Origin of the sequence: Streptomyces sp. NBC_01017, from assembly GCF_045162795.1 — a bacterium.
Lineage (GTDB): Bacteria > Actinomycetota > Actinomycetes > Streptomycetales > Streptomycetaceae > Streptomyces > Streptomyces machairae.
In genome coordinates this window covers 9,672,048-9,728,330 of the sequence record NZ_CP108683.1, presented here as the reverse complement: position 1 = coordinate 9,728,330, position 56,283 = coordinate 9,672,048, and the positions used below count along the sequence as shown (strand labels likewise).

The window sequence follows — 56,283 nt, the reverse complement described above, 5'->3', positions numbered from 1 at the left end:
CATCGACTTGCGCAGGGCCTCGACCCCACGGTGTTCCCGGCCGTCGCGGAACTCCGACACGTCCGGCGTGTAGCAGGCGGCCATCCGGTCGATGTCGCGTTCTCGCAGCGCCGCGGTCAGCTCGGCGTCCAGCGCGCGGATCCGGGTCTCGGCGTCCTCGTCCTCCCAGAAGGGCCGCACCTCCATGGCCCCGACGGCGGCCACGGGATGCCGTGCGGCCGCCTCGATCGCCTCCTCCAAGCTGTCGCACTCCAGGATGTCGAACCCGGCGACGTACTCCTTCGTCTCCGCGAACGGGCCGTCGCTGCGCAGCACCTCGCCGCCGCGCACCCGCACGGTGACGGCCCGGTCGGGGAGCGCGAGCCGGTGGCCGTGCAGGCGTACCCGGCGGTCGCCGAGGTCCTCGACCCAGGGTTCGACAGGGGCCATGCCCGAGGCGTCGGCGGTGTCGTCACCGCAGACGAGCAGCATGTACTTCATGGATCCTCCCGGTCCTCATGAGCTTCCTACACCCCACCGACGAACGGGACCGGACCGAATCGACACCCCGGGCGGCGCGCGCCCGGAATTTCTGCCCCCCGCACACTGCACGTTCGCGATTGGATGTCCACATGACCACCGACGAGCACGCGCGGATGATGTCGGCCAACCAGGCGAACTGGGACGCCCGCACCCCCGTCCACCTCGCCAGCCGGTTCTACGGCCTCGACCGGGATCTCGATCCCGCGCGCTGGTTCGCCTCCTTCGAGTGGGACGACCTCGGTGAGCTGGCAGGCCGCGATGTGCTGCATCTGCAGTGCCACCTCGGCACCGAGACGATCGCCTTCGCGCAGCGCGGGGCGCGGGCCGTCGGCCTGGACTTCTCCGCGGAGTCCGTGGCCGCCGCGGGCGGCATCGCGCAGCAGGCCGGGCTCGACGTCACGTACGTACAGGCCAACGTGTACGACGCCGTGGAGGCCCTGGGGCGGCGGCAGTTCGACGTGGTGTACACGGGCAAGGGCGCGCTGTGCTACCTGCCCGACCTCGACCGCTGGGCCGGGGTCGTGGCCCAACTCCTGCGTCCGGATGGGCGGCTGTACATCGTGGAGTTCCACCCGCTGCTCAACTCCCTCGGCCCCAAGCCCGGTCCGGGCGAGGGGCCCGAGCTGCTTCTGCGCCATGACTACCTGGGCGGCGACGGCGCCGTGCACCGGGACGCGACACGCACCTACACCGACGGGCCTGCCGTCGAGGGCGCCACGGACAGTTATGAGTGGATGCACGGAATAGGAGAGGTCGTAAACGCGCTGAGCGGAGCAGGACTGACCGTCAGGCGGCTGCGTGAGAGCGAAGAGCTGCCCTGGCAGCGCTGGCCGCAGATGGAGCGCACGTCCTCCGGCTGGTGGCGTCTGCCCGAGCCCCGCATCCCGTTGCTCTACGGAATGCTCGCCACGCGCTGAGCCTTCGTGCTACCTTCACGACAGCACCTGTGTACGCCCGGTTGTGGCGCCGGTGCCAGTTCTCTCTCAGTTCCCCGGTAGGCGTACCGGCTTCTCATCACCATCTCGTGACCAGCGGTTGTGCCGTGTCCGAGGTGTTGTTTCCCGCCGCCCGAAGGCGCTCTGACCGCCTTCCCGATCCGCGGCACACCCCTTCCCTCCGCATGTCCCATGCCTTCCGTCCGTGAAAGGACCGACCACCATGACCACCACACTCGAACACCCCCCAGTCCAGCAGCAGGCCCCGGCCGTCACCGGTGTCCTCGACATCGACGCGAGCGGCAAGGGGCACCTGCGCGCCGAGAACCTGTTGCCCTCGCCCTCCGACGTCCAGGTCTCCCCCGCGCTCATCCGCCGCCACGGCCTGCGCAAGGGCGACCTCGTGGACGGCGTACGCGGCGACCGGCGCTCCCTCACCGAAGTCGCCCACGTCAATGGCCGCACCCCCGCCAAGAACCGCCGCAGCTTCGGCGACCTGACGCCGCTTCACCCGCGTGAGCGGATCCGCCTCGAACACCCTGCGTCCGGCCTGGCCGGGCGTGTCCACGACCTGATCTCCCCTGTCGGCAAGGGTCAGCGAGGCCTGATCGTCGCCCCGCCCAAGACCGGCAAAACCGTGCTGCTCCAGCAGATCGCCGCCGCCGTCGCGGGCAACCACCCGGAGTGCCGGCTGATGGTGGTGCTCCTCGACGAACGCCCCGAGGAGGTCACCGACATGCGACGCTCGGTGCGGGGCGAGGTGTACGCCTCGACCTTCGACCGGGCGCCCAAGCAGCACATCGCGCTGGCCGAGCTCGTCATCGAACGCGCCAAGCGGCTCGTCGAGGCGGGCGAGGACGTCGTCATCCTGCTCGACTCCCTGACCCGGCTGTGCCGGGCGCACAACAACGCGGCCGGGTCCGGCGGCCGCACCCTGAGCGGCGGCGTCGACGCGGCCGCGCTGCAGGGGCCGAAGCGGTTCTTCGGCGCCGCGCGCCTGGCCGAGGAGGGCGGTTCGCTCACCATCCTCGCCACGGCCCTCGTGGAGACCGGCTCCCGGGCCGACGACTTCTACTTCGAGGAGCTCAAGAGCACCGGCAACATGGAGCTGCGCCTGAGCCGGGACCTCGCCTCCCGCCGGGTCTTCCCCGCCGTCGACATCAACCCCTCCGGCACCCGCCGCGAGGAACTGCTCCTCCCCCCGGCCGAGTTGACCGCCGTGCGCGGACTGCGCCGGGCCCTGCAGACCCGGGACGGCCAGTCCAATCTGGAAACCCTCCTGGAGCGCATGCGCGAAACGCCCGACAACGCCACGTTCCTCCGGCGGATCCAGCCGACACTTCCCGGCGAATGACAGATCCGCGCCGGCATCGCCCGTCCGGGTGCCGACGCGCCGCGACCGGCCCGGGCAGCGCGATGTAAGGCGCGTCCGTTCCTACGTTGACGGTATGAAGATCGGATTTACTTCCCGGGCCCTGGTGTCCGCCTGCGCGCTGTGCGCGACCGGCCTGCTGGCGCTCGCGCCCGCCACCGCCGTCGCCCGCCCCGCACGCGACCCCGACACTCCCGGCCGGCACCAGGCGGCGACGCCGCCTCCCACCCTGCTGTACCGGTCCGGCACACAGGTGCGGCCGTACGACGGGGCACCCCGAGTTCCAAGTGTCTCCGCGCTGTCGTGGCTGGTGGCCGACGCGGAGACCGGCGAGGTGCTCGCCGCGTACGCCGCACACCGGAAGCTGCCGCCCGCCAGCACGCTCAAGTCACTGTTCGCCCTCACCGTGCTGCCGACCCTGCCCGGCGGCATCCGGCACACGGTGCGCGAGGAGGAGCTCGCCGGGATCGGGCCCGGCAGCAGTCTCGTCGGGGTCGCCGAGGGACGTACGTACCAGGTCGCCGATCTGTGGCGCGGCGTGTTCCTCAGCTCCGGCAACGACGCCGTGCGGGTGCTGGCCTCGCTCAACGGCGGCTGGCGCTACACGGCCGAGCACATGCAGGCCAAGGCGCGCTCCCTGGGCGCCCTCGACACGCACGTGGTCTCGCCGGACGGCTACGACACGCCCGGCCAGGTGTCCTCGGCGTACGACCTGGCGGTGTTCGGCCGGGCGGGGCTGCGCAACGCCGAGTTCGCGCGGTACTGCAGCACCGCACAGGCGCGGTTCCCCGGCCGGGGCGGCTGGTCGTACGGGATCCAGAACACCAATCGGCTGCTGACCGGCGCGAACGGCGTGGACCGCTATCCGGGCCTGATCGGCATCAAGAACGGCTACACCAGCCATGCGGGCAACACACTCATCGCCGCCGCCCGCCGGGGCGAGCGCACCCTCGTCGTCACCGTGATGAATCCCCGGGCGGGCGGGTTCGCCGTCTACGAGGAGGCCGGCGAACTGCTCGACTGGGGGTTCGGAGCGGCAGGGCGGGTCGAACCGGTGGGCTCGCTGGACGGGTTGCGGGTCAAGCCGAGGCCGGGGCCCGCGACGGTGCCCGTGGTCGCCGCGGTGGAACCGGAGCGCGAGCCGGGCTGGGCCGAGGCCTTCGCGATCGCGGGCGCGGCAGGAGTGGGCGCCGGTGCCGTGTCGCTGGTGACCCGGGGCAGGGTCGAGCGGTCGACGCCGAGTTGACCGACGGGCAGCCACAGCAGCAGGCCGAGCGTGATCCAGACGTAGGTGTTGCTGCCGAGGAAGCCGTCGACGCCGGACGCGTCGTCGAACCACAGCCACACCACGCTGGTGCACAGCACGGCGTACAGGGCGCCCGCGATCCGCAGGTGCCCGGCGCGGACGAGGACGGCGAAGGACGGCAGCAGCCACACCAGATGGTGGACCCAGGTGATCGGGCTGACCAGACAGGCGGTCAGCCCGGTCAGGGCGAACGCCGCCGTCCAGTCCCCCGCCACGACCGCGCGGCGGGTGCGCGCCACCCAGACGCCCAGGACCACCAGCACCACGGCCGCCCAGACCTCGCGGCTCGACACGTCCAGCCGGGCCAGGATGCCCTGCAGCGACTGGTTGGAGACGTAGTCGAGACGGCCCACCCGGGTGGTGTCCCACATCGCGTGCGTCCAGTAGAAGCGGGAGGCGTCGGGAGCCACCCAGGCCGCCAGCGCCGTGGCCGCCGTCGCGACGGCCGTGGCAACCGCGGCGGCTCGCCAGCGCCCGGCCACCAGCAGCAGGCCGATGAACGCGGCCGGCGTCAGCTTGATCGCGGCCGCGAGCCCGATGCCCACGCCCACCCAGCGCTCCCGGCCCGTCGCGAGCAGCCGGCAGTCCAGGAGCACCAGGGCCAGCAGCAGGATGTTCACCTGGCCGAAGCTGAAGGTGTCCCTCAGCGGTTCGAACAGGGCCAGCCCGCAGGCGACGAGGGCCCAGCCGTACCAGCCGTGGCGCCGCCAGGACCGTCCTGCCAGCACCCGCAGCGAGAAGGCCAGTGCCGCCAGGTTGAGCAGCAGCGCCACCGCGATCGCGACGTGCAGACCGACCAGCGCCATGGGCAGCATGACGACGGCGGCGAACGGCGGGTAGGTGAAGCCGTACGTCGTGCCGGGCACCCGGTAGTCGTAGAGACGGCCGCCGTGGTGGCTCCAGCTGTCCACGGTGCCGTAGTAGACCCGCAGGTCGAACCAGTCGCGCAGCAGCGGCACGGTGGCGGTGAAGACGGTCACGGCGGCGGCGAGCACGAGGACCAGCACGAGCCGGCCGCGGTCGGTACGCGGAAGTCTCATGCGGTGCGCTCCAGAGCCGGGGCCTGCGCAGCGAGATGCGCCTGCCACAGAACGACGACGGCGAGCACGCCACCGGAGACCGCCAGCACCAGCTGGCCGACGTCCGCGGCGCCGCCGCTGGGCAGGACGGCGAGCGCGAGCACTCCCGTCAGGGCCGCCACCCGGTGCCGTACCGAGGTGCTGGGCGCGGCGGCGGCGATGAGGAACAGGCCCCACAGGGCGTACCAGGGGCGGATCGCCGGTCCGAAGGCGGCCACGGCCGCCAGGCTCAGACCGAGCGCGTACACGGGGCGCGGTCGCCAGCGCCACCATATGAGGAGCACGAGAACCCCGGTGAGCACCAGCCCGAAGGTGTGCCACACCGGCACGGCCAGCGGCGCCAGATCACTGCCGGCCTGCTCCAGCAAGGAGGCGGTGGCACGGCCGAGCAGGCTGGTGAGCGCCCAGTTCTGCGAGGAGACCGGGGTGTCCAGGGCGCCTATCCAGCCGTAGCCCGTGCCCGCCACTGCTGTCGCGGCGACGGTGGTGGCCGCGGACGCGGCCGCCGTGGTGACCATGGCCCTCACCGGGTGGTGCCCGGCCCGCATCTGGAGCAGCACGACCGCGGCGAGGCCCAGCGCCGCGGGCGCCTTGACGAGGGCGGCGAGCGTGACGAGTACGGCTCCCAGGACCGGCCACCGGCCGAGCGCGGCGACCAGGCCTGCACCGAGCAGGCCGAGCATGATGGCGTCGTTGTGGGCGCCCGCCACCAGGTGCAGCAGCACGAGCGGGTTGAGGGCCCCCAGCCACAGCGCGGCGGACGGGTCGGCTCCGCTGTGCCGGGCCAGGCGAGGCAGCGCGGCCGCCATCAGCGCCACCCCCAGGAGGGCTATCAGGCGCATGCCGAGAAGCCCGGCGGGGAGTTCACCGCGGGTGACGGCGGACAGGGCGGAGGCGACGCCGAGGAACACCGGGCCGTACGGGGCTCCCGTGTGCCGCCACAGCGGGGCGACCTCGTCCGCGAGCGGGCCGCCGAGGTGGGAGGGGCCGTACGAGTACACGTCGATGTGCGCGTCGACCATGGCCCCTTGGGCCAGATAGCTGTACACGTCCCGGCTGAACAGCGGCGGTGCGATCAGCAACGGGGTGGCCCACACCGCCAGCACCAGCAGCAGGGCGCGAGGCGTCGGCGGATCGGCGCTGCGCACGAGGCGCCCGAGCATCAGCCACGCCGCTATCAGCAGGACGACGCCGAAGTACACGCCGACCAGGCCCAGCGCCGCGTGTGCCGAGCTCGGGGCCAGGATTTCCCGGACCGGCAGCGCACCGGCCGACTCACCGCCCAGGGCGAGGAAGGCGGTGCCGGCCAGACCGAGGATCTGGCAGCGGCGGAGATCGATGGGGAAAGCCATGGCCAACACTCGGTCAGGGTGTCAACGCCGGGTGGCCTTGAGTTGACGCCGGCCCCTCCGGAGGGCAGCCGGAGTGTGGCCGGACGGTGATCCAATGCGAAGGCATGTCCGCATCCGGCATTGAGTGGTTCCGTCAGAACACCGAGAGACCTGTCAGTGTCGTGAATCTGTCCAGAGCCGCCACTCCTGCCACCGAGTTGCCTCGCTCGTCCAGGCCGGGGCTCCACACGCACAACGTGCACCGGCCCGGTACCACCGCGATGATGCCGCCACCCACGCCGCTCTTCCCTGGAAGGCCCACCCGATACGCGAATTCGCCCGCCGCGTCGTACGTCCCGCAGGTCAGCATGACCGCGTTGACCTGTTTGGCCTGGCTGCGGGTGAGCAGGCGGGTGTCGTCGGCGCGGACGCCGTGGCGGGCCAGGAAGGTGGTGGCCAGGGCGAGGTCGGCGCAGGACGCCGTGATGGAGCACTGGCGGAAGTACTGGTCGAGCAGGACCGGCACGGGGTTGTCGATGTTGCCGTACGACGCCATGAAGTGGCCGAGCGCGGCGTTGCGGTCCCCGTGCGTGGACTCGGAGGCGGCGACGTCCCTGTCGAAGTCCAGGGTGGGATTGCCGCTCTCGGTACGCAGGAACGCCAGGAGTTCGCCCGCCGCGTCTCCGGTACGGGTCTGGAGTCGGTCGGTGACGACGAGGGCACCGGCGTTGATGAACGGGTTGCGTGGGATGCCGTTCTCGTACTCCAGCTGGACCAGGGAGTTGAAGGGGTTGCCGGAGGGCTCTCGGCCCACGTGCTCCCAGAGTTCGTCGCCCTCGCGGGCCAGGTCCAGCGCGAGGGTGAAGACCTTGGTGATGGACTGCGTGGAGAACGGCTCGCGCCAGTCCCCCACGCCGTACACCGTGCCGTCGAGTTCCGCGACGGCCATGCCGAAGCTGCGCGGGTCGCGGGCCGCGAGCGCCGGGATGTAGTCGGCGGGCCGGCCGCGGCCGGGGGTCCGCCCGATCTCCTCCGCGATGCGCTCCAGGATCGGCTGGAAGGTCAGTGACGACGTCGACGCTGCCATGATCACCATTGTGCCTCCCTGCCGGTCCCGGTGCGCTTCAGCGGATCAGGGCCGGTTCAGGCCGACACCTGGCCGCTGCCCGCGACGATCTCCGGGCGCAGCAGGTCGGCGAGGGTCTCGGCGGGCAACAGGCCTTTCTCCAGGACGAGTTCGGCGACGCCGCGGCCGCTGACGAGGGCCTCCTTGGCGATGTCGGTGGCTGCCGTGTAGCCGATGTGCGGATTCAGGGCGGTGACCAGGCCGATGGAGTTCTCCACCGTCCGGCGCAGCGCCTCGGTGTTGGCGGTGATGCCGTCCACGCAGCGCTCGGCGAGCGTCAGGCAGGCGGCCCGCAGATGGGTGATCGACTCCGAGAGGGAGTGCAGGATGATCGGCTCGAAGGCGTTGAGCTGGAGCTGTCCGGCCTCGGCGGCCATGGTGATGGCGACGTCGTTGCCGATCACCTCGAAGGCGACCTGGTTGACGACCTCCGGGATCACCGGGTTCACCTTGCCGGGCATGATCGACGAACCGGCCTGCACCGGGGGCAGGTTGATCTCGCCCAGGCCCGCGCGCGGCCCCGAGGACAGCAGCCGCAGGTCGTTGCAGCTCTTGCTGAGCTTGACGGCGATGCGCTTGAGCACGCCGGACATCTGGACGAACGCACCGCAGTCCTGGGTCGCCTCGACCAGGTTGGCGGCGGTGACCAGCTGGAGCCCGGTGATCTCGGCGAGGTGACGGCGGGCCGACTCTGCATACCCGGCGGGGGCGTTCAGCCCCGTACCGATGGCCGTCGCACCCAGGTTGATCTCATGGATCAACTCGACCGCCTCGGCGAGACGGGACCGGTCCTCGTCGATCATGACGGCATAGGCGGAGAACTCCTGCCCGAGCGTCATCGGCACCGCGTCCTGCAACTGCGTACGGCCCATCTTGAGCACGTCGCGGAACTCGACGGCCTTACGGGCGAACGCGTCCTGAAGCACAGCCATCGCCTTGAGCAGCCCGCGCACCGCGAACACCGTCGCGATCTTGACGGCGGTCGGATAGACGTCATTGGTCGACTGGCCGAGGTTGACGTCCTCGTTGGGGTGCAGGTGCCGGTACTGCCCCTTCTCGAACCCCAGCAGCTCCAACGCCCGGTTGGCCACGACCTCGTTGGCGTTCATGTTGGTCGACGTGCCGGCACCGCCCTGGATGACGTCCACGACGAACTGGTCGTGCAGCTTGCCGGACCGGATCTCCCGGCAGGCGGCGACGATGGCGGCGGCCTTGTCGGGGTCGAGGAGCCCCAGCTCCTCGTTCGCGAGAGCAGCGGCCTCCTTGACGGCGGCCAGGGCGTCGATCAGATGCGGGTAGGCGGAGATCGGCGTCCCCGTGATGGGGAAGTTCTCCGTGGCGCGCAGGGTGTGAACACCCCAGTAGGCGTCGGCGGGGATGTCACGGTCGCCGAGCAGGTCGTGCTCACTGCGGGTGGCGGTGGTCATGAGGGGACGGGTCCTCTTTCTGAGGGGCGTGAGGGTGAGCGCCCCTTCAGGGGCGCGGGGCTGTATCGATATGCGGCTTCGCCGCGCGGGCGCGACCAGCGACATGCGGCCCGCAGTCGCCGAACCGGATGTCCGGCACATCCTTAGGCGCAGGCCGAAAAGGCAACCGGCTCCAACGAACGAACGGGCCGCACACACCCGACCGCCTGACCGCCCCCGAGCAGCGCCTCTCCTTGGAATTCGGCGAGCAACTCCGGATCAATCCCGGCCCACGCAAGAGCCGCGGCGGCAACCGGCACCCGCGCCCGATTGGCCCCATCGGCAATCTTCACGGCGACGGCACGCCCGTCCGGCAGCGCAGCGACCTGCACCCCCTCGAACCCGTCCTTGGCGAGCAGCCCCGGCACGGCCCGCATCAGCGCGGCCACGTCCCGCCCCGATCCGGACGCCATCTCCGCGTGCTCCCGCATCGCGTCGGCGACCCGAGCCTCGGGCGTGCCCGGCGCCGCGGTGGTGATCCGGGCAGCCGCACGGGCGAGGCCATGCAGCGAGACGGAGAACAGCGGCGCCCCGCACCCGTCGACCGTCACCCGCGCGATCCGCTGCCCTGTGAGGTCCTCGACGATCTCGGCGATCGCCTGCTGCAGCGGGTGCCCGGGGTCGAGGTAGTCGTCCAGGGACCAGCCGTTGAGGGCGCAGGTGTACAGCATCGCCGCGTGCTTGCCGGAGCAGTTCTGGGCGAGCCGGGAGGGCAGGCGGCCCTCCCGCACCCAGGCGTCCCGGACGACGGGGTCGTACGGCATGTCGGGGACGTTGCGCAGATGGTCCTCGGTGAGCGCGGCGAGTTCGAGGATGCGCCGGGTTCCGGCGAGGTGGCGTTCCTCGCCGGAGTGGCTCGCCGCGGTGAGCGAGAGGAGCTCGCCGTCGAGCGGGAGCCCGGCCCGGGCCATGGCGACGGCCTGGACGGGCTTGAGCGCGGAGCGCGGGTAGAAGGCGGCCTCGATGTCACCGAGCTGGAAGTCCACCTTGCCGTCGGCGCCGAGGACGACGACGGAGCCGTAGTGGGTGCCTTCGATCATTCCGCCGCGTATGAGGTGGGCGACGGGCGCGTGGAGGGGTTCGCGGACAAGGGGTGCGTCCGCCATGGAGCTGCTGTACATCACGGCCTGGTTTCGTGGGTCGATGAGGGTTCGTCGACCGACACGGGTCTTACGCGTCGGTCTTGGTGGCGGTGCGGGCGACACGGCCGCGGATGGCGTACCAGCCCGCGACCAGCGTCCCGACGATCAGCGGCAGGCACAGCACGGTGGTGCGGCCGGCGCCTCCGTCGGCGTACATGAGGACCAGGACGGAGGCGAGGAACGCCAGCGTCACGAGTTCGGTCCAGGGGGAGCCCGGCAGTCGGTAGCCGGGCCGGTCGAGTTCGCCCTTCTGGGTCTTCTGCCAGAAGAGCAGGTGACAGATCATGATCATGCCCCAGGTGGCGAGGATGCCGATCGCGGCGAAGTTCAGCACGATCTCGAACGCATCGGCCGGGACGACGAAGTTGAGTCCGACGCCGAGGACACAGATACCGCTGGTCAGCAGGATGCCGCCGTACGGGACCTGGCTGCGGCTCATCACCGAGGTGAACTTCGGGGCGGAGCCGGACATCGCCATGGAGCGCAGGATGCGGCCGGTGGAGTACAGGCCGGAGTTGAGCGAGGACATGGCCGCGGTCATCACGACCAGGTTCATCACGCCGCCGGCCGCCGGGATGCCGATGTTGGACAGCACGGTGACGAAGGGGCTCTCACCGGCCTTGTACGACGACCAGGGCAGCAGCATCGAGAGCAGGAGGACCGAGCCGACGTAGAAGAGGCCCACGCGCCACATGATCGAGTTGATCGCCTTCGGCATGATCTTCTCGGGGTTCTCGGTCTCACCGGCGGCGACGCCGACCAGCTCGACGGAGGCGTAGGCGAAGACGACGCCCTGGACGATCAGCAGCATGGGCAGCAGGCCGTTGGGGAAGAGGCCGCCGTTGTCGGTGATCAGGGACGGGCCGGGGGTGTGGCCGTCCACCGGCTGCTGGGTGACCAGCAGGAAGATGCCGATGCACATGAACACGACGAGCGCGCCGACCTTGATGATCGCGAACCAGAACTCCAGCTCGCCGAAGATCTTCACGGAGATCAGGTTGACGGTGAGGACGACCGCGAGGGCTATGAGCGCGATCACCCACTGCGGGATGTCGGAGAACATGCCCCAGTAGTGCGTGTACGTCGCCACCGCGGTGATGTCGGCGATGCCGGTGGTCGCCCAGTTCAGGAAGTACATCCAGCCCGCGGTGTACGCGCCCTTCTCTCCCATGAACTCCCGGGCGTACGACACGAAGGCGCCGGAGGACGGCCGGTACAGGACGAGTTCGCCGAGGGCGCGCACGACGAGGAAGGCGAAGACGCCGCAGACCGCGTACGCGATGAACAGGGACGGGCCGGCGTCGGCGAGCCGGCCGCCGGCGCCGAGGAACAGGCCGGTGCCGATGGCTCCGCCGATGGCAATCATGTTGACGTGCCGCGACTTCAGCGACTTGCTGTAGCCGGCATCTCCGGCGTCGACATGGCTGGAACGTTTCTGCACGCCCTCGTGCAGGGACTGCTCACTCACGCCTCGGGTCCGCCTTCCGTGGTGCTGTCCGTGCGCGCGGGGCGCACGATGTCGGTGAGGGTCGTCTCGACGCGGTCCAGGTGGTGGGCCATGGCATCGGTCGCGTCGAGTTCGGAACCGTCGATCAGCGCCTCGACGATCGCCCGGTGCTCGCGGTTGGACTGCTCGCGCCGGCCGCCCAGCTCGTTGAGGAAGGCCGACTGACGCGCCAGTGCGTCGCGGATCTCCTCGATGACCCGGCGGAAGACCGGGTTCTGGGCGGCCTCGGCCACGGCCAGGTGGAAGAGGGTGTCCATCGCGACCCAGGCGGTGGTGTCCGTCTCCCGCTCCATGCGGTCGAGCAGGTGCGCCAGGTGGTCGAGGTTCTCCGGGGTGCGGCGCAGTGCCGCGTACCCGGCGACCGGGATCTCGACGTGCCGGCGCACTTCCAGCAGGTCGCTGGCCGCGTAGTCGCCGAAGGTCGGGTCCTCGACCGCGTTGGCGACGACGAAGGTGCCCTTGCCGGTCTTGGAGACGGTCAGGCCCATGGTCTGCAGGGCCCTGAGGGCCTCGCGCAGCACGGGCCGGCTGATCTCCAGGGTGCGGCAGAGCTCCGCCTCGGACGGGAGCTTGTCGCCGATGGCGTACTCGCCCCGCTCGATGGCATTGCGGAGGTGCGCCAGGACGGCTTCCATGGCGCTGATCCGCCGCGGCGGCTGTCCGGCTGTCCGGCTGTCTGACAGGTTCACGGGAGTGATACTCCGGGTGAGGTGTGGGTGGTGTCAAGGGGTGCCGGTGGGAGAGGTTCACCGGGTGTGAACCCGGAGGCCGACCGCGCACCGCCCGGCCGGCCGACTGGCGGGCGCCTGTGTCAGCTGTTGATCACGCCTGCGCCCAGCAGCCCGAAGAGCAGCAGCCCGACCACGACCCGGTAGATCACGAAGGCGTTGAACGAGTGCTTGGCGACGAACTTCAGCAGCCAGGCGATGGAGGCGTAGGCGACGACGAAGGAGACGACGGTGCCGACGGCCAGGGGCAGCACGGCGGTGCCCGTCGTGCCGAGGGCGTCCTTCAGCTCGTAGATGCCGGCTCCGGTGAGGGCCGGGATGCCGAGGAAGAAGGACAGTCGGGTGGCGGCGACCCGGTCCAGGTCGAGCATCAGCGCGGTGGACATCGTGGCGCCGGAGCGCGAGAAGCCCGGGAAGAGCAGGGCGAGAATCTGGGAGCTCCCGACGAGCATCGCGTCCTTGAACGAGGTGTCGTCCTCCCCTCGCTTGTGCCGGCCCATCCGGTCCGCGGCCCACATCACGCCGCTGCCGACGATCAGCGAACCGGCGACCACCCACAGAGAGGCGAGCGGCCCCTTGATGAGCGGCTTGGCGGCCAGGCCCACGACGATGATCGGGATCGTCGCGCAGATCACCCACCAGGCGAACTGGTAGTCGTGGTGGTACCGCTCCTCCTTGTCCCGCAGCCCGCGCAGCCATGCGGAGACGATCCGCACGATGTCCTTGAAGAAGTACACGAGCACGGCGGCGATCGCGCCGACCTGGATGACGGCCGAGAACCCGATGACCGCGTCGTCGTCGACGGGGATGCCCATGAGCCCCTCGGCGATCTTCAGATGCCCGGTCGAGGACACGGGCAGGAACTCGGTCACCCCCTCGATGGCTCCGAGGACGACGGCCTGACCGACGCTGATGGCGCTCATGGGATCCAGTTCCGGGTCGACGGGACAGCAGTGGCGCGCACTGTCCTACCAGGTACGGGTGTGGTTCCTGCGCCAACAACGGCGGTGTCGCGGCCTACGACCACACCGACTGGGCGATCGCCACGCCCGCGAATGCGGCACCGAGGCCCGCGATCACACTCCCCACGACATTGACGACGGCGTACAGCCCGGCCCCCGTCTCCGTCAGCCGCAGGGTCTCGTACGAGAAGGTCGAGTACGTGGTCAGGGCCCCGCACAGCCCGGTGCCCAGCAGCAGCTGGAGGTGGGAACTCGCGGCGCCCTCGGCCGCCGCGCCGGTGAGCAGTCCGAGGACCAGGCAGCCGCTGACGTTGACGACGAAGGTGCCCCAGGGGAACACCGAGTCGTGCCGGGACTGCACCGCCCGGTCGGTGAGGTAGCGCAGCGGCGCGCCCACGACGGCACCGGCGATCACCAGGAGCCAGTTCACGGCGACTTCTCACCTTCCGAGTACCGGATGACCTCGCAGTCGTCGAGGGTGACGAGCCCTTCGGTGACAAGTTCGTCGAGCTGCGGCAGGAAGGCGCGTACGCGCTGTTCGGCGTCGACGATCACGATCGCGACCGGCAGGTCCTCGCTCAGGGACAGCAGCCGTGAGGTGTGGATCAGTGCGGAGGCGCCGAAGCCCTCGATGCCGCGGAAGACGCTGGCGCCCGCGAGGCCGGCCGCGTGGGCGCGGTGCACGATCTCCGAGTACAGGGGCTTGTGGTGCCAGGTGTCGTGCTCGCCGACGAAGACGGTGAGGCGCAGGGCGCTGCCGGTCGGCCTGGTCATGGCTGCCTCCGTTTCAGGACGCGGCGAGTCGCCGCCGTCGCGAGCCAGACCGCCGTGAGTGCCGCGATCAGGGTGGCGGCGAGGTAGGCCGGTCCGGTGCTGGGGTGGCCGCTGTCGACGAGGTGCTGGGTGTCGACGGCGTAGGTGGAGAAGGTGGTGAAGCCGCCGAGCACTCCGGTGCCGACGAAGGGGCGGACGAGGCGGTGGGCGGGCCGGACCTCGGTGATGATCACCATGAGCACGCCGATCATGGCGCAGCCGACGACGTTGATCCAGAAGGTCGCCCAGGGGAAGCCCCCGGGCTGGGCGGGCCACCACAAGGAGGCCGTGTACCGGGCCGTGGCGCCGATGGCTCCGCCGAGTGCCACCATGGCGACGATCGGCGCCTGCGTCCGCCAAGTCCGCCATGCGGGCTGCCGCGCGGCGCTGACGCTCTCGGTGTCCGGGGCTGTCATGGTCGTACGTCTCCTACTCGCCGGGGCCCGGGCAGACGGGCGCGGTCGCAAGTAGGGACCGTTGGCGGCAGGTGCGCCGCGGTTCGGGTACGGCGGGCCCCACCGCCGCGCCGCGAGGGTGATCGCGGCCGTGGAACAGCCTAACCCCGGGCGCGAAGGCGGGTCACTTCGGCTCGGGCAGCTCGCAGAGCGCCACGCCCCGCTCCCACAGGCTCCCGAGTACCAGGTGACCGCCGGTCTCGCAGACGCTGGTGACCATGCGGAAGCCGGAGTGGCGGCGGGCCAGGTGGTGGACGACCCGGCCGGTGTCGTCGACGGCGAGCACGCCGATCGTGCCCGTGGGCCGGAACGGGGCGCGAACGGCGACGCGCGCGGCGGTGCGGCGTACGGCAGGGGCGGCGCGATGGAGGATGTCCAGCGGGGGCACGCGCGGGCCGGCCAGCGCCACCCAGATCGGTCCGTCGGGTGTGCCGCGCCAGAGGTTGTCCGGCATGCCCGGCAGGTTCCCGGCGAAGGGCTCGCTGTGTCCGGCGCGGGGCCCGGTGAGCCAGTAGCGGGTGAGACGGCACTCGCTCGTCTCGGCGAGGACCAGGAAGGAGCCGTCGGCGCTCGGGGCGAGACCGTTGGCGAACTGGAGCCCGTCCAGGAGGACTTCGGGGGTGTCGCTGCCGGGGGCGAGGCGCAGGAGGCGGCCCGTGGCGGTGTGTTCGACGACGTCGCCGATCCAGTGTTCCAGGGGGTGCCGGCGGCTGCTGACGGTGAAGTAGATGCTGCCGTCGGGCAGGGCGACGACATTGCTGCAGAACCGCAGCCGCTCCCCCGCCGCCGAGTCGGCGAGGACGCGTACGGTGCCGTCGGTGAGGTCGACGCGGAGCAGTCCGCGTTCGGCGTCGCACACCAACAGGGCGTCGTCCGGGAGGAGTTCGAGGCCCAGTGGCCGGCCACCGGTCTCGGCGAGCACCTCGACGCGGACCTCGGCACGGCTTTCGGAGGAGTCCGCCAGGCCGTCGAGGCGCAGGATACGACCGTCCTCGACACCGGTCAGCACACGGCCGCGGGCATCGGCGACCACGTCCTCCGGGCCCCGGCCGCCGATCGCGACGTAGCGGTGCGGGACGAGCGCCCCCGGGCGTTGCATGTGTGTGTTCCCTTCGCCGCCGTACTGCGCCAAGACCCCTCGGCTCCCTGCTCCGTGCCTCCGCCTACCAGCCCTTCTCAAACATGCGCGCGACCTCGGCGATCCGCATGTCGTCGCGACGGTAGTACACACGCCGCCGGATCCGCTTGGTGCGCAGCATGCCGAGGCCCGCCAGCAGGCCGAGGTGGGTCTCGGCGACCTTGCGCGGCACACCGAGCTTCGCGGCCACGGCGTCCGCGGTGACGCCGTCCTCGACGGGATCACCATGTCGCCGCTTCGGGAAGTGCGCGACCGGATCCTTCAGCCACTCCAGGATGTCCAGGCGCGTTGCGCTGACGGGAGTCCTCAGCACCTCGTCCCCCCTCCGTCGGGCCGCGTCGTAACGCGTATTCCCACTGTCCCGCAGTCGAAGCCGTGGTGTCCGGGACTCGCGCACCGTTGTCCGGTACCGAACGGCCGTACGACATGGGGCTGTTCGGCCCCGAGGGGGTGAGGCCCGGCCGCATGGGTGCGGCCGGGCCCCGCTGTCACGAATTCAACGGACTCAAGGCGTCATCGATGGCTGAACCACGCCATCGACGACAGGGCCGTGTCGTCGTAGCCGAACAGGGCCTGGTTCTCCCAGCCGTTGCCGGAGGAGGCGTCGGTCGGGTCCCAGCCGTTGCCGGTGACGGCGGTCCAGGTCGCCTCCCAATAGAAGACTCCGAGGCCACGGCCGTTCGGGACGGCCTCCACGATGCTCGTCACGTCGTTCATCCAGCGGCGCTGCCCGGCCGTGTTCGCCGGGTAGCCGGAGACGAGTTCGCCGGTGGTGTTGATGATCTCCTCGTGCGAATCCTCGCTGTCCAGCCGGAACGGGTAGGCCGTCTCGGCGACGAAGACCGGCTTGCCGTAGCGGGCGGCCGCGTCGTCCAAGGTCGTCTGGAAGTCGTGGAGCGAGCCGTGCCAGTAGCCGTAGTAGGACAGGCCGATCGCGTCGAACTTCACGCCGTTCGCGACGGCGCTGTCGAACCACCAGCGGGTGCCGGACAGGTCTCCGCCCTTGGCGAGGTGCAGCGCGACGGTGGTGGCCGAGTTGACCGCCTTGACCGCGTCATAGCCGGAGTTGAGCAGACCGGCGAGCTGCGACCAGTTGTCCGTGGAGCCCTCGGACCACAGCATGCCGCCGTTGATCTCGTTGCCCACCTGCACCATGTCGGCCGTGGTGCCCTGGGCCTTCAACGCGTTCAACACGTCGTAGGTGTGGTTGTACACGTCGGTCTTGAGCTGACTGTACGAGTGACCGGCCCAGGCGGCCGGCTTGCTCTGGGCGCCCGGGTCGGCCCAGGTGTCCGAGTAGTGGAAGTCGACCAGCAGCTTCATGCCGGCCGCCTTGACGCGCTTGGCCATGGCCGGCACGCGCGTCTTGTTGTTGTAGCCGTCGGCCGGATTGACCCAGACCTTCAGGCGCGCGTAGTTCATGCCGGCGTTCTTCAGGATGGCGATCGCGTCGCCGGTCGTGCCGGAGCCGGTCCTGTAGACGCCGCCCTTGGCCTCGCTCTTGGCGAGGGAGGAGATGTCGGCGCCGTGGATCGACGTGCCGCCCGTGCCGGACGCGAAGGTCAGGTCGTCGACATTGATCCAGTTGCCCGCGTTCGCGTCACTGTTGATGCTGATGGTGCACTGGTTCGTGGTCACAGCGACCGGCACGACGATACGGATCCAGCCGCTCGCCGAGACCGGAAGGTCGGTGCGCTGCTCGGCGCCGCCGCAGTTCTTCAGCGCTATGTACGCCGAGTTCTGGCCACCACCGGAGCGGACCCAGGCGGTGAGCCGGTAACTCCCGTTGGTCAGCCCGGACAGGTGCTGGTACGTCTCCACCTTGTAGGCGGAGGACGCCCAGTGGGTCAGCCGGTAACTCCCGCCGTGGCCACCGGCCTCGGTGAAGGAGGCCGCGCTCTGGCCGGCCGCCGAGTACGTGGACCAGCCGGCCGGGGTCGCGGTGCCGGCGCCGTCGGACTCGAAGCCGCCGTTGGTGAGCGTGCTCGCCGCCGCAGCGGTCTGCGGGGGCAGGGCGGTGAGGGCGAGTCCCGCGGCGAGCGGCAGCAGCAGGGCTCGGAGGGTGCGTCTGGGATGGAACATCGTCGTCCGTCGTCCCTTCGACGTATGGGGATGGAGATCCCTCACCGCCGCGGTGGGGAAACTGCGGTGAGGAGCCCCTCCGCCCGCGGCTCGTGGCACGCGCGGGCGGAGGGGAGTCGGCTCAGCCGTCGAGTCGCACGACCCGCACGGCTCCCGCGGGGACCTCGAGGCGGCCCGCGGCTCGTTCGCCGGTCAGCAGCTCGGTGCCGGGCGCCTCCAGCGGCACCTTGGTGTCCGACGCGGTGTGGTTGATCGCGAACAGGTAGCTGCCCGACTCGCCGTCACGGCGCACGACCTCGACATCGCGGGGCAGGTCGACACGCGGAGCGACCTGCGCGTCCTCGATCGCCCAGCCCAGCAGCGCGTCGAGGCCCTCGGCGCCCAGGCGGGTGGAGACGTACCAGGCGGTGCCCTCACCGAGGCGGTGCCGGGTGACGGCGGGGTGGCCGGCGGTCAGGCCGTCGGCGTACGTCCAGACGGTCTCGGCGCCGCGCGGGACGACGAACTCGCTCCACACGTCGCCGCTGAGCTCGGAGCCGTCGGGGCCGGTGATGCGCACCAGCTGGTCCTGGAGCAGCGGCGAGAACTCCTCGACGGTCAGGCCGAGGACGTCCCGCAGCGGCCCGGGGTAGGCGCCCTCGTGCACGGCGTCGTGCTCGTCGACGATGCCGGAGAAGTACGACACGACGAGGGTGCCGCCGTTCTCGACGTACTCCGTGAGGTTGTGCCCGGCCGCCTCGGTCATCAGGTACGAGGCCGGTACGACGACAAGGGGATACCTCGACAAGTCTGCTTCGGGGTGGGCGAAGTCGACGGTGAGGTGGCGGTCGTAGAGCGCCTCGTAGAAGGCGTCGGCGCGTTCGCGCGGGTCGTGCTCCTCGCTGGGGCGCCAGTCGAGGGTCTGCGCCCACCAGGAGTGCCAGTCCCACAGCATCGCCACGTCGGCCTGCGTGCGGGTGCCGCGCACGGGGCCCAACGAGTCGAGGGCGGCGCCGAGTTCGACGACCTCACGCCACACGCGTGTGCCGGTGCCGCCCTGCGGGACCATCGCCGAGTGGAACTTCTCGGCGCCGCGCCGGGACTGCCGCCACTGGAAGAACATGGCGCCCTCGGAGCCGCGTGCGACGTGGGCGAGGGAGTTGCGTGCCATCTGGCCGGGGGCCTTGGCGGGGTTGAGGGGCTGCCAGTTGACGCCCGAGGTGGAGTGCTCCAGCAGGATCCAGGGCGCTCCCCCGGCGACCGAGCGGGTGAGGTCGGCGGCCATGGCGAGGTTGACGTGGGTGCGGCGGCCGTCGGTGATCAGGTAGTGGTCGTTGGTGACGATGTCGACCTCGCGGCCCCAGGCCCAGTAGTCGACGGAGTCGCACTGGCTCAGGGCCGTCATGAAGTTCGTCGTGACCGGGACGCCGGGTGAGAGGCGGTGCAGGATGTCCCGCTCCATACGGAAGTTCTCGCGCATGGTGGCATCGGCGAACCGCTTGTAGTCCAGCGCCTGGGCCGGGTTGACGGCCGTCGGCGTGCGGCGCGGCGGGTTGATCTCCTCCAACTCGGAGTACCGCTGCCCCCAAAAGGCCGTGCCCCAGGCCTCGTTGACGGACTCGACCGTGCCGTACGTCGACTCCAGCCAGCGCCGGAAGTGTGCCGCGCAGGAGTCGCAGTAGCAGGCCGACACGGGGACGCCGTACTCGTTGTGCACGTGCCACATCGCGAGCGCCGGGTGGTCGCCGTAGCGTTCGGCGAGCTTGGTGGTGATGCTCACGGCGGCCGCGCGGTAGTCGGCGCTGCTGTGACAGATGGCGGCGCGGGAGCCGAACTCGTATCGCACACCCTCCGCCGTGACGGGCAGGGCCTCGGGGTGGGCGCGGTAGAACCACACCGGCGGGCAGACGGTGGGCGTGCCCAGGACGACACGGATGCCGTTCTCGTGGAGCAGGTCGAACAGGCGGTCCAGCCAGCCGAAGTCGTACGCCCCCGGTGACGGTTCCAGCAGGGCCCAGGAAAAGATCCCGACGCTCACCATCGTGACGCCGGCCTCCCGCATCAGCCGGACGTCGTCCTGCCGGACGTCCTCCGGCCACTGCTCGGGGTTGTAGTCCCCACCGAAGGCGAGCCTCGTGAGGCCCCTGGGGGTGGTCTCCGGCATGGAATGTCTCCCGATTGATCGATCAGCTGGGAACGTGCACACACTTCCTCGGCGGCGCGAGCCCAACATAACCGCACAGCAACAATCATTGACAAGTGTCCAGGATGTTTCTCTACTGTGAACGCTCACAGAAGCATGGCAGGTCTTCGCGGCAGGCGGAGACCCCAGGTCAGGGGAGAGATCCATGCCCATCACGAAGCGTCGGCGGCTCTTCGTCAGAAGCGCAGCCACGTCCGTCGCCATCGCGCTCGGCGCCACCGCCCTCGCCGCTTGCGGCTCCGAAGACGCCAGTGACGACCCGTCGGGGCCGGTCTCGCTGACGTACTGGACCTGGACGCCCGGGATGGACAAGGTCGTCGACCTGTGGAACCAGGGCCAGGGCAAGAAGGACCAGATCACGGTCACGGTGAAGAAGCAGGCGTCCGGCGACACGCTGGTCACCAAGATCCTCACCGCCCACAAGGCGGGCAAGGCGCCCGACCTGGTCCAGGCCGAGTACCAGGCACTGCCGACGCTGGTCAGCAATGACGCGGTCGCCGACATAGCGGGCGAGGTCGGCGACGCGAAGGGCAAGTTCGCCGACGGTGTCTGGCAGCAGACGACGCTGGGCACGGACGCGGTCTACGCGGTCCCGCAGGACATCGGGCCGATGATGTTCTACTACCGCGAGGACCTCTTCAAGCAGTACGACCTGAAGGTCCCGGCCACCTGGGACGAGTTCGCCGAGACCGCCCGCACGCTGAAGAAGAAGGCCCCGGACAAGGATCTGACCACCTTCTCCGCCAATGACTCCGGCCTCTTCGCGGGCCTGGCCCAGCAGGCCGGCGCCAAGTGGTGGACGGCCTCCGGCGACAAGTGGAAGGTCGGCATCAACGACGCGGCCTCCCAGAAGGTCGCCGAGTTCTGGGGCGACCTCGTCAAGGAGGGCGCCGTGGACAACCAGCCGATGTACACGCCGGCCTGGAACAAGGCGCTCAACACCGGCAAGCAGATCGCCTGGGTCAGCGCCGTGTGGGCCCCGGGCACCCTGACCACGGCCGCGCCCGACACCAAGGGCAAGTGGGCCATGGCCCCGCTCCCCCAGTGGTCCGACTCGGACAACGTCACCGGCAGCTGGGGCGGTTCCTCCACCGCCGTCACCACCGACTCCGAGCAGAAGGCGGCCGCAGCGAAGTTCGCCGCCTGGCTGAACACCGACGGCGATGCCCTCAACGCGCTCGCCAAGGAGAGCGGCATCTACCCGGCCTCCACCTCGGCCCAGCTCAGCGGCGCGTTCACCACGCCGCCGGACTACTTCCCCAACCAGCCCGACTTCTACACGAAGGCCTCCGAGATCGCCGAGACCACGGCTCCGTCGGCCTGGGGCCCGAACGTGAACGTCGCCTACACGACCTTCAAGGACGCCTTCGGCTCCGCCGCCAAGAACAAGTCGGACTTCGTCGCCGCCCTGAAGTCCATGCAGGACGACACGGTCGCCGACCTGAAGAAGCAGGGCTTCGAGGTCTCCGAGTGACCAGCACAAGCCGGAGGGCGTACGGGGTGAAGGGGGCCCCGTACGCCCACCCGTCTCCCACCACCACCCTCAAACGAGCGCGAAGCGCCCCCTACTTTTTCCTCCTCCCCGCAGGCGTCCTCTTCCTGCTCTTCTTCGCCCTGCCCATCGGCTACGCGATCTGGCTCAGCTTCCGCAAGGTGCAGGTCTCCGGACTCGGGCTCGGTTCCGGCGCCCGCAAGGAGGTCTGGGCCGGCCTGGAGAACTACACCGACGCCGTCACCGACAGCGAGTTGCTGAACGGCGCGCTGCGCGTGCTCGGTTACGGCTGCATCGTGGTGCCGGTGATGCTGGGCCTCGCCCTGCTGTTCGCGCTGATGCTCGACTCCGAGAAGGTGCGGCTGGCGCCGTTCACCCGGCTCGCGATCTTCCTGCCGTACGCCGTCCCGGGCGTGGTGGCCGCGCTGCTGTGGGGCTTTCTGTATCTGCCGGACGTCAGCCCGTTCTACTTCGTGCTCGACAGGCTGGGACTGCCGCAGCCGGACCTGCTGGACGGCGGACCGCTCTATCTCGCCCTGTCGAACATCGCGGTCTGGGGCGGCACCGGCTTCAACATGATCGTCATCTACACCTCGCTGCAGGCCATCCCGGCCGAGGTGTACGAGGCGGCCGAGCTGGACGGTGCCACGCCGCTGCAGATCGCACTGCGGATCAAGATCCCGATGGTGGCGCCCTCGCTGGTGCTGACCTTCTTCTTCTCGATCATCGCCACGCTCCAGGTGTTCAACGAGCCGACCACCCTCAAGCCGCTCACCAACTCCGTGTCCACGACGTGGAGTCCGCTGATGAAGGTGTACCAGGACGCCTTCGGCAAGGGCGACATCCACGCGGCGGCCGCCCAGGCCACGATCATCGCCCTGGCGACGCTGCTGCTGTCCTTCGGCTTTCTGCGAGCCGCGAACCGTCGTAACAAGCAGGAGGCAGCACGATGAGTTCTCTTGCTGTGAGCAAGACCGGGCCGGCCACCGACACGGCCCCCGGCACCGCGCAGAGCCGCCCGCCACTGCGCCGCCGGATCGCGCTCGTCCCGACGGTCACGCTGCTGCTCGGCGCGGTGTACTGCCTGCTGCCGGTCGCCTGGGTGGTGATCGCGGCGACGAAGTCCGGCAGCGAGCTGTTCTCCACGTTCACCTTCCTGCCGGGCACGGGCTTCGCCGACAACTTCGCGGACCTGAGCGCCTACCGCGACGGCGTCTACTGGGAGTGGATGGGCAACTCCGCCCTGTACGCCGGTCTCGGCGCCCTGCTGTCGGCGGTCGTCTCGGCGTTCAGCGGCTACGCGCTCGCCATCTACCGCTTCCCGGGCCGCGAGACGATCTTCAACGTGCTGCTGGCGGGCGTGCTGATGCCGCCGGTCATCCTCGCCATCCCCCAGTACCTGCTGCTCGCGAAGGCCGATCTCACGGACTCGTACCTGTCGGTGCTGCTGCCGCAGATCCTCTCGCCGTACGGCGTCTACCTCTCGCGGATCTACGCGGCCGCCGCGGTCCCCTCCGATGTGGTCGAGGCCGGGCGGATGGACGGGGCGAGCGAGTGGCGGATCTTCACGCGGGTCGCGCTGCCGATGATGGTGCCCGGCATGGTGACGGTGTTCCTGTTCCAGTTCGTGGCGATCTGGAACAACTTCCTGCTGCCGTACATCATGCTCAGCGACGACGAGAAGTTCCCGATCACGCTCGGTCTGTACACGCTCCTCGAACAGGGCGCCAACACCCCGGCCCTGTACACGCTGGTGATCACCGGCGCGTTCCTCGCGGTGTTCCCGCTGGTCGCGCTCTTCCTGGTCATCCAGCGGTTCTGGAGCCTGGACCTGCTCTCCGGGGCCGTAAAGTCATGACCATGAGCAACACGGGGGGCCGACGCAGGCCGCCGACGATCCACGACGTGGCGCGCGAGGCCGGAGTCTCACGGGGCACGGTCTCGCGCGTGCTCAACGGCGGGCACTACGTCAGCCCGACCGCGCAGGAGGCGGTCAACGCGGCGATCCGCAAGACGGGTTACGTCGTCAACCGGCATGCCCGCTCACTGATCACGGGGCGGTCGGACTCGATCGGCTTCCTGCTGACCGAACCGCAGGAGAGGTTCTTCGAGGACCCCAACTTCAATGTCCTGCTGAGCGGTTGCACGCAGGCGCTGGCCGCGCACGACATCCCCTTGCTGCTGATGCTGGCGGGCACGAAGGACGAACGGCGGCGCATCACGCGGTACATCACGGCCGGGCACGTCGACGGGGTGCTGCTGGTGTCCAGCCACTCCGGAGACCGGGTCGCCGAGGAACTGCGCGAGGCCGGTGTGCCGCTCGTCCAGTGCGGCAAGCCCATGGGGCCCGGCTCCAAGGTGAGTTACGTGGCGGCGGACGACCGGGACGGGGCCCGTGACATGGTGCGCCACCTGCTGTCCGTGGGCCGCCGCCGGATCGGGGTGGTGAGCGGTCCGCTGGACACGCCGGGCGGTGTCGACCGACTCGCCGGCTACAAGGAGGTGCTCACGGAGGCGGGCGTCGAGATCGACGAGCGGCTGATCGTCTCCGGCGACTACAGCCGTGCGAGTGGCGAGGCGGGCACCGAGCGGCTGCTGGCACAGGCCCCCGACCTGGACGCCCTGTTCGTGGCGTCCGACCTGATGGCCCAGGGCGCCCTGGCCGCGCTCCACCGGGCCGGCCGCCGGGTGCCCGAGGACGTGGCCGTCGGCGGCTTCGACGACTCCGCCGCGGCGACGGAGGCCACCCCGGCCCTCACGACGATCCACCAGCCCTACGACCGCATCAGCGCCGAGATGGTGCGGCTGCTGCTCGCGCAGATCGGCGGCGAGGACCCGGCTGCGGTGATCCTGCCGACGGTGCTGGTGAAGCGGGAGTCGACGTAGTCGCGTGAGCGGGCCGCGGGGGCGGGCCGCACGGCGACGCGGCCGTGCAGCGCACCCTCCGTCCGCGACCGGTCAGGAATGAAGAAGCGGCCCCGGACTCCCCCGCCCTAGCGTGAAACCACCGACGAAACCGTCGAGCACACTTCACGACAGGAGGGCGTCATGACCGCCGGAGTCAACACGATCATCTACCCCGTCAAGGACCTGGACGGGGCGAAGGCCCTGTTCAAGGCCCTGCTGGGCACGGAACCGTATGCGGACGAGCCGTACTACGTCGGCTTCAAGGACGCCGGACAGGACGTCGGCCTCGACCCCAACGGACACGCGAAGGGCATGACCGGTCCGGTCCCCTACTGGCACGTCGACGACATCAGGACGACCCTCGCCGCCCTGTTGGAGGCAGGTGCCGAGGCACTGCAGGACGTCCACGACGTCGGTGGCGGCCGGCTGATCGCCTCCGTGAAGGACGCGGATGGCAATCTCGTCGGGCTGCTTCAGGACGTGACCGGCTGAGACCCGCCCCCGAAGCCTGCCCACGATTCCGTTGCGCGCGCACTAGTTGCACAGGCAACAAATGGCCGGATCGGTGCTACCGTGCCAGGTATGGCAGTGAAGACGGCCGACGCCGGGCTCGAGGAACGCTGGCGGGACATCCTCTCGGTGCACGCGCGCACGATGTGCGAGATCGACCGCGTGCTGCATCCGCACGGCCTGGGCGCGAGCGACTTCGAGGTACTCGACATCCTCGCGACAGCGGCCCCCAAGGAGGGCGAGCAGTGCCGGGTGCAGAACCTGGTCGGACGGGTCCATCTCAGCCAGAGCGCCCTGTCCCGGCTGATAGGGCGGCTGGAGAAGGACGGCCTGGTGGAGCGATCCGTCTGCGCGGAGGACCGGCGCGGCGTGTACGTCGCCCTCACCCGCAAGGGGCGTGACCTGCACGCCGAGGTGCTCCCGCTGCAGCGGGACGCGCTGGCGCGGATGCTGAGCGACTGAGGCCGGAGTCGGACGTCGGACTACCGGCGTCAGGCATCGGGCATCGGGCATCGGGCATCGGGCATCGGGCATCGGGCCGTTAGATCACGAACTCGGCCCCGTCCGGAAGCACTTCCACGCCCGCCTCGGTCACCTGCGCACGAGCCGCCGAGGCGGGGTCGAGCAGGGGGTTCGTGTCGGTCAGGTGGGTGTAGATCCGGCGCGCGTGCGGGTGCCGTTCCAGGGCGGCGAGGCTGCCGGCCGGTCCCGAGACGCACAGTCGGCGCCCGGCCTGCGGCGTCTCGTCCGCCGCGAAGTGCGTGCCGTCCATGACGACGCAGTCGGCCGTCTCGATCAGGTCGTCCAGCATTGGGCTCCAGGTGTGCACGCGGGGCGCGTACACGAGTACGCAGCCGGTCGCCAGGTCCTCGACGCGGTACGCCGTCACCCAGCGTTCGTCGGACGCCCGGGCCGGGACGTACGCCGGAGGTGCCCCGGCGACGGGGTGCGCCGTGACGACCAGGCCGCCGGCCAGCACGAACCCGCCCTCCGTCAGACTGTCCGCCCACTCCCACGGGTCGTGACGGTCGAGGGCCGCCCGCGCCGGGGCCAGGGCGGCGAGGACGGGCGGGGACGCGTATGTCTTGAGTCCGGGCACATCACGCAGCACGGACAGGCCCGCCACGTGATTGGCCTCGGCGTCGGTCAGCAGCACTCCCCGTACGGGAGTGTGCCGAGGGCTGGGCCACAGGGCGGAGGCCGCGGTGAGCTGGGTGCGGATGTCGGGCGAGGTGTTCAGCAGCCACCAGTCGCGGGAGTTGCCGGTGACGGCCGCGCATTCCGGGCCGCGGGCGGGCAGCTTGCCGTCGCGGGCGGCGGCGCATCGCGCGCAGGCACAGTTCCACCGTGGGAATCCGCCTCCGGCGGCGGTACCGAGCAGGACGAACCTCAAGACGACCCCCCACCCTTTTCGCGTCGGCCCTCCCGGTGGGATCTTCCCTCTCCGCACGGCCGAAGCACCCTGAGGCGGGGAGCAGTTCCGGCCGACCTTCACCGGCCGGTCTTCACCGGCGACACAAAGGGGACGAGCGGCTCGGGTGCCACTCGTCCCCTTCATGTGTTCACTTCGTCGACGGCGCTGTACGGCCGATCGTCGTCGGCGCTAGGGCCGCGCCAGCAGGGTCCGCACCCCCTCCGACGTCAGGGTCAGCGGGTGTGAGGAGCCGGCGTCTATGCTCAGGGCCAGGTCCTCGGACGGCCACTGCGAGGCGAGTGCGCCCAGCGGTACCAGGCGGTAGCGGGAGACGAAGGGCAGCAGCTCGGCCATCGCGGGCTCGGAAGTGAAGACGGGGACGACCGGCTCGCCGCCCGGCCGCTCGATGACCGGCAGCGCCACGGCGCCGGGGTCGATGGCGTCCTGCTCATTGGCGTCGTCGGGGACGGGGACGAGGACGTCGCTGCTCGCGAGCGTGTCCATCGCCGTCGCGTCCTCGCTGTTCCCGGCCAGCGCGTCCAGCGCACGCCGGGCCGGTGTGGCGGTGTTGTCGTTCGCTGGTGTCTCCATGGCAGATCCCCTGGTAGCGGCGGTAATGCGGGCCGCCCGGGACGTGATCGACCCTGGTGCGGCCCTGCTCGCGTACCCGATCCGGACCGGAGCATTCCTATTGGCGTGCAGGGGATGGGAATGCTGGTCAGCAACCCAGCGCACCTTCGGTGCGCGCCGGGGGCGTGGTAAATGGTGTGGTGTGCTGCGGGTGCTTCTCGCGCGCTCTGCCGGGTTGGTGCGATGGCCGCGAGCATGATCGTGGGCTGGTCGTTCCGGTCGAAACCGACTCCTCTGTGATGCTGTGCAGCTCGTTGGTCAGCATGGTGCTGAGGGCCGTCCACGGGAACCGTGGAGTGTTGCTGTGAGCACGGGTGTCAGATTCCTGATTTGCCCTGGCCCTCCCGGAGCGGGCAGTTCCTGTGGACTGTCTGCTCGGCCGGAAGGGGAACGGGACCATGGATGTGCTGCACGAGCGGTGCGCGGGGATGGATATCAGCAAGAAGGACGCCAAGGTCTGCGTGCGGACGCCGGGTGGCAAACGCCGGGGAACGTTCACCAGTGAGATCACTACCTGGGGTGCGACCACCAACTCGGTCCTTGAACTGCGTGATCATCTGGTGGCGGCAGGCGTGACGCTGGTAGTGATGGAAGCGACGTCGGACTACTGGAAGCCCTTCTACTTCCTGCTCTCCGAGGACTTGAATGTGATGCTGGTCAACGCGCGGGAGGTCAAGAACCTGCCCGGCCGCAAGACTGATGTCTCGGACTCGGCCTGGCTGGCCCAACTCGGGGCGCACGGCCTGGTGCGGGCTTCGTTCGTGCCGCCGCAGCCGATCCGCGAACTGCGGGATCTGACCCGGATGCGCACTCAACTCACCCGCACCCGCGGACAGATCGTCCAGCGGCTGGAGAAGATGCTGGAAGACTCCGGGATCAAACTCTCCGCGGTCGCCGCCGACATCATGGGTGTCTCCGGCAGGGCGATGCTGGAGGCTCTGATCGCCGGTCAGGACGACCCGCACGCGCTCGCCGACCTGGCCAAGCGTCGCCTCCGCAACAAGATTCCCGAGCTCACCGAGGCATTGACCGGGCGTTTTCGCGAACACCACGGCTTCCTGGCCCGCGTCCACCTCGACCACTACGACCACCTCACGACCGCGCTCGACACGCTGAACACGAGGATCGCGGAGGCGATGTCTCCCTTTCGGCCCGTCCTGGAACTCCTGGACACCATCCCGGGTGTCAACCAAACCACCGCCGAAGTGATCGTCGCCGAGACCGGCGGCGACATGAGCCGCTTCGCCAGTGACAAGCATCTCGCCTCCTGGGCCGGCGTCTGCCCCGGCCATCACTCCTCCGCCGGCCGGAGCAAGACCACCAAGGTCCGGCCCGGAAACCCGCATCTCAAAGGCGCCCTGGGCCTGGCCGCGTTCGGTGCGGTGAGAACCAAAGACACCTATCTCCAGGCCCGCTACCGACGCCTGACCGCCCGCCGGGGCCCGATGAAGGCCCTGGTCGCCATCGAACACTCGATCATCACCGCGATCTGGCACATGCTCACCGACCAACGGCCCTACCACGAACTCGGCGGCACCTACTTCACCCAGCGCGACCCCGAACGCGCCGCCCGCAAAGCAGTCGGCCAGCTCAACCAGCTCGGCTACCGGGTCACCCTCGACCCGATGAACAGCGCGGCCTGAAACTCCGTCCACCCAGACACCGGACGGCCCTCGCATCACCACCGCCCGGTCACCACCCCTGCCCGAAAACGCCCTGACCTGCATGTATTTACGTGTCAGAGGGGTCCGTCGCAGGGGAACGCGCGGCGGAGGGCTCAGGGGATCAACGGGATGTGGGCGGACGACTGCCCCAGGCGGTCGCAGCCGACGCGGCGGGCGAGGGGCTCGGCCATGCTGGGACCCACGTGGGTCCAGTACGTGGCCGCATCCCGGAAGTAGCGCTGCATCCGCTCGCCATCGCGCGCGTGCCTGGAGCCGGCGGTGCGGAAGAGGCTGCCTTGGAGGACGTCCCAGGTCATGCGGCCCGCGTTCAGGAACATGAGGGCGAGGCGGTTGTCCTCGGCGGTGGTGAACGGCGGGCCGCCGGTGGCGTTGCGGTGGCAGGTCTCCATCCATTCCCCGGCGGTGCGTTGCAACGCTGCTTCGGCCGTGTGGATGACTCCGAGCGCCTCGCCGAGGTGCCGCTGGTAGTCGTGGAGTTCGGCCCGGGTACGGCCGGGTTCGAGGATCAGGGGGCGGTCGGCGACGACCCGGGCGTACTCGTCGGCGGCGGCGTAGGCGGTGCCGATCATGATGGCGGCCAGCTCGCCGTGGAAGAAGCTCGGCGCCCGCCCGGCGTACATGGGGTTGCCGTGCAGTGCGGAGCCGAAGCTGCCGCCCTCGACGGGCAGGTCGAGCAGGCTCGCCTCACGGGTGAGGTACGCGGGGATGCGCGCCTGCTCCATGTGGATGCTGTTGGAGCCGCTGCCCCGCAGGCCCAGGACGCCGTGCCAGTCGTCGAGCACCGTCCACACCGAGCGCGGGGCGACGAACAGCACCGGAGGTCCGGGCGTGGCGCCTGGGCGGTCGGGGGCGCGCAGGGTCTGGCCGACGTAGTGCGTGGAGTAGGGGGCGCCCGAGGAGTACGGCCAGGTGCCGTCGAGGACGACATGGCCGTCGCCGTCGGGTCGGGCGACACCGATGGGCGCGACGGTGGACGCGGCACGGAAGTCGCCGTCGGCACCGAAGATCTCATCCTGCGCCCGCTCCTCGAAGACCGTGGCGACCTGGAGGACGTGGGCGGCCGTGAGCGACAGGGCCCAGCCGGTGGAGGGGCAGCCGCGGGCGATCTCGGTGACCACGCGGTAGAAGGCGGGCAGGCCGAACTCGTAGCCGCCGTACCGGCGCGGCTGGAGCATCCGGTAGAAGCCGGCCCGCAGGAAGTCGTCGTGTGTGTCCTTGGGGTAGTGCGTCAGCCGTTCGGTCTCCGGCTGACGCTCCAGCAGCACGGGCCGCAGGTTCACAGCCCGTTCGACGATGTCACGTTCGGTCAGTCCGGGCTCGGGCGCGGCGATCACGATGCCTCCTGACGTGTGGGGCCGTCCGTTCGTGCCGTGATGCGTGACGCGATACCAAGTGATTGAACACGGCAACCGTGCACCGGTACCGACCGGAAATCGCCAAGCTGCCGGGGCCCCCGCCGGAACCGGCTCAGCACCACCCTTCCGCGGCCGGCCGCAGCCGACGGCCTTCCGGGTGAAGGTGAAGGTCTCGCGAAACGGGCCGTCGCCGAAGCGGACGGCAAACAGGAGCGGTTCCTCGTGCGCGGGCGGCCACGACGGTTCGTCGCCGTTCGGGCCGCCGTTCCAGAGGTGGAAATGGACGATCGGCCGGGCCGTGTCTCCAGTGAGGTAGCCGAGTGTCTTGCCGTACAGCGGATTGCTTCCACCGAACAGCGCCGAGGGCTCTCCGAACTCGGCGACCACGTCCGACCACACACGGTCCTGCCCGGCCCACTGGCGGGCCCGGCCGGCAAGTAGTCGCGACCGGGAATCAGCTCGCGGAAGACCCCTCGAACACCGAGCGCGTCCCGGCAGCCACGCTCCGCGAGACGCTCCCTCTCCTCGGCCCACGCCGTGGGCTGCCCCTCCACGAACAGCAGATGGGCCCACCCGGCGGGTAGCGCTCGTAGGCCTCCCACAGAAGCCGGTCCGCTCCGGAGGGAGCGCAGGAGGGGCGCGTCCGGAACGCGGTCAGGAACCTCTCCGTGTAGGCGAGGGCGTCTCCGCTAGCGGTCGGCAGGAAGCAGACCTTGGGCCGAGGTGTGCGCGCCTGTCCGAGGAGCCAGTCGTCGAGCAGACCGTCGTCCTCGGTGGAGAAGCCGCCTCCGAGGAGGGCCAGGCGGCGGGGCGGAACGTCGGGCACCGTGGACCTCCTCGCGGCCGGGAAGTGTGCGGGAACGATGCCGCGGTCCGGGCGGCGAGCGCAATCGAAATCGGCCCTGCTCGCGAAGGGGGCGACTGCGCGTGAGGCTTCGTGCGTGAGCCGTCCGCACACGGTCGGCACGCATCCGTCCACGGCGGGCGAACAGTCGTAGCCTGAAGAGGTAAGGACAGGCTCCCCCCCTCGTGGGCGCGGGAGGCGACGTATGCGGTACGACGATCGCAGGGCGGCGGGGCGGCTGCTGGCCGAGGCGCTGGAGGAGTGGCGCGGTCAGGACGTGGTGGTGCTGGGGCTGCCGCGCGGCGGGATGCCCGTGGCGGCCGAAGTGGCCCGGCATCTCGGCGCCCCGCTTGATGTGCTGGTGGTGCGCAAGCTGGGCGTGCCCCGGCAGCCGGAGTGGGGGTTCGGTGCGATCGGCGAGCACGGGGTCCGTGTCCTCAACCAGGACGTGATCAGCGAGGCGGGGCTGGACTCCGCCGAGCAGGACGCCGTGGAGCGAGCGGAGCGGGCCGAGCTGGACCGGCGTGTGCACGAGTACCGGCAGGGCCGGGCCGCGCTGCCGGTCGCCGGACGTGTCGCGGTCGTGGTGGACGACGGGGTTGCCACCGGTGCCACGGCCGAGGCGGCCTGTCGGGTCGTACGGGGCCAGGGCGCGTCCCGGGTCGTGCTCGCCGTGCCCGTCGGGCCCACCCACAGCATGGCCCGGCTGCGGCGGGCCGCCGACGAGGTGGTGTGTCCGCAGCCGCTGCGGGCCCTCGGCTCGGTGGGCGCCTGGTACCGGAACTTCGCCCAGACCTCGGACGCCGAGGTCACGTACCTGCTCGCCGAGGCCGCCCGCGCGCCGCGCTCCTCCGCCGGGCAGTCCCCCGAGGGGGCATCCTCATCGGGGCCGAGCCGGGATGTGCTGATCCCCGCCGCGGGGGCCCGGCTGGGCGCCCACCTGGTCGTGCCGGACGGGGCACCCGCGGCCGTGGCGTTCGCGCACGGCAGCGGCAGCGGCCGGCACAGCCCGCGCAATCGTTACGTCGCCTCCGCCCTCAACCGCGCCGGCCTGGCCACACTGCTGCTCGATCTGCTCAGCGACGACGAGGCGCACGACCGGCACAACGTCTTCGACATCTTCCTGCTCGCCCGCCGCCTGCACGCCGCGTCCCTGTGGCTGCGCAGTGAAACCGGTCTGCCCGTCGCCTACTTCGGGGCCAGTACCGGGGCCGCCGCGGCGCTGGAGGCCGCCGCGCTGTCCCGCTCCGGCATCCGCTCCGTGGTCTCCCGTGGCGGCCGGCCCGACCTGGCGACCCCGGCGGCGCTGACCCGCCTGCGGGCGCCGACCCTGCTCGTCGTCGGCAGCCGCGACACCCAGGTGCTCAGCCTCAACCGCCTGGCCGCCGACCGGATGCACTGCGAGCACCGGATCGCCGTCGTCCCGGGCGCCACCCACCTCTTCGAGGAACACGGCACCCTGACCACCGTCGCCGAACTGGCCCGCGACTGGTTCACCGCCCACCTCGACCGGCCCACCGCGGGGACGTCGCCGCGCCGGTCCCAGTAGCGACCTCTGTCCCCGCGCGGCTTGATCCGGTCGGTCCGGAGGCCCCGGTTCCACCCACGCACACGGGGATGGAGATTATGTGCAGGACATATGCCTGGACTCAGGATCCTGCACGGAGAGGGACCTCACGTGAGCGAACCGAACGGCCCCGTCTGCCCGGAGTGCGACACACCCCGGGCATCGGACGGAACTCCGGCCTGCTCCTGCGCCCGCCTCGCCTCCGACGCCCGCCGCGACGCGCGCACGGCTGAGGCGGCGGCTGCGGAGGACTTCGCTCCACTGCGCATACGGCCGTTCGTGGAGCCCGGTGACGATGCCGGGGCGGTGGGCCCGGCGATCGTGGAGGAAGTCCCGCAGGAAGCAAGGGACTTGGAGATTCCAAGGGACTTGGCGACACAAGGGGACGCGGGAGACGCGGATGACAGCCCCGTGTCTCCCGCCCTCGACGCGGAACCCCTGCAAGACCCCCCACGCAAACACCGCCCCCTTCTGATCGCCGGAGCGGGCGCCGCCCTGGTCGTCCTGGTGACCGGTGCCGTCCTGGGCGGGCTCCACCTCTACGACAGCCCCTCCAGGGCCGGGGCCGCATCCGACGACGTACGGCCGCCCGTCCCGGACAGCTCCACCGAGGACGGCACATCCCCCGAGGGACAGTCCGCCGCTACGGCCACCGCATCGTCGGCTTCGGACCCGGCATCCTCGCCCAGCAAGCGCCCGACCGACAGCTCGGCGACCCCGGCCGACTCCTCCCCCACCACGGCCCCCTCCACCGCGGGCGCCGGCACCAGCGCCCCCGCTCCCGAACCCACCGCCGTGGAAGGTCGGCCCCCGGTCCTCCGCCTCGGCGACGAGGGACCGGAAGTCACCGAACTCCAGTTGCGCCTGCGGCAGATCGGCCTCTACGCCGGGGACATCGACGGCGACTACGACCGCGTGGTGGAGGGCTCGGTCCGTACCTACCAGCTCACGCGCGTCATCCTCAGCGAACAGTCCGGCGTCTACGGCACGGCGACCCGGACCTCACTGGAGTCCGAGACCTCGGAGCCGTGACCACCGGAGGTGAACCGGCCGATGGGGGTGGCTCAGGCCGTCTCCGCAACGACTTCGGCGACCGTCGTCACCCGGATCAACGGCCGGTACAGGTCCAGTACGTGCAACGCCTTGGCGTGCGAGTCGTCGTCCGCACCCGCGCAGGCGTCGGCGACGACCAGCACCTCGACGCCCGCGTCGGCGGCGGCCAGGGCCGTCGACAGGACGCAGCAGTCGGTGCTGACGCCGGCCAGGACGAGGGGGCCCTCCGGGGCGACGCGTCGGGCGAGTTCCGGGGTCCATTTTCCGAAGGTGGTGGCGTCGAGCACGTGCCGTGCGCGGGGCGCGAACTCGTCCGCCAGCTGCCAGAGTTGAGCGTTTGGCGGTCGCAGGGCGAAGGGCCACTGCTCGTAGTACGCCCGCCAGGCGCCCTTCGGGCTCTCGGGTGCCACGAACCGGGTGAACGTGACCCGGTCCCCGAACGTCGGCAGAAGCCGGCGTACACCCGCCGCCGCTTCGGCGAATCGCGGGGTTGCCCAAGGGCTGTCGGGGTCAGCGAAGACGCGCTGCATGTCGATGACGGTGAGCAACCCCGTGGTCATACGGCCGTCGCCCCCTCGTCCGCCGCGGCGCTCGGTTCCTGCGCCTCCTGTGCACGGACGCGTCCGCGACGCAGCACCAGGGTGCCGAGGAAGCCGAGGGCGAGGGCCGCGAGGACGCCGAGGTTGGCGTAGGCCCAGGAGCCGGACCGGCCGCCGAGGCCCAGTGGGGCGAGCAGATAGCCCTGCCAGTCCAGCCAGTTCGCCGTCGAGTTGGTGACCAGGCCCCAGCCGAGGGCGGTGGCGGTGAGGGTCAGGAGGAGTGGGGTGAGCGGTACGTCGCCGTAGCGGCCGGTCGGGCGGTAGAGGTCGGGCTCGTCGTAGTCGCGGCGGCGCAGGGTCAGGTCGGCGAGCATGATGCCGCACCAGGCGGCGATGGGGACGCCGAGCGTGGTGAGGAAACCCATGAACGGGCCGAGGAAGTCGTCGGCGACGAAAACGATGTAGACCGAGCCCGCGATCATCAGGACACCGTCCACCAGCGCGGCCACATAGCGCGGCACGGGCAGGCCCGCCGACAGCAGGGCCAGGCCGGACGAGTAGATGTCGAGGACCGCACCGCCGACCAGGCCGAGGACCGCGACGACAGCGAACGGGACCAGGAACCAGGTCGGCAGGATCGTCGTCAGGGCGCCGATAGGGTCCGCGGCGACGGCCTCGCCCAGTTTGCTGGACGAGCCTGCCAGCAGGAGGCCGAAAACCAGCAGGAGCAGCGGGGCCAGGGAACCGCCGAAGGCGGTCCAGCCGATCACGCCACGGCTCGACGCGGTGCGCGGGAGATAGCGGGAGTAGTCGGCGGCCGCGTTGACCCAGCCGAGTCCGAAGCCGGTCATCATGAAGACGAGGGCGCCGATGAACTCCTGGGCGGAGCCCGTGGGTACGGCGCTGACGACGGACCAGTGGATGTCGTCGGCGACGAGGACGACGTAGACGACGGTGAGCACGCCGGTGACCGCGGTGATCACGGTCTGCAGCCGCATGATCAGGTCGAAGCCCATGACGCCCACGACCACGGTCAACGCAGCGACCAGGATGAGCGCGACCACCTTGGTCTCGGTGCCGCCACCCCAGCCGAGCCGGCCGAAGACGGTCGCGGTGGCCATGGTGGCGAGGGCGCACAGCACGGTCTCCCAGCCGACCGTGAGGACCCAGGAGATCACCGACGGCAGTCGGTTGCCGCGCAGCCCGTACGCGGCACGGCCGAGGACCATCGTCGGCGCGGAGCCGCGTTTCCCGGCCACGGCGACGAACCCGCACAGCAGGAACGAGAAGACGATGCCGACGACTCCGGCGACCAGCGCCTGCCAGAAGGAGATTCCGAAGCCGAGCGCGAAGGCGCCGTAACTCAGGCCCAGGATGGACACGTTGGCCCCGAACCAGGGCCAGAACAGGGTGCGTGGCGTGCCTTTGCGCTCGGCGTCGGCGATCACATCGAGGCCGTGGGTCTCCAGCTGGAGCCTTCGGCTCGCGGGCCGGCCGTCGAGTGGGTCCGGGGATGTGATCATTCTGGCATCGTCGCACCGCTCATCCCGCCGCGGAACACCGTCTGCCGGTGTCCGTCGCGCTGGTTGCCATGCGACAGTCACTCATCCGAGTGGCTCTTGGTGTACCCGCTGCGTTCCGAGGGTGATGTTCATGTGACAACAGCACCCACTGAAACAGGAGTACGAATGCGTATTCGCACCGCGCTTGCTGCCGCCGCTCTCGGCACTCTGGTCGTCTTCGGCGGCGCTGCCGCCGCCCACGCCGATGTCGACGACCAGAGCAGCTTCGGCGCCGGAAGCCAAGAGAGCCAGGGCTGGCAGGAGCCCACGTTCAACGACCAGGGTGGCGCCGCCTTCGGCAGTGAAGGCAGCCAGGGCATGGATCAGGGGGCGGGCTTCGGTGACGCCGAGGGCGCTGAGGGCGCTGAGGGCGCCGAAGGCTCGTTCCTGCAGTAGTCAGGCGTAGCCGACGAGGACGTCTCGATGCGTGTCGCGCACGAGGCGTCCTCGTCCGTTGCAGCCACTCTGGCCCGCCGCGGCGACTGGGTGCGCGGGCGGGGCGGCGAGGTGATTCAGCCCAGCTTCTCGAGCAGTTCGACGGCGAGCGGGGCGGCGGAGGACGGGTTCTGGCCGGTGACCAGGTTGCGGTCGACGACCACGTGCGGGGCCCACGGCTCGCCGACCTGGACCTGCACGCCGGCCTCGGTGAGCCGGTCCTGCAGCAGCCACTTGGCCTTGTCGGCGAAGCCGGCCTGGGTCTCCTCGGCATTGGTGAACGCGGCCACCCGGTAACCGGCGAAGGTGTTGGTGCCGTCGGCCTTGGTGGCGGCGAGCAGTGCGGCCGGGGCGTGGCAGACGACACCCAGCGGCTTGCCGCTCTCCAGCGCGAGGGTCAGCAGCCTGCCGGACTCGGCGTTGACGGACAGGTCCTCCATCGGGCCGTGACCGCCGGGGTAGAACACGGCGGCGTAGTCGTCGAGGTTCACGTCCTCCAGCCGGACCGGCTGCCGCAGCTCCGCCATCGAGGCGAGTACGGCGGCGACCCGGTCGGCGTTCTCCTGACCGTCGTTGAACTCGGGCGCGAGGCTGCCCTTGTCGACGTGCGGAACGACTCCGCCCGGCGTGGCCACGACGACCTCGTGCCCGGCGGCCGTGAACGCCTCGTACGGGGCGACGGCCTCCTCGGCCCAGAAGCCGGTGGGGTGCTTGGTGCCGTCGGCCAGCGTCCAGTGGTCGGAGCCGGTCAGCACGAAAAGGATCTTCGACATGGAGTGCTCTTTCGAGAGACGGTGAGTCGATGTCCCGACGGTACGCACCTCGTGCCATTGGAATCCAATAGGCTCACACATATGAGACATAGAGATTCCGATGAGATGGAGGAGAGTACCCAGCTCAGCGGTGTGGCGCCGGTGGACCTCAACCTGCTGCGCACGTTCCTGGCCGTGTACCGCACCGGCTCCTTCACCGCCGCCGCCCGGGTGCTGGGCCTGTCGCAGCCGACGGTCACCACACAGATCCGCACGCTGGAGCGGCAGCTGGACCGGGAGCTGTTCCAGCGGCTGGCGCGCGGCGTCGCCCCCGCTCCGCACGCGGACGAGCTCGCCTCCCGGATCGTCGAGCCGCTGGACGCCCTCGCCACCGTCACCGGGCCGGGCGGCTCAGCCGACGTCCAGCCTGCGGAACCGGTGCATCTCGCCGGTCCGGCCGAGCTGCTGACCCACCGCGTCATGCCGGCTCTCGCGCCGCTGGTCGACAAGGGCGTACGGCTGCGCGTCACCCCCGGCCTGACCGAGCCGCTCCTGGAGGAGCTGCGGGCCGGCCGCCACGACCTGGTCCTGTCGACGTACCGGCCGCGTGGTCGCGCGCTTGCCTCGGTGCCGCTGATGGACGAGGAGTTCGTGCTGGTCACGGCTCCCTCCTGGGCGGAGCGCATCGGCGGTCCGACGCGGATCGCGGCGGCCGGGCCCGCCGCGCTGCACGGCGTGCCGCTCGTCGCCTACGCCGAGGACGTGCCGATCGTGCGCCGCTACTGGCGTCATGTGTTCGGCAAGCGTCTGGTGCGTCACCCTGCGGTCACCATGCCCGACCTGAACGGGGTCAGGGCCGCGGTGGCGGGCGGTGCCGGGTTCAGCGTGCTCCCCCGTTACCTGTGCGCGGCCGAGCTGGCGTCTGGCGCACTGGTCCTGCTGCACGACCCGGACGATCCACCGATCAACACCGGTTTCCTCGTGCAGCGCCCGGGCTCGTCCGGCAGTGCTCATGTCGCGCTGGTCCGCGACCACCTGCTGGGAAGCGCGCGCGACTGGTAACTGCCCGCATTTCAACCGGCGTTGGCCCGCGACGCATGGGTGCGCAGCGCCGGCAGGGCCTCGAACCGGAAGCGCGGGTCCGCGAGCCGGTCACCGAACAGCTCCTCCAGCCGGAGCAGCCGTTTGCGGGCCGTCTGCGGATGGATGCTCAGCGCCTTGGCCACTTCCGGAGCCGTACGCCCCCAGGACACCGACCACGTCTCCATCAGCCACAACGCCCCGGCCACCCGCCTCGTCCTCAACGCCCTCGACCCGGCCCACGCCCAACGCCCCACCTGCTGACGCCCGCGATCCCGTGGCCCGCGCGGATCACCCCCGCGCGGGTCACGGGCCGGGGCTCAGAAGCCGCGTGCATGTACCTCGGACCCACCTCGGCCGACGGCCGCACCGGCCGTACAGGCTCCGGCCGCGCACTCCGTCAGCCACTGGTCGAAGTCGGCGTCGTAGCGGGTGCCGATGTCGGAGGCGTAGACGGCGTATCCGCCCGCGTAGTCACCGACGCGGAAGCGGGCGAGCATCCGGTGGACGTCGGCCGGGTGGCGCTCGAACATGTAGCGGACGGCGAGGTAGCCCCACGGGTAGGTGCGGGTCACGTCGCTGTTGGTGTACGTGTTCTGGAACAGCGTGCTCAGCCGGTACGTGTGCTTGCCCGCCTCCGTGATCGCCTGGTCGTAGGTGATGCCGCGGTAGCCGTAGGAGACGTACTCGGCCACTCCCTCGATCCACCAGACGTCCGGCACCGAGATCTGCTGGGCGAAGTCGCCCTTCATGTTGTGGCGGGCGTCCAGGTAGTGCGTGTACTCGTGGTTGAGGTTCCAGATGCGGGCGGCGTGACCGTTGTCCTGCTCCTTCTGGTACATGACCGCGAACGGCCGGTTGGCGGGGTCCTCCGGGTCTCCGATCAGGGTCATGCCGCCGTTGTCCGTGCTGATCCCGAAGATCGCCCCGGCGTAGGTGCGGTAGTCGGCGGGGCCGGCGAAGACGACGAGGTCGATGGTCGACAGGTACTGGCCGGGTATGGGGCCGTCGTCCTTGACGAGTTCGTGTACGTACGCGTCCTGGCCGAGCACGCTGTCGCATGCCGCGTCGAGGTCGGCCGTGGTGAGTGCCTGGGCGCGGATGGTGTGGGTCGCGTCGCAGGGGTGGGTGATCGGCAGGGCGGCCCTGGTCAGTTGGCCGGTGAGGTCGCAGACGGCGTAGTAGGAGCAGTTGGCTTTGTCGTAGTACTCGGCCTGCGTCGCCACCGCGACCCACAGCCCGGCCGTGGGGCCGGTGATCCGTGACGCGCTCAGCAGTTGCCGGGTCAGCGGTCGCACCATGGCCCGCAGCGCCGGGTGTTCGACGTAACGGGCCAGGTTCATCCCGGCGTTGGACGCCAGATACGCCCGGTCGGTGGGCAGCAGGTCCAAGTGGTCGAGCGCGAACCTGTGGAGGGTCCGGACGATGGACGGGTCGGCGGCCACGGCGTTGACGTAGTCCGCGTTCCAATTGCCGCGCCACAGCGGGGTGTAGACCGCGTTGACGGCCGCGAGCATGCTGGGGATGGCGTCGTAGGAGCGGCCGTATCCGTTCAGCACCCGCCGGTAGACGTTCAGATAGCGGGCCTGCTGGTCGGCGCTGTCGGTGAGGATGAGGACCTCGCTCAGCACGTCGCCGTTCGCCGCCGTGACGTCCCTCGATGGTGTGCGGGCGAAGAAGGTGTCCAGGCCGCGGACGGTGTTCCGGGCCAGGCGGGTGCCGTAGGGGCCGACGTCGGTGGGGTTGTTGAACTGCACGTAGTAGCCGGCGCGCAGGAAGAGCACGAGCTGCCAGATGCGGGCGGAGTTGTCGCCGCGATAGCTCTGTGCCGTGCGTGTGAACGCCTCGGCGACGGTGACCATCTGGGCCTCACGGAAGACCGCGCGGGCGTCGGTGCCGGTGACCGCGAAGAGGCTGTTGACGCAGTCCGTGGTCGAGGCCTTGACGAAGGCCACCAGCGCGGATCCCGTTCTGCTTCCGAAGTCGGCGGGACTGCACGGGGCTGCCTTCGGGGCGACCTGCGCGCCGGGGCTGTCGGGATCGGGCGTCGGCGTCAGCGGCGGCAGGTGGGCGGGGGTGCGCTGCCGGTCGCGTTCGGCGGCGTGGTTGGTGGCGTCGACGGTCGATGCGGTCGGGGGCGGGGGTGGCGTCGACTTGCCCGACCCGGTGGGGAGCGGGGTGGTCTCGGCCGCGGGTGTCGCGAGTGCGGGCGTCGACAGCAGGCCGGCCAGGGTGACGCATGCGACGAGCGCGGCGGCCAGGTGTCTGGGCAGCACGAAGCGGTAGCGCATCTGGATTCCTCCACGGATGGATGCGCCTCGATACGGGTGCTGAGGCGTGTGAGGCACTGTCTCAACGCCCGCCCGGCCCAACAATGGCGTGTGACATAGCACATTGCACTGACCGGCCATAACGCCGGACGTCGTGGGCGTGACCCAAGTGGAGCCGGGAGTTGTGCCGCAGGGGAGCCGGGAGCTACGCCTCGCTCACGTTCCACATGCGAGCTGCCCACGTCCTCAAGTGCGGGGACTGGCCGACGAGTTCACGGTACGCGGCGGTGGCGGACTGCAGCAGTGCGTCGGCCGTCGCCTCGGTGACCACGTCACGCCGCCACGCCAGCACGTAACGGCACCACAGCGGCGTACCGATCAGCGGCTTGACGACGACCTGCGAGATGGGGCGCGTCGTCGCCTGCACGACGGCGACGCCGTGCCCGTCGGCGATCATTCCCTGCAACTCCAGCCGGTCGCCCAGGAATTCGTGCACCGCCGACGGGCTGAAGCCGGCCGCCGCGCAGGCCGCGTGGAAGACGCCGGGCCATCCGGCGCCGTCGTCCGGCGTCAGGAACCAGGCTTCCTCGGCCAGATCCGCGAGGGCGACCTGAGCGCGCTGTGCGAGCGGGTGGCGGGACGGCAGGGCGACGAAGTTCGGCTCGGTGACGATCCCGCGATGGGCCACGGCGTCGGAGTGCTCCAGCTCCCGGCCGGGGTAGTCCGCGGCGATGGCGACGTCCACCCCGCCCTCCTCCAGCAGTTCGACGATCCGGGAGGAGGCGTACACGCTGCTCACCGCGAGCGAGACGTCCGGCAGCCGGGCGCGGACACCCGACAGCATGCCCGCGAGCATCGGAGAGTTGGTCGCCGCCACACGCAGGGTCCGCCGCGAGGGAGCGGCGCCGGAGGCCGGCCGGCGTCCGATCGCGTCGGCACGGGCGAGGACGTCGCGGGCCTGGGCGACCACCTCGAAGCCGTACGCGGTCAACCGCACCCCGGCCGACCCGCGTTCGAACACCGACTCACCGAAGTACCGCTCGATCCGCCGGAGTTGGGTGCTCATCGCGGGCTGCGAGTAGCCCAGCTCCGCCGCGGCCCGGCCCACGCTCCCCGCGTCCGCGATGGCACACAGCACGCGCAGATGCCGTAGCTCCAGCTCCACCCTTCACTCCTCCTCAACATAGGGGTAAAAGGTAGCAAACTGGGGCAATCGCCCATCTCGCCGACCCCCCTTTGAACGATCGTCGCACCCTGCGGTTAGCATATGAGCGCCACCTAGCTCGAAAGATAGGCCCGTGACTGTCAACGACGACTCGTTCACCAACTGGAAGACCCGCGAGGAGATCGCGGAGTCGATGATCCCGCTCATCGGGAAGCTGCACCGGGAGCGGGACGTCACCGTCCTCCTCCACAGCCGCTCCTTGGTGAACAAGTCGGTGGTCAGCATCCTGAAGACGCACCGGTTCGCCCGGCAGATCGCCGGTGAGGAGCTCTCGGTCACCGAGACCCTGCCGTTCGTGCAGGCCCTCACCGCGCTCGACCTCGGCCCGTCGCAGATCGACATCGGCATGCTGGCCGCGACGTACAAGGCCGACGACCGCGGTCTGACCGTGGAGGCGTTCACCGCCGAGGCCGTCGCCGGTGCCACCGGAGCCAACAAGATCGAGCGCCGCGAGGGCCGCGACGTCGTCCTGTACGGCTTCGGCCGCATCGGCCGCCTCGTCGCCCGCCTGCTGATCGAGAAGTCCGGCTCGGGCAACGGCCTGCGGCTGCGTGCCATCGTCGTGCGCGGCGGCGGCGAGCAGGACATCGTCAAGCGCGCCTCGCTGCTGCGCCGCGACTCCATCCACGGCCAGTTCCAGGGCACGATCACCGTGGACGAGGCGAACAGCACGATCTTCGCCAACGGCAACGCGATCAAGGTGATCTACGCGAACGACCCGTCCGAGGTCGACTACACGGCGTACGGCATCAAGAACGCCATCCTCATCGACAACACCGGCAAGTGGCGCGACCGCGAGGGCCTGTCCGAGCACCTGCGCCCCGGCATCGACAAGGTCGTCCTGACCGCGCCGGGCAAGGGCGATGTCCCCAACATCGTGCACGGCGTCAACCACGACACCCTCAAGCCGGACGAGCAGATCCTGTCCTGCGCCTCCTGCACCACCAACGCCATAGTCCCGCCGCTGAAGGCGATGGAGGACGAGTACGGCGTGCTGCGCGGTCACGTGGAGACCGTCCACTCGTTCACCAACGACCAGAACCTGCTGGACAACTACCACAAGTCCGAGCGCCGCGGCCGTTCCGCGCCGCTGAACATGGTCATCACCGAGACCGGCGCCGCCTCCGCCGTCGCCAAGGCGCTGCCCGACCTCAAGGCGCGGATCACCGGCAGCTCGATCCGGGTCCCGGTGCCGGACGTGTCGATCGCGATCCTGAACCTCCAGCTCAAGCGGGAGACGACGCGCGAGGAGGTCCTCGACCACCTGCGTGACGTGTCGCTGACCTCGCCGCTGCGCCGCCAGATCGACTTCATCACGGCCCCCGACGCGGTCTCCAGCGACTTCATCGGCTCGCGCCACGCCTCGATCATCGACGCGGGCGCGCTGAAGGTGGAGGGCGACAACGCGATCCTCTACCTCTGGTACGACAACGAGTTCGGCTACTCCTGCCAGGTCATCCGCGTCGTCCAGCACGTCTCCGGGGTGGAGTACCCGACCTACCCGGCCCCGGCGGTCTGATCCCGCCCACGTCGACCCGCCTGCCGCCCTGCGCTGACCTGCGGCGGGCGGGTCGACGTTCGCGGAGCCCGCGCCCTCAGTGGCCGCGGAACGCCTCCTCCAGCCACCACGACCCTCGATCGGCGACGACCTTGGCGTCGACGAGCAACGGCGCGGTCCGCGGCCCGGCGACCCAGTCCACCACCGCCTTCAGGTCGGCCCGGGTCCGCACGGTCACCGCCTCGAAGCCGTAGCCCCGCCCCACTGCGGCGATGTCCGTCGGCGGGAAGCGCACCGTGTCCAGTGGATGCCCGTGCGGACCGAAGTGGTGCACCTCGGCGCCGTAGGCCTCGTCGTCGTAGACGACGACCACCATCGGCAGCCCGAGCCGGCGCACGGTGTCCAGATCCACGGCACTCATCAGCGCACCCCCGTCGCCGAGCGCCGCCACGGGCAGTCGGTCCGGCTGTGCCAGCGCCGCCCCGATCGTGGTCGCCAGCCCGAGCCCGATCGACTGGAAGGCCTGCGTGAAGCAGAAGCCCTTCTCGTCGGGCACCGACCAGTACGCGCTCGGGTAGCCCATGAAGTTGCCGGAGTCCACGCCGACCACCCGCTCCGCGGGCAGGATGTCGTCGAGCGCGATGCTGAGCGTCCTCGGATCGATCCGCTCCCGCGTGCTCCGGTCCTCGTACGGCACGTCACGCAGCCGCACCCGAGCGGCGATGGCCGCACGGACCTCCGCGGTCCGATACCCCTGCCGCTGTCCGTCCCCCGCCGCGAACACCTGGCGCGCGGTGAGCCCGACATCTCCGGTGACGCCGAGGTGCACCGGCCGGTGCGCGCCGAGCGCGGAGGTCTCGTCGTCGACCTGTACGACGGTGGCGTCGGCGCCGATGAGGTTGCCGTGCCGCATGGTCCACATGTTGAGGGCGCAGCCCCAGCCGACGATCAGGTCGGCGCCCTGGAGCAGTTCGGCGGCCAGGGGCGAGGCGAAGCCGCCGGAGATGCCCAAGGACCAGGGATTGCCGTGGAAGAGCCCGTGGGTGACGGCTGAGGTCGCCAGCAGCGCGCCGTGCCGCTCGGCGAGCGACTCCAGGGCCTCGCGACAGCCCGGCCCGCGTGCTCCCCGGCCGGCCACGAAGACGGGCCGTCGGGCCTGCCCGAGCAGCCGGGACAAGGCAGCCACCTCGTCGGCGTCCGGCTCGACCGCGGCCCGCTGCGGCGGGGGCGCCGCCTGCGCCGGCGCGCCGTCGGGCACCTCCAGCGCCTGCACCGGCAGCGGAAGGTTGAGCAGGACGGTACGCCGCTCCCCCACCGCGAGCCGTACCGCCGAACAGGCCTGCTCGACCGCTTCCTCCGCCGACGTGACCCGGACCGTGACCGCGCCCACCGCGCGGGCCAACGCCTCTTGGTCGACATAGAAGTTGGACCGGGGCTCGGTCACCTCGGCGGCCAGGACGACGAGCGGCGTACGGCTCTTCGCCGCCTCCGTGATTCCGGTCATCGCGTTGGTCAGGCCGGGCCCCTGATGCACGCTCACGGCGGCGACCGTGCCGCTGGTCCGGGCGTACGCGTCGGCCATCGTCGCCGCACCGCCCTCATGGCGTGCGGCGACGAACCGTGCCCCCGCCGCGACCATCGCGTTCGTCACGTGGAAGTTGCCCGATCCGACCACCCCGAAGACCTGGCCGACCCCGGCCGCGCACAGCGCCCGGCCCACCGCTTCCGCGACGTTCATGAGCGCTCCACCAGGGCAAGCACCCGCGCCGGAGCCCCGGAGCCGGTGACGATGGGCAGCGGTCCGGCGATGACGACGGCGCCGGTCGGCGGCAGCGCGGCGAGGTTCTGCAACTGCGTCAGACCGTACTTGCCGCTGCCCATGAGGTAGGAGTGGCACGGAAAGGCGGGCTCGAACGAGTGCGCGCCCCCGGCATCCGTGCCCACCGTCTCGACGCCGAGGCCGGTCACCGGCGACTCCTCGGCGACCCAACGGGCGCACTCCACCGACAGTCCGGGGGTGTGCGGGCCGTTCTCGTCGGCGTTGAGGAACGCCTCCTGGGAGTGCGAGCGCGCGTCCCAGCCGGTACGCAGCAGCAGCCAGCCGCCTGCGGGCAAGGGGCCGTTCTCGGCTTCCCAGGCCTTCACGTGGTCGACCTCGACCAGGAAGTCGGGGTTCTTGGCCACCTCGGTGGTGAAGTCCAGGACGACCGCGGGTGCGATCAGCTTGCCGGCCGGCACCGAGGCCACGTCGGTGAGGTCCTTGCCGGTGACCCAGTGGTTGGGGGCGTCGAAGTGGGTGCCGGTGTGCTCGCCGCTGCGGAAGTTGTTCCAGTACCAGGCGGGGCCACGGTCGTCGTACCGGCTGATCTCCTCCAGTTCGAAGACGGCGGTCTGCCCGAACTGGGGCGGCAGCTGGATCACCGGTGTCGACGACGACAGGGGCGAGGTGAGGTCGACGACTTCGATCGATCCACCCCGCAGCCCGGACACCAGCGCGGCAAGGACGGACGGCTCAGGCATGGGCGCCTCCTCGGTCGGTGCTCTCCATGACAGCATCGCAGCCGTATTTCCCACCCCTTGACGCACCAATAACAACAGTGGCTTGATGAGATATGGGAGCGCTCCCACTTCCATTCGGGAAAGGGAACACCATGCGCGACACTCGCCGATCAGGCTTACAACTCCCGCCACGCTCAGGGATGTTGGCTGCCCCCAGGAGATCCCGCACCTCGGCCGTCCCACGGCCGGTCACCGTAGCCGCAGCCCTCCTGGGGCTTCTCCTCCCGCTGCTGGCCCTCGTCACGCCCGCCCATGCCGCGCCGCCGGGCTTCCGTGTCGCGAACGGGCGGCTGCTGGAGGCGAACGGGAACGACTTCGTCATGCGGGGCGTCAACCACGCCCACACCTGGTACCCGGACCGCGTCAGCTCCCTCGCCCACATCAAGGCCAAGGGCGCCAACACGGCGCGGGTGGTCCTCTCCAGCGGGGACCGCTGGACCCGCAACGACACCGCCGACGTGGCGAACGTCGTCGGCCAGTGCAAGCAGAACCGGCTCATCTGTGTCCTGGAGGTCCACGACACCACGGGCTACGGCGAACAGAGCGGCGCCGTCACCCTCTCCCGTGCCGCCGACTACTGGATCGCTGTGCAGAGCGCGGTGCTCGGCCAGGAGGACTACGTCATCGTCAACATCGGCAACGAGCCGTACGGCAACACGAATTACACGGCGTGGACGGCCGACACCAAGGCTGCCGTCCAGAAGCTGCGCACCGCCGGTTTCCGGCACACCCTCATGGTCGACGCGCCCAACTGGGGTCAGGACTGGGCGTTCACGATGCGCGACAACGCCGCCTCGGTGTTCGCGGCCGACCCGGACGCCAACACGGTCTTCTCCATCCACATGTACGGCGTCTTCGACACGGCCGCCGGGATCAGCGACTATCTGAACCGCTTCGTGACGGCCCAACTCCCCATCGTCATCGGCGAGTTCGGCCACAACCACTCGGACGGCGACCCCGACGAGGACACCGTCCTCGCCGTCACCCGGCAGCTCGGGCTCGGCTATCTCGGCTGGTCCTGGAGCGGCAACGGCGGCGGGGTCGAGTACCTGGACATGGTCACGAACTTCGACCCGAACCAGTTGACGTCCTGGGGGCAGTGGATCTTCAACGGTGCGAACGGCATAGCCGCCACGTCCGAGGAAGCCACCGTCTACTCCGCCTCCGGCGGCGACACCACTCCCCCGACCACGCCCGGGACGCCGGCCGCCTCCGCCGTGACGTCCTCGTCCGCCACCCTGAACTGGAGCGCCTCCAGCGACGCGAACGGCGTGACGGGCTACGACGTCATCCGCGTCGCCGGCACGACCGAGACCGCCGCCACCTCGACGACCGGCACCTCCGCCACGGTCACCGGTCTCACCCCGGCGACCTCGTACACCTTCGCCGTCTACGCGCGCGACGCGGCGGGCAACCGCTCGCAGCGCTCGGGCACCGTGGCGGTCATGACGTCGTCCGCAGGCTCGTCGGCGACCTGCGGTGTCGCCTACCGGGTGGCGAGCGAGTGGCCCGGCGGCTTCCAGGGCGAGATCGCCATCCGCAACACCGGCAGCTCGGCGATCAACGGCTGGACGTTGCGCTGGACCTTCCCCGACAGCCGGCGCGTCAGCAACCTGTGGGGCGGCACCGCGACCCAGAGCGGCGGCGATGTGAGCGTCACCTCCGCGTCGTACACGGCGTCGATCCCCCCGGCAGGTTCGGTCACCCTCGGCTTCACGGCCACGATGGGCAGCGCCAACCCGAACCCGGCCGCCTTCTCGCTGAACGACTCCACCTGCTCCCTGACCTGACCCGCACGCGCTCGCACTGCTTGGCGTCCTGGCAGGTCAGGGCGCCAAGGAAGCCCCGTCCTCAGCACAGGACCGTGACAGGAGCCACACAGCCCCCGTGTACGGCACACGGAGACCGTGCGGATAAGGTGAGGCTGGCCTAATAGAAGGCCACCTGTGCACCATAGGGAGCCCTGTCATGCTTCACCGGCGCCGCGGCACAGCCGCCGTCGCTCTTGCCGTCGCCGCCGCACTGTCCCTCGCGGCCTGTGGCAGCTCCAACGACGGTTCGGACAACGCGGGTTCCGCGGCCGGGTCCGGCAACAAGAAGGACGTGGCCAAGGGCGGCAAGGACTTCGCGTCCGCCGCCGAGAAGACCGCCGCGATGGGCACCGACGCCAAGCCGGGCCAGTGGCCGCGCACCATCGAGCACGCCATGGGCGAGACGGTCATCGACTCCCAGCCCAAGCGTGTGGTGGTCCTGGACGTCGGCGAGCTCGACAACGTCGTCTCCCTCGGCATCAAGCCGGTCGGCCTCGCCCCCACCGAGGGCTCCCCCGAGCTGCCTTCCTACCTGAAGAAGGACGCCGGCAGCCCCAAGAACGTCGGCACGATCAACAACCTCAACCTGGAGGCGATCGCCGGGCTCAAGCCGGACCTGATCCTCGGCAGCCAGCTGCGCGCCGCGGACAAGTACGACGAGCTGTCGAAGATCGCGCCCACCGTCTTCTCCATCCGGCCCGGCTTCACGTGGAAGGAGAACTACCTCCTCAACGCCGCGGCCCTGGACAAGACCGCCGACGCCAAGGCGAAGCTCGCCGCCTACGACAAGAAGGTCGACGCGCTCGACGCCCAGCTGGGCGCCGACAAGCCGACCGTGTCGATGGTGCGTTACCTGCCCGACGGCGTGATCCGGCTGTACGCCAACGCGTCGTTCATCGGCACCATCCTCAAGGACGCCGGCATCCCGCGCCCGAAGAACCAGGACATCGAGGACCTGGCCGCCGAGGTCAGCGCCGAGAACATCGACCAGGCGGACGCGGACTACATCTTCACCGGCGTGTACGGCGACGCGAAGGCCACCGACAAGTCCCGCGCGCAGGGCAACCCGCTGTGGAAGAACCTGAAGGCGGTCAAGGCCGGGCACGCGTACGACGTCCCGGACGAGACCTGGTACCTGGGCCTGGGCGTCACCGCGACCGACGAGGTCCTCGCGGACCTGGAGAAGTACCTCACCGAGTAAGGCCCTTGCACAGAACCAAGTAAGGCCCTTGTACGGACAGGGGAATTCGGCTGCCACACGGCATGAGCACCAGCAAGAGGAACCGCATGTCCCGTGCCACCCGGCGTCGTGTCGCCTGGACGGTCGCGGGCATGCTCCTGCTGCTGGTCGCCGTCCTGCTGAGCCTCGCGCTCGGCAGCCGGCAGATCCCGCCGGCCCAGGTGTTCGACGCCCTGCTGCACGGCGGCGCCGGCGACAACGCGCAGGTCGTGCGGGCGCTGCGGGTTCCCCGCACGGTCATCGGCGTCATGGTCGGGCTCGCCCTGGCGGTCGCCGGGGTCGTCATGCAGGGCATCACCCGGAACCCGATCGCCGAGCCCGGCGTCCTCGGCGTCAGCCAGGGCGCCTCGCTGGGCGTCGTCTGCGCGATCGCGTTCCTGGGGGTGCACTCGCCGGCCGGCTATGTGTGGTTCGCGTTCACCGGTGCGGGGCTGGCCGCGGTGGCCGCCTACGCGGTGGCGGGCAGCGGACGCGGCGGTGCCTCGCCGGTCAAACTGGCCCTGGCCGGGGCCGCGATGAACGCGTTCATCGCCTCCATCGTCTCCGCCATCGTCACGACCGACGCCCGCGCCCTGGACGAGTTCCGCTTCTGGGACGTCGGCTCGATCGGCGGCCGGGACGGTGACGTGGTCGCGCAGACCTGGCCGTTCGTCCTGGTGGGGCTGTTGCTGGTCGCCGTCGTGGCACGAGGGCTCGACGCTCTGGCGCTCGGGGACGACGTGGCGAGGGGGCTCGGTCACCGGGTCGCGCTGCTGCGGGCCGTCGGCGCGCTCGCCGCGACCGTGCTGACCGGGGTCGCCGTCGCGGTCGCCGGTCCGATCGCGTTCGTCGGGCTCGCCGTCCCGCACATCGCGCGGGCCCTGGTGGGCGCCGACCACCGGTGGGTGCTGGCCCTGTCCGCGCTGCTGGGTCCCGCGGTGATCCTCGTGTCGGACGTGCTCGGCCGTGTCCTCTTCGCGCCCTCGGAGGTGCCAGTGGCCGTGATGACCGCGTTGCTCGGCGTGCCGTTCCTGGTCGCGCTGGTACGCAGGAAGGCGACGGTGCCGGCGTGACCCAGCCCCTCGATCGAACCGCCCCCGCACCTCGTGGCCTCCGGCCCTCCGGCTACACCGTCGTCCGTGTGCGGGACGGCAGCTTCCTGCTGCACCGCCGGGCGTGTGCCGTCGCCGTGCTGCTGGCAGCCGTACTCGCGGTGACGGTCGTCGTGTCCCTGTGCGTCGGCGAGTCGTACGTCTCCCCCACGGAGGTCGTGCGGGTGCTGCTCGGGCAGCCGAGCCCCGACGAGCTCGTCGTCGGCACGCTCCGGCTGCCCCGACTCGTGACGGGCCTGCTGGTCGGCGCCGCGTTCGGCGTCTCCGGCGCGCTGATCCAGACCGTCGCCCGCAACTCGCTCGCCAGTCCGGACGTCATCGGCGTCACGCACGGCGCGGGCGCGGCAACGGTGACCGCGATGACCTTCGGGCTCACGTCGTACACCGTCCTGCCGTACGTCTCGGTCCTGGGCGGGCTCTCGGCCGCCGTGCTCGTCTATGCCTTCGCCTGGCGGGGCGGCCTGCACGCGACGCGCTTCGTGCTCGTCGGAATCGGCGTGTCCATCGCGCTCGGCTCGCTGACCAGGCTGTTCCTCACCAAGGGCGACTATCTGGTCGCCCAGCAGGCCAAGGTGTGGCTGACGGGCTCGCTCAACGGCCGGGGCTACGACCAGGCCGCGCCGCTCGCCTGGGTCCTGCTGGCCATGGTCCCGGTCCTGCTGTGGGCGGCGCACGCGCAGCGCATGGTGTCCCTGGACGACAGCACGGCGACCGCGCTGGGCGTGCGGCTGGGTCCGGTCCGGCTGGGTCTGACCGCGCTCGGCGTCGTACTGGCCTCCGTCGCGACCGGCGCCGCCGGCCCGGTCGACTTCGTGGCGCTGCTGGCCCCCCAGATCGCCCACCGGCTGACCCGCACCGCCCAGATCCCACTGCTGTCCTCCGCCCTGGCCGGCGCCACGATCGTGCTCGTCGCGGACCTGCTGGCCCGACGGATGTTCTCCCCGGTCGAGCTGCCGGTGGGCGTCCTCACGGCGGCCGTCGGAGCGCCGTATCTGATGTGGCTCATCGCCCGCACGCGCATTCGTCGCTGAAAAGGGAACCCGAGCGGGGGAAAAGGCGTTCTCATCTGGTAACGGGGTGGGTCGGCCCGACGGCCGACGACAAGGACGAGGGTGACACGATGAGCGAAAAGGCCCGGAAGCTGTTCGAGGCACTTGACCTCGACGAGAACGGGACCCTGACCCGCGAAGAGGTGATCATCGCTCTGCGCAGCAAGGGCCCGTCCCTGGCCGCTTCGGGAGATCTGCCGATCTGGGCCGTAGGAGACGAGTACGCCTCGTCGGCACTGTTCGACGCAGCCGACCAGAACGGCGACGAGGTGCTGACCCTGGAGGAGTTCGCGGCGGTGGTGGACCGCCGCTTCGGCTGGAGGTGAGACCGGATGCGCGCCGCCGCACCGGCCGTCTCCCTTACGGGCCCGGCTTGACCGTCTTCATCGTGAAGTGGGAGGTGACGTTCTTGACCCGGGGGATCGTCATGACCCGCCCGCTGAGAAACGCCTCGTAAGCGGGCAGGTCGGCGACGGCCACCCGCACGAAATAGTCGGGGCTGCCGAAGAGTCTGCGCAGCTCCAGCACTTCGTCGGCCTGCTGGAGGGTCTCCTCGAAGCGGCGGACCGTCTCCGCGTCCTGCGCCTCCAGACTGAGGTCGAGCAACACCTCGAACGAGCGGCCCACGGAGTCCGGGTCGATCACCGCGCGGTAGCCGCGGATGACACCGTCCGCCTCCAGCCGCTGCACCCGCCGCAGACACGGCCCGGTGGTGAGTCCGACCCGTTGGGCCAGCTCCACGTTGGTCAGCCGCCCGTCCCGCTCCAGCTCGGCAATGATTGCCTTGTCGATTGCATCCACAATGAGAATGTTGCACCAGAGCGGTCGGCCTGAGCAATATTCGCAACCACATGCCACGGCTTCTACGGGACGATGGAGCCGTGCAACAGGACGTACTCACTCTCCCGGCCGCTTCGGCGTCCGCCACCCGCCGGACGCGGATATCCCAAGGCGCCCGCGACTCCCTCTCGGCCGGCCTCGGCATCTTCCCCCTCGGCATGGCCCTGGGGCTGATGGTCATGCAGGCCGGGCTGCCCTGGTGGCTCGCTCCAGCCCTGTCCCTGGCGGCGTTCGCCGGCTCTCTGGAGCTGCTGCTCGTAGGCATGGTGGCCACCAGCACCCCGCTCGCCGCGGTAGCCCTGACGGTCTTGGTCGTCAACTTCCGGCACGTCTTCTACGCGTTCTCCTTCCCGCTCCACCTGGTCAAGCACCCGGTGGCCAAGGCGTACGCCGTCTACGCGATGATCGACGAGGCGTACGCGGTGAGCGCCTCCCTGCCCGAGCGTGAGCGTTCGGGACCCCGGTTGCTGGCCATGCAGATCGCCTGCGGGCGTACTGGGTCGGCGGCGGACTGGTCGGGGTCGCCCTGGGTGCGGTCCTGCCCGGCCCCGTCAAAGGCCTGGAGTTCGCGCTGTGCGCACTGTTCACCGTGCTCACCCTGGACGCGTTCCGCTCCCGCAAGGAGCTGCCGTCGGTGCTGCTCGCCGGCGTGAGCGTCACCGTCGCCCTGGCCCTCACCCCGGGCACGGCCATGTTCACCGCGCTGCTGCTGTTCGTGGCCCTGCTGCTGGCCCGCCACGCCGTCACCGCCCGCCGCACCGGCCGGGAGGAGGCCTCGCATGCCTAGCACGTCGTATCTCGTCGCGGTCCTGGCGATCGTCTTCACCATCACCCTTGCCCTGCGCGCCGTGCCGTTCGCCGTGCTCGGACGACTGCGCGGCTCGGCGATCGTACGGCGACTGGCGGTGTGGATGCCGGTCGGCATCCTCGCCATCCTCGCGGTGACCGCACTGCACGGCACGATCACGACCGATCCGCACGGCACCTGGTACGCGCTGCTCGCCGTCGCCGTCACCATCGGCGCCCATCTGGCCCTCGGCCGCCGCACCATCCTCAGCGTCGGGGCCGGCACCGCCGTCTACGTGGTCCTGCTCAACGCCCTGTGAACACCCTTGCCCAATGACGTTCTCAACACCCCTGGGAGAAACACCCGTTGACCCCCGACAGCTACTTCGAAGCCATCGACGACAACCGCTACAAGCCGACTCCTCACGCGGGCGGCGCCTGGCACCAGGACGAGCAGCACTTCAGTCCGCTCGGCGGGCTCGTCGTGCACGCCATCGAGCGCCACCGCGCGGCCGCCCGGGACGACGGGCTCGTTCTCGCCCGCCTCAGCTACGACATCCTCGGCCGCCTCGCTCTCGACGAGTGCGAGATCGAGATGGAGACAGTGCGTCCCGGGCGGACCATCGAGCTTGTCGAAGCGGTCGTACGGATCGCGGGGCGCCCGGTGGTCCGGGCCCGCGCCTGGTTCCTGGCCCGGCTCGACACCAGCGCGGTCGCGGGCGGCCAGGACGAGCGCCTCACCGCGCCGGAGTCACTCGCCCCGTGGCCGATGTCCGAGCTCTGGCCCGGCGGCTACATCGCCTCCCTGGACGTCCGCCCCGTCACACCGCCCCGGCCGGGCCGTACGACCGCGTGGATCACCACGCCCCTGACCCTGGTGGCCGGCGTCCCCGTCAGCCCGCTCGCCGCGTACCTCACCCTCGTCGACACCGCCAACGGAATCGCCGTCCGGCAGCCGCCCACCGAGTGGATGTTCCCCAACGTCGACCTCACCGTCCACCTTCACCGCCAACCGCGCGGCGCCTGGACCGGCCTGGACACCACGGTCACCTTCGGCCCCTCCGGGCAGGGCCTGACCAGCACGGTCCTGTATGACGTCGACGGTCCGGTCGGACAGGCGCAGCAGATGCTCACGGTGCGCCCCATGCCAGGGGTGTGATCTACCGGGCCGGCCGGGCCATCAGGCAATGTTGTGCACTTTCTTGACGACAGTAATCACAGAGCCTACCTTCACGGTGTCCTTCCCCCCGGTCAAGGGAGACCGCGATGCCCCCGTCCCCCGTCGCATCACCGTCACCGTCACCGTCGACGAGCCCTGAGCGGACCCGGCAGTTGCGCAGAGTCGCCCTCTCGGGGCTGCTAGGTACCGCAGTGGAGTTCTACGACTTCCTCGTCTACGGCACGGTCGCCGCCCTGGTCTTCGGCGAGCTGTTCTTCCCGGGCGCCGACCCGGCCGTCGGCACGATCGCCGCGTTCGGCACCTTCGCCGCCGGCTATGTCGCCCGCCCGCTCGGCGGCATCGTCTTCGGGCACTTCGGTGACCGGCTCGGCCGCAAGTCCATGCTGCTGCTCACGATGGGCCTGATGGGCGGCGCCAGCTTCCTCATCGGCCTGCTGCCCACGTACGGCACGATCGGCGTCTGGGCGCCGGTCCTGCTGATCACCCTGCGTGTCGTCCAGGGCATCGCCATCGGCGGTGAATGGGGCGGCGCCACGCTCATGGTCGTCGAGCACGCCGGGGAGAAGCGCCGCGGACTGTGGTCGAGCTTCACGCAGATGGGAGCCCCGCTCGGCTCCCTGCTCTCCTCGGTCGTCGTCACCTTCGTGGTCGCCATGCCCAGGGACCAGTTCACGGCCTGGGGCTGGCGCGTGCCGTTCCTGCTGAGCGTGGTGCTGCTCGGTGTCGGCCTCTTCGTCCGGCTGAAGGTGGTCGAGAGCCCGCTCTTCGCCGAGGTGAAGAAGGAGCGCACGGAGGCGCGGCTGCCGATCGTCGACGTCCTGCGGCGTCCCCGGCCGCTGCTGCTGGCCTGCTGTGTCGGCATCGGCGCCTTCACCGCCCAGTCCCTGCTGACCAGTTACCTGATCGCGTACGCCACCGGCATCGGATACGCCCGCCCGCAGGTGCTCACCGCGCTCACGGTCTCCGCCTGCGTCGCCCTGGTCGTCCTGCCCTGTGCCTCCGCGCTGTCCGACCGCGTCGGCCGCCGCCCGGTCGTCCTCGCCGGAGCCGTCACCTCGGCCGCGCTCGCCTTCCCCGTCCTCGCCCTGGTCGACTCGAAGTCGCCCGGGCTGCTGATCCTCGCCGTCGTCCTCGGCCACGGCATCGCCCAGTCCGTGATGTACGGCCCGCTGGGCGCCCTGCTCACCGAGATGTTCGGCACCCGGGTCCGCTACACCGGCGCCTCCCTCGGCTACCAGGGAGCCACCCTGATCGGCGCCGGCTTCTCCCCGATGATCGCCGGAAGCCTGGTGGCCGGCAGCGGCAACGGCACCCCCGTCGCCCTGCTGATCTGCGGGGGCTCGCTCATCACCGCGGTGACCGTCTGGTTCGTGCGCGAGACCAGCCGTACGTCCCTGTCCGGCTCGACGCCCGAACGCCCCAACTCCCGCCGGACGGAGGGGATCTCCGCGTGACCACCGAGACTGCGACCTCACGGAGGCACGTACGCCGGGTCCGCCGCCATACCCGTATCGCCTGTGCGGCCGCTCTCCTGCTCGCCGCCGGCGCGCTGCCCACCACGACCGCTGCCGCCGCCTCCGACACGACCCACGTCGACGGCCGACTCCCCTCGGGCGCCACGTACATGATGGACGTCCCCGCCCACTGGAACGGCACCGTCCTGCTGTTCAGCCACGGCTACGCGACCGGCCCCGCCAACCCCGCCCAGGACGCCCCGGACGACGCCACGAAGGCTCTGCTCCTGAAGAACGGCTACGCCCTCGCGGGTTCCTCCTACGCCACCACCGGCTGGGCGGTGACGGACGCGGTCCCCGATCAGCTCGCGACCCTCACCGCCTTCACCGAACGCTTCGGGACGGCGTCCCGCACCATCGCCTGGGGGCGGTCGTACGGCGGACTCGTCACCACCGCCATCGCCGAGCGGCACCCGGACCGGATCGACGGTTCGATCTCCCTGTGCGGCCTGGTCCACGGCGGGGTGGCCAACTGGAACAACACCCTCGATCCCGTCTTCGCCATCAAGATGCTCCTCGCGCCCGGCACCGACGTCCCGCTGGTGAACATCGCCGATCAGTCGGCCGCCGACGCCGCCGCCGACGCCCTGACCTCCGTGGTCGACTCGGCGCAGACGACGGCCGAGGGGCGGGCGAGGATCGCCCTCGCCGCCGCCCTGCACAACATCCCCGCCTGGAACCAGCCCACGCAGCCCCGGCCGGCCGCGACCGATTGGGACGCCCAGCAGGCCAACCAGTACGAGGCGGTCAAGGGCCTGCTGAAGATCGCCGCCTTCAACCGGCGTCAGGAGGCGGAGGCGCGAGCGGGCGGCAACATGTCCTGGAACACCGGCGTCGACTACGCAAAGCTGCTCGGCCGGTCCTCCGTTCGCAAGGAGGTCACCGAGCTGTACCGGAAGGCCGGCCTGTCCCTGCGCGCCGACCTCGCCACCCTGAAGCGCGCCCCGCGCATCGGCGCCGACCCGAACGCCGTGGCGTGGATGAGCGGCACCAGCTCCTTCACAGGCAAGCTGACCAAGCCGCAGCTGTCCGTGCACACCATCGGCGACGCCCTCGTCCCCGTCCAGACGGAGAGCGCCCTGCAGCGGGCCGTCACCGCAGCCGGGTCGGCGTCCCGGCTGCGGCAGGCGTACACCGACAACGCCGGCCACTGCACCTTCAGCCCGGCCGAGCAACTCGCCGCCCTGCACACCCTGGAGGACCGCCTCACGGCCGGCAGGTGGGTCGGCACCGACCCGACGTCCCTCAA

54 protein-coding genes and 2 pseudogenes (2 of these 56 running past the window's edge) are annotated in these 56,283 nt (G+C 70.6%); 27 read left to right on the top strand and 29 right to left on the bottom strand.

Annotation, left to right across the window (positions count from 1 at the left end; all coding sequences use genetic code 11):
- Positions 1-480 carry the 5' portion of an SgcJ/EcaC family oxidoreductase gene (locus OG331_RS44510; protein ID WP_406208113.1) on the bottom strand. It extends 264 nt beyond the left edge of the window, so 480 of the gene's 744 nt are visible here — the first part of the coding sequence; it begins with the start codon at positions 478-480; its stop codon lies beyond the left edge, outside the window.
- Between the two features lie 131 nt (positions 481-611).
- Between OG331_RS44510 and OG331_RS44505 the strand changes: the two genes are divergently transcribed.
- The 3 genes and pseudogenes from OG331_RS44505 to OG331_RS44495 form a co-directional block, all read left to right on the top strand.
- Positions 612-1,439 (top strand): class I SAM-dependent methyltransferase, encoded by an 828-nt coding sequence (locus OG331_RS44505; protein ID WP_406208111.1) that lies wholly within the window; start codon positions 612-614, stop codon positions 1,437-1,439.
- Positions 1,440-1,680: 241 nt separating this feature from the next.
- A complete protein-coding gene (gene rho / locus OG331_RS44500; protein WP_406208108.1) occupies positions 1,681-2,811 on the top strand; it encodes a transcription termination factor Rho in 1,131 nt (376 codons plus the stop codon).
- A gap of 94 nt (positions 2,812-2,905) precedes the next feature.
- A pseudogene (locus OG331_RS44495) lies at positions 2,906-3,742 on the top strand (D-alanyl-D-alanine carboxypeptidase family protein); the annotation flags it as partial.
- 80 nt (positions 3,743-3,822) lie between these two features.
- Here the strand turns inward: OG331_RS44495 and OG331_RS44490 are convergent.
- The 15 genes from OG331_RS44490 to OG331_RS44420 form a co-directional block, all read right to left on the bottom strand.
- Positions 3,823-5,175, bottom strand: a complete 1,353-nt coding sequence (locus OG331_RS44490) for a glycosyltransferase 87 family protein (RefSeq protein ID WP_406208105.1) — start codon at positions 5,173-5,175, stop codon at positions 3,823-3,825.
- The gene (gene mptB, locus OG331_RS44485; RefSeq protein ID WP_406208102.1) at positions 5,172-6,566 is read right to left on the bottom strand and encodes a polyprenol phosphomannose-dependent alpha 1,6 mannosyltransferase MptB; all 1,395 of its coding nucleotides are present in this window, start codon (positions 6,564-6,566) and stop codon (positions 5,172-5,174) included. Before mptB ends, OG331_RS44490 begins: the two co-directional genes overlap by 4 nt.
- Positions 6,567-6,699: 133 nt before the next feature.
- On the bottom strand, positions 6,700-7,641 hold the full coding sequence (locus OG331_RS44480; protein ID WP_406208100.1) for a glutaminase: 942 nt from the start codon (positions 7,639-7,641) through the stop codon (positions 6,700-6,702).
- A 47-nt stretch (positions 7,642-7,688) separates the two neighbouring features.
- Positions 7,689-9,098 carry an aspartate ammonia-lyase gene (gene aspA, locus OG331_RS44475; RefSeq protein WP_406208097.1) on the bottom strand — a complete coding sequence of 470 codons (1,410 nt, stop codon included), beginning with the start codon at positions 9,096-9,098 and terminating at the stop codon, positions 7,689-7,691.
- A 143-nt stretch (positions 9,099-9,241) separates the two neighbouring features.
- Positions 9,242-10,258, bottom strand: coding sequence for an asparaginase (locus tag OG331_RS44470; RefSeq protein ID WP_406208095.1), 1,017 nt, complete (start codon positions 10,256-10,258; stop codon positions 9,242-9,244).
- Between the two features lie 49 nt (positions 10,259-10,307).
- On the bottom strand, positions 10,308-11,747 hold the full coding sequence (locus OG331_RS44465) for an amino acid permease (protein WP_406208092.1): 1,440 nt from the start codon (positions 11,745-11,747) through the stop codon (positions 10,308-10,310).
- Positions 11,744-12,421, bottom strand: coding sequence for a FadR/GntR family transcriptional regulator (locus OG331_RS44460; protein WP_406210717.1), 678 nt, complete (start codon positions 12,419-12,421; stop codon positions 11,744-11,746). The genes OG331_RS44465 and OG331_RS44460 overlap by 4 nt, the downstream gene beginning before the upstream one ends.
- Before the next feature lie 176 nt (positions 12,422-12,597).
- Complete coding sequence (locus OG331_RS44455) at positions 12,598-13,437, bottom strand: undecaprenyl-diphosphate phosphatase (protein WP_363043073.1); 840 nt, start codon at positions 13,435-13,437, stop codon at positions 12,598-12,600.
- Between the two features lie 94 nt (positions 13,438-13,531).
- Complete coding sequence (crcB, locus tag OG331_RS44450; RefSeq protein ID WP_363043071.1) at positions 13,532-13,906, bottom strand: fluoride efflux transporter CrcB; 375 nt, start codon at positions 13,904-13,906, stop codon at positions 13,532-13,534.
- Complete coding sequence (locus tag OG331_RS44445; protein ID WP_406208089.1) at positions 13,903-14,250, bottom strand: DUF190 domain-containing protein; 348 nt, start codon at positions 14,248-14,250, stop codon at positions 13,903-13,905. The genes crcB (OG331_RS44450) and OG331_RS44445 overlap by 4 nt, the downstream gene beginning before the upstream one ends.
- Positions 14,247-14,705 (bottom strand): fluoride efflux transporter CrcB, encoded by a 459-nt coding sequence (gene crcB / locus OG331_RS44440; RefSeq protein WP_406208086.1) that lies wholly within the window; start codon positions 14,703-14,705, stop codon positions 14,247-14,249. The genes OG331_RS44445 and crcB (OG331_RS44440) overlap by 4 nt, the downstream gene beginning before the upstream one ends.
- A 163-nt stretch (positions 14,706-14,868) precedes the next feature.
- The gene (locus tag OG331_RS44435) at positions 14,869-15,843 is read right to left on the bottom strand and encodes an SMP-30/gluconolactonase/LRE family protein (protein WP_406208083.1); all 975 of its coding nucleotides are present in this window, start codon (positions 15,841-15,843) and stop codon (positions 14,869-14,871) included.
- Positions 15,844-15,907: 64 nt separating this feature from the next.
- The gene (locus tag OG331_RS44430) at positions 15,908-16,195 is read right to left on the bottom strand and encodes an ArsR family transcriptional regulator (RefSeq protein ID WP_383232747.1); all 288 of its coding nucleotides are present in this window, start codon (positions 16,193-16,195) and stop codon (positions 15,908-15,910) included.
- Between the two features lie 200 nt (positions 16,196-16,395).
- On the bottom strand, positions 16,396-17,964 hold the full coding sequence (locus OG331_RS44425) for an arabinogalactan endo-beta-1,4-galactanase (RefSeq protein WP_406208080.1): 1,569 nt from the start codon (positions 17,962-17,964) through the stop codon (positions 16,396-16,398).
- Positions 17,965-18,085: 121 nt separating this feature from the next.
- Positions 18,086-20,107, bottom strand: a complete 2,022-nt coding sequence (locus OG331_RS44420) for a beta-galactosidase (protein ID WP_406208078.1) — start codon at positions 20,105-20,107, stop codon at positions 18,086-18,088.
- Between the two features lie 184 nt (positions 20,108-20,291).
- Here OG331_RS44420 and OG331_RS44415 point away from each other — a divergent pair, with 184 nt between their 5' ends.
- The 6 genes from OG331_RS44415 to OG331_RS44390 all read left to right on the top strand — a co-directional run bounded on the left by OG331_RS44415 (position 20,292) and on the right by OG331_RS44390 (position 25,517).
- The gene (locus tag OG331_RS44415) at positions 20,292-21,620 is read left to right on the top strand and encodes an ABC transporter substrate-binding protein (protein ID WP_406208076.1); all 1,329 of its coding nucleotides are present in this window, start codon (positions 20,292-20,294) and stop codon (positions 21,618-21,620) included.
- Entirely contained in the window at positions 21,617-22,591 is a 975-nt protein-coding gene (locus tag OG331_RS44410; protein ID WP_406208074.1) for a carbohydrate ABC transporter permease, read from the top strand. Before OG331_RS44415 ends, OG331_RS44410 begins: the two co-directional genes overlap by 4 nt.
- On the top strand, positions 22,588-23,496 hold the full coding sequence (locus tag OG331_RS44405) for a carbohydrate ABC transporter permease (RefSeq protein ID WP_406208071.1): 909 nt from the start codon (positions 22,588-22,590) through the stop codon (positions 23,494-23,496). The genes OG331_RS44410 and OG331_RS44405 overlap by 4 nt, the downstream gene beginning before the upstream one ends.
- Positions 23,493-24,524, top strand: a complete 1,032-nt coding sequence (locus OG331_RS44400) for a LacI family DNA-binding transcriptional regulator (RefSeq protein WP_406208068.1) — start codon at positions 23,493-23,495, stop codon at positions 24,522-24,524. Before OG331_RS44405 ends, OG331_RS44400 begins: the two co-directional genes overlap by 4 nt.
- A 162-nt stretch (positions 24,525-24,686) precedes the next feature.
- Positions 24,687-25,037, top strand: a complete 351-nt coding sequence (locus OG331_RS44395; RefSeq protein WP_406208066.1) for a VOC family protein — start codon at positions 24,687-24,689, stop codon at positions 25,035-25,037.
- A gap of 90 nt (positions 25,038-25,127) precedes the next feature.
- On the top strand, positions 25,128-25,517 hold the full coding sequence (locus tag OG331_RS44390; RefSeq protein ID WP_406208063.1) for a MarR family winged helix-turn-helix transcriptional regulator: 390 nt from the start codon (positions 25,128-25,130) through the stop codon (positions 25,515-25,517).
- Positions 25,518-25,596: 79 nt separating this feature from the next.
- On the opposite strand, the gene pqqB is transcribed toward OG331_RS44390, so the two are convergent.
- The gene (gene pqqB, locus OG331_RS44385; RefSeq protein ID WP_406208061.1) at positions 25,597-26,448 is read right to left on the bottom strand and encodes a pyrroloquinoline quinone biosynthesis protein PqqB; all 852 of its coding nucleotides are present in this window, start codon (positions 26,446-26,448) and stop codon (positions 25,597-25,599) included.
- Positions 26,449-26,658: 210 nt separating this feature from the next.
- Positions 26,659-27,060 (bottom strand): SseB family protein, encoded by a 402-nt coding sequence (locus tag OG331_RS44380; RefSeq protein ID WP_406208058.1) that lies wholly within the window; start codon positions 27,058-27,060, stop codon positions 26,659-26,661.
- Positions 27,061-27,497: 437 nt separating this feature from the next.
- On the opposite strand from OG331_RS44380, the gene OG331_RS44375 reads away from it, so the two are divergent.
- Entirely contained in the window at positions 27,498-28,742 is a 1,245-nt protein-coding gene (locus OG331_RS44375) for an IS110 family transposase (protein WP_406190426.1), read from the top strand.
- Between the two features lie 134 nt (positions 28,743-28,876).
- On the opposite strand, the gene OG331_RS44370 is transcribed toward OG331_RS44375, so the two are convergent.
- A complete protein-coding gene (locus OG331_RS44370) occupies positions 28,877-30,118 on the bottom strand; it encodes an acyl-CoA dehydrogenase family protein (protein ID WP_406208056.1) in 1,242 nt (413 codons plus the stop codon).
- 640 nt (positions 30,119-30,758) lie between these two features.
- Positions 30,759-30,965: pseudogene (locus OG331_RS44365) on the bottom strand (Type 1 glutamine amidotransferase-like domain-containing protein); the annotation flags it as partial.
- 223 nt (positions 30,966-31,188) lie between these two features.
- Here OG331_RS44365 and OG331_RS44360 point away from each other — a divergent pair.
- The gene (locus OG331_RS44360; RefSeq protein ID WP_406208053.1) at positions 31,189-32,532 is read left to right on the top strand and encodes a phosphoribosyltransferase family protein; all 1,344 of its coding nucleotides are present in this window, start codon (positions 31,189-31,191) and stop codon (positions 32,530-32,532) included.
- Positions 32,533-32,661: 129 nt separating this feature from the next.
- Positions 32,662-33,582 (top strand): peptidoglycan-binding protein, encoded by a 921-nt coding sequence (locus OG331_RS44355; RefSeq protein WP_406208050.1) that lies wholly within the window; start codon positions 32,662-32,664, stop codon positions 33,580-33,582.
- 32 nt (positions 33,583-33,614) lie between these two features.
- Here OG331_RS44355 and OG331_RS44350 read toward each other — a convergent pair whose 3' ends face one another.
- Entirely contained in the window at positions 33,615-34,163 is a 549-nt protein-coding gene (locus OG331_RS44350; protein ID WP_406208048.1) for a cysteine hydrolase family protein, read from the bottom strand.
- A complete protein-coding gene (locus OG331_RS44345; RefSeq protein WP_406208045.1) occupies positions 34,160-35,665 on the bottom strand; it encodes a purine-cytosine permease family protein in 1,506 nt (501 codons plus the stop codon). The genes OG331_RS44350 and OG331_RS44345 overlap by 4 nt, the downstream gene beginning before the upstream one ends.
- 165 nt (positions 35,666-35,830) lie before the next feature.
- Between OG331_RS44345 and OG331_RS44340 the strand changes: the two genes are divergently transcribed.
- On the top strand, positions 35,831-36,100 hold the full coding sequence (locus tag OG331_RS44340; RefSeq protein ID WP_406208043.1) for a hypothetical protein: 270 nt from the start codon (positions 35,831-35,833) through the stop codon (positions 36,098-36,100).
- Between the two features lie 116 nt (positions 36,101-36,216).
- Here OG331_RS44340 and OG331_RS44335 read toward each other — a convergent pair whose 3' ends face one another.
- Positions 36,217-36,912: a type 1 glutamine amidotransferase domain-containing protein gene (locus OG331_RS44335; protein ID WP_406208040.1), complete on the bottom strand. Its 696-nt coding sequence runs from the start codon at positions 36,910-36,912 to the stop codon at positions 36,217-36,219.
- A gap of 81 nt (positions 36,913-36,993) precedes the next feature.
- On the opposite strand from OG331_RS44335, the gene OG331_RS44330 reads away from it, so the two are divergent.
- Positions 36,994-37,953: a LysR family transcriptional regulator gene (locus OG331_RS44330; RefSeq protein WP_406208037.1), complete on the top strand. Its 960-nt coding sequence runs from the start codon at positions 36,994-36,996 to the stop codon at positions 37,951-37,953.
- An 11-nt stretch (positions 37,954-37,964) separates the two neighbouring features.
- On the opposite strand, the gene OG331_RS44325 is transcribed toward OG331_RS44330, so the two are convergent.
- Complete coding sequence (locus tag OG331_RS44325) at positions 37,965-38,117, bottom strand: helix-turn-helix domain-containing protein (protein WP_406208035.1); 153 nt, start codon at positions 38,115-38,117, stop codon at positions 37,965-37,967.
- Between OG331_RS44325 and OG331_RS44320 the strand changes: the two genes are divergently transcribed.
- Positions 38,110-38,235, top strand: coding sequence for a hypothetical protein (locus OG331_RS44320; RefSeq protein ID WP_406208033.1), 126 nt, complete (start codon positions 38,110-38,112; stop codon positions 38,233-38,235). The two genes, OG331_RS44325 and OG331_RS44320, sit on opposite strands and share 8 nt — an antisense overlap.
- Before the next feature lie 56 nt (positions 38,236-38,291).
- Here OG331_RS44320 and OG331_RS44315 read toward each other — a convergent pair whose 3' ends face one another.
- Positions 38,292-40,262 (bottom strand): collagenase, encoded by a 1,971-nt coding sequence (locus OG331_RS44315; protein WP_406208030.1) that lies wholly within the window; start codon positions 40,260-40,262, stop codon positions 38,292-38,294.
- A 184-nt stretch (positions 40,263-40,446) separates the two neighbouring features.
- Positions 40,447-41,406: a LysR family transcriptional regulator gene (locus OG331_RS44310; protein ID WP_406208027.1), complete on the bottom strand. Its 960-nt coding sequence runs from the start codon at positions 41,404-41,406 to the stop codon at positions 40,447-40,449.
- Positions 41,407-41,539: 133 nt separating this feature from the next.
- Between OG331_RS44310 and OG331_RS44305 the strand changes: the two genes are divergently transcribed.
- Positions 41,540-42,985, top strand: a complete 1,446-nt coding sequence (locus OG331_RS44305; RefSeq protein WP_328883649.1) for a glyceraldehyde-3-phosphate dehydrogenase — start codon at positions 41,540-41,542, stop codon at positions 42,983-42,985.
- 76 nt (positions 42,986-43,061) lie between these two features.
- On the opposite strand, the gene OG331_RS44300 is transcribed toward OG331_RS44305, so the two are convergent.
- On the bottom strand, positions 43,062-44,702 hold the full coding sequence (locus tag OG331_RS44300) for a thiamine pyrophosphate-binding protein (protein WP_406208024.1): 1,641 nt from the start codon (positions 44,700-44,702) through the stop codon (positions 43,062-43,064).
- Positions 44,699-45,484, bottom strand: a complete 786-nt coding sequence (locus OG331_RS44295; protein WP_406208021.1) for a cyclase family protein — start codon at positions 45,482-45,484, stop codon at positions 44,699-44,701. Before OG331_RS44295 ends, OG331_RS44300 begins: the two co-directional genes overlap by 4 nt.
- 179 nt (positions 45,485-45,663) lie before the next feature.
- On the opposite strand from OG331_RS44295, the gene OG331_RS44290 reads away from it, so the two are divergent.
- The 5 genes from OG331_RS44290 to OG331_RS44270 all read left to right on the top strand — a co-directional run bounded on the left by OG331_RS44290 (position 45,664) and on the right by OG331_RS44270 (position 51,040).
- Entirely contained in the window at positions 45,664-47,313 is a 1,650-nt protein-coding gene (locus tag OG331_RS44290) for a cellulase family glycosylhydrolase (protein ID WP_406208019.1), read from the top strand.
- 178 nt (positions 47,314-47,491) lie between these two features.
- Positions 47,492-48,535 (top strand): ABC transporter substrate-binding protein, encoded by a 1,044-nt coding sequence (locus OG331_RS44285; protein ID WP_406208016.1) that lies wholly within the window; start codon positions 47,492-47,494, stop codon positions 48,533-48,535.
- 86 nt (positions 48,536-48,621) lie between these two features.
- Positions 48,622-49,626 (top strand): FecCD family ABC transporter permease, encoded by a 1,005-nt coding sequence (locus tag OG331_RS44280; RefSeq protein WP_406208013.1) that lies wholly within the window; start codon positions 48,622-48,624, stop codon positions 49,624-49,626.
- Entirely contained in the window at positions 49,623-50,696 is a 1,074-nt protein-coding gene (locus OG331_RS44275) for a FecCD family ABC transporter permease (RefSeq protein ID WP_406208010.1), read from the top strand. Before OG331_RS44280 ends, OG331_RS44275 begins: the two co-directional genes overlap by 4 nt.
- Before the next feature lie 89 nt (positions 50,697-50,785).
- Entirely contained in the window at positions 50,786-51,040 is a 255-nt protein-coding gene (locus OG331_RS44270; protein WP_328430682.1) for an EF-hand domain-containing protein, read from the top strand.
- A gap of 34 nt (positions 51,041-51,074) precedes the next feature.
- Here the strand turns inward: OG331_RS44270 and OG331_RS44265 are convergent, their stop codons facing one another.
- Positions 51,075-51,515: an Lrp/AsnC family transcriptional regulator gene (locus OG331_RS44265; RefSeq protein WP_406208006.1), complete on the bottom strand. Its 441-nt coding sequence runs from the start codon at positions 51,513-51,515 to the stop codon at positions 51,075-51,077.
- Between the two features lie 80 nt (positions 51,516-51,595).
- On the opposite strand from OG331_RS44265, the gene OG331_RS44260 reads away from it, so the two are divergent.
- The 6 genes from OG331_RS44260 to OG331_RS44235 form a co-directional block, all read left to right on the top strand.
- Positions 51,596-52,207 (top strand): AzlC family ABC transporter permease, encoded by a 612-nt coding sequence (locus OG331_RS44260; RefSeq protein ID WP_406208003.1) that lies wholly within the window; start codon positions 51,596-51,598, stop codon positions 52,205-52,207.
- Entirely contained in the window at positions 52,189-52,341 is a 153-nt protein-coding gene (locus OG331_RS44255; protein WP_406208001.1) for a hypothetical protein, read from the top strand. The genes OG331_RS44260 and OG331_RS44255 overlap by 19 nt, the downstream gene beginning before the upstream one ends.
- Positions 52,334-52,660 (top strand): branched-chain amino acid transporter permease, encoded by a 327-nt coding sequence (locus OG331_RS44250; protein ID WP_406207998.1) that lies wholly within the window; start codon positions 52,334-52,336, stop codon positions 52,658-52,660. Before OG331_RS44255 ends, OG331_RS44250 begins: the two co-directional genes overlap by 8 nt.
- A gap of 47 nt (positions 52,661-52,707) precedes the next feature.
- Positions 52,708-53,499 (top strand): thioesterase family protein, encoded by a 792-nt coding sequence (locus OG331_RS44245; RefSeq protein WP_406207995.1) that lies wholly within the window; start codon positions 52,708-52,710, stop codon positions 53,497-53,499.
- A 107-nt stretch (positions 53,500-53,606) separates the two neighbouring features.
- Positions 53,607-54,974, top strand: coding sequence for an MFS transporter (locus tag OG331_RS44240; protein ID WP_406207992.1), 1,368 nt, complete (start codon positions 53,607-53,609; stop codon positions 54,972-54,974).
- Positions 54,971-56,283, top strand: partial view of an alpha/beta hydrolase family protein gene (locus tag OG331_RS44235; protein WP_406207989.1) — the 5' portion only. It continues 109 nt past the right edge of the window; 1,313 of the gene's 1,422 nt are visible here — the first part of the coding sequence; it begins with the start codon at positions 54,971-54,973; the stop codon falls past the right edge of the window. The genes OG331_RS44240 and OG331_RS44235 overlap by 4 nt, the downstream gene beginning before the upstream one ends.

What these genes read in the sequence shown, in the direction of transcription:
- OG331_RS44505 (WP_406208111.1), top strand. Translation starts at nt 612, where the DNA reads ATGACCACCGACGAGCACGCGCGGATGATGTCGGCCAACCAGGCGAAC.
- rho (WP_406208108.1), top strand. Translation starts at nt 1,681, where the DNA reads ATGACCACCACACTCGAACACCCCCCAGTCCAGCAGCAGGCCCCGGCC.
- OG331_RS44490 (WP_406208105.1), bottom strand. Translation starts at nt 5,175, where the DNA reads ATGAGACTTCCGCGTACCGACCGCGGCCGGCTCGTGCTGGTCCTCGTG.
- mptB (WP_406208102.1), bottom strand. Translation starts at nt 6,566, where the DNA reads ATGGCTTTCCCCATCGATCTCCGCCGCTGCCAGATCCTCGGTCTGGCC.
- OG331_RS44480 (WP_406208100.1), bottom strand. Translation starts at nt 7,641, where the DNA reads ATGGTGATCATGGCAGCGTCGACGTCGTCACTGACCTTCCAGCCGATC.
- aspA (WP_406208097.1), bottom strand. Translation starts at nt 9,098, where the DNA reads ATGACCACCGCCACCCGCAGTGAGCACGACCTGCTCGGCGACCGTGAC.
- OG331_RS44470 (WP_406208095.1), bottom strand. Translation starts at nt 10,258, where the DNA reads ATGTACAGCAGCTCCATGGCGGACGCACCCCTTGTCCGCGAACCCCTC.
- OG331_RS44460 (WP_406210717.1), bottom strand. Translation starts at nt 12,421, where the DNA reads ATGGAAGCCGTCCTGGCGCACCTCCGCAATGCCATCGAGCGGGGCGAG.
- OG331_RS44455 (WP_363043073.1), bottom strand. Translation starts at nt 13,437, where the DNA reads ATGAGCGCCATCAGCGTCGGTCAGGCCGTCGTCCTCGGAGCCATCGAG.
- OG331_RS44445 (WP_406208089.1), bottom strand. Translation starts at nt 14,250, where the DNA reads ATGACCAGGCCGACCGGCAGCGCCCTGCGCCTCACCGTCTTCGTCGGC.
- crcB (WP_406208086.1), bottom strand. Translation starts at nt 14,705, where the DNA reads ATGACAGCCCCGGACACCGAGAGCGTCAGCGCCGCGCGGCAGCCCGCA.
- OG331_RS44435 (WP_406208083.1), bottom strand. Translation starts at nt 15,843, where the DNA reads ATGCAACGCCCGGGGGCGCTCGTCCCGCACCGCTACGTCGCGATCGGC.
- OG331_RS44425 (WP_406208080.1), bottom strand. Translation starts at nt 17,964, where the DNA reads ATGTTCCATCCCAGACGCACCCTCCGAGCCCTGCTGCTGCCGCTCGCC.
- OG331_RS44420 (WP_406208078.1), bottom strand. Translation starts at nt 20,107, where the DNA reads ATGCCGGAGACCACCCCCAGGGGCCTCACGAGGCTCGCCTTCGGTGGG.
- OG331_RS44415 (WP_406208076.1), top strand. Translation starts at nt 20,292, where the DNA reads ATGCCCATCACGAAGCGTCGGCGGCTCTTCGTCAGAAGCGCAGCCACG.
- OG331_RS44405 (WP_406208071.1), top strand. Translation starts at nt 22,588, where the DNA reads ATGAGTTCTCTTGCTGTGAGCAAGACCGGGCCGGCCACCGACACGGCC.
- OG331_RS44400 (WP_406208068.1), top strand. Translation starts at nt 23,493, where the DNA reads ATGACCATGAGCAACACGGGGGGCCGACGCAGGCCGCCGACGATCCAC.
- OG331_RS44395 (WP_406208066.1), top strand. Translation starts at nt 24,687, where the DNA reads ATGACCGCCGGAGTCAACACGATCATCTACCCCGTCAAGGACCTGGAC.
- OG331_RS44390 (WP_406208063.1), top strand. Translation starts at nt 25,128, where the DNA reads ATGGCAGTGAAGACGGCCGACGCCGGGCTCGAGGAACGCTGGCGGGAC.
- OG331_RS44380 (WP_406208058.1), bottom strand. Translation starts at nt 27,060, where the DNA reads ATGGAGACACCAGCGAACGACAACACCGCCACACCGGCCCGGCGTGCG.
- OG331_RS44375 (WP_406190426.1), top strand. Translation starts at nt 27,498, where the DNA reads ATGGATGTGCTGCACGAGCGGTGCGCGGGGATGGATATCAGCAAGAAG.
- OG331_RS44360 (WP_406208053.1), top strand. Translation starts at nt 31,189, where the DNA reads ATGCGGTACGACGATCGCAGGGCGGCGGGGCGGCTGCTGGCCGAGGCG.
- OG331_RS44350 (WP_406208048.1), bottom strand. Translation starts at nt 34,163, where the DNA reads ATGACCACGGGGTTGCTCACCGTCATCGACATGCAGCGCGTCTTCGCT.
- OG331_RS44345 (WP_406208045.1), bottom strand. Translation starts at nt 35,665, where the DNA reads ATGATCACATCCCCGGACCCACTCGACGGCCGGCCCGCGAGCCGAAGG.
- OG331_RS44340 (WP_406208043.1), top strand. Translation starts at nt 35,831, where the DNA reads ATGCGTATTCGCACCGCGCTTGCTGCCGCCGCTCTCGGCACTCTGGTC.
- OG331_RS44335 (WP_406208040.1), bottom strand. Translation starts at nt 36,912, where the DNA reads ATGTCGAAGATCCTTTTCGTGCTGACCGGCTCCGACCACTGGACGCTG.
- OG331_RS44330 (WP_406208037.1), top strand. Translation starts at nt 36,994, where the DNA reads ATGAGACATAGAGATTCCGATGAGATGGAGGAGAGTACCCAGCTCAGC.
- OG331_RS44315 (WP_406208030.1), bottom strand. Translation starts at nt 40,262, where the DNA reads ATGCGCTACCGCTTCGTGCTGCCCAGACACCTGGCCGCCGCGCTCGTC.
- OG331_RS44300 (WP_406208024.1), bottom strand. Translation starts at nt 44,702, where the DNA reads ATGAACGTCGCGGAAGCGGTGGGCCGGGCGCTGTGCGCGGCCGGGGTC.
- OG331_RS44295 (WP_406208021.1), bottom strand. Translation starts at nt 45,484, where the DNA reads ATGCCTGAGCCGTCCGTCCTTGCCGCGCTGGTGTCCGGGCTGCGGGGT.
- OG331_RS44290 (WP_406208019.1), top strand. Translation starts at nt 45,664, where the DNA reads ATGTTGGCTGCCCCCAGGAGATCCCGCACCTCGGCCGTCCCACGGCCG.
- OG331_RS44285 (WP_406208016.1), top strand. Translation starts at nt 47,492, where the DNA reads ATGCTTCACCGGCGCCGCGGCACAGCCGCCGTCGCTCTTGCCGTCGCC.
- OG331_RS44280 (WP_406208013.1), top strand. Translation starts at nt 48,622, where the DNA reads ATGTCCCGTGCCACCCGGCGTCGTGTCGCCTGGACGGTCGCGGGCATG.
- OG331_RS44270 (WP_328430682.1), top strand. Translation starts at nt 50,786, where the DNA reads ATGAGCGAAAAGGCCCGGAAGCTGTTCGAGGCACTTGACCTCGACGAG.
- OG331_RS44250 (WP_406207998.1), top strand. Translation starts at nt 52,334, where the DNA reads ATGCCTAGCACGTCGTATCTCGTCGCGGTCCTGGCGATCGTCTTCACC.
- OG331_RS44240 (WP_406207992.1), top strand. Translation starts at nt 53,607, where the DNA reads ATGCCCCCGTCCCCCGTCGCATCACCGTCACCGTCACCGTCGACGAGC.